The sequence below is a fragment of the Vibrio sp. Vb1980 genome (assembly GCF_033338615.1).
Classification (GTDB): domain Bacteria; phylum Pseudomonadota; class Gammaproteobacteria; order Enterobacterales; family Vibrionaceae; genus Vibrio; species Vibrio alginolyticus.
Genome location: NZ_JAWOSZ010000020.1, coordinates 1 through 57671, shown reverse-complemented (window position 1 = coordinate 57671; position 57671 = coordinate 1). Strand labels below are relative to the sequence as shown.

53 protein-coding genes and 1 pseudogene (1 of these 54 running past the window's edge) are annotated in these 57671 nt (G+C 46.6%); 20 read left to right on the top strand and 34 right to left on the bottom strand.

Annotation, left to right across the window (positions count from 1 at the left end):
- On the bottom strand, nt 1–564 hold the start of the coding sequence (locus tag R7F64_RS21355; RefSeq protein WP_005383862.1) for a YifB family Mg chelatase-like AAA ATPase. It extends 960 nt beyond the left edge of the window; only the first 564 of its 1524 coding nucleotides appear in the window; it begins with the start codon at nt 562–564; its stop codon lies beyond the left edge, outside the window.
- A gap of 465 nt (nt 565–1029) precedes the next feature.
- Between R7F64_RS21355 and ilvG the strand changes: the two genes are divergently transcribed.
- Genes ilvG through ilvA form a run of 5 tightly spaced genes read left to right on the top strand, consistent with a single transcriptional unit; the run spans nt 1030 to nt 7328 of the window.
- On the top strand, nt 1030–2676 hold the full coding sequence (gene ilvG, locus R7F64_RS21350; RefSeq protein WP_005378960.1) for an acetolactate synthase 2 catalytic subunit: 1647 nt from the start codon (nt 1030–1032) through the stop codon (nt 2674–2676).
- A gap of 11 nt (nt 2677–2687) precedes the next feature.
- A complete protein-coding gene (gene ilvM / locus R7F64_RS21345) occupies nt 2688–2972 on the top strand; it encodes an acetolactate synthase 2 small subunit (RefSeq protein WP_005378958.1) in 285 nt (94 codons plus the stop codon).
- 12 nt (nt 2973–2984) lie between these two features.
- Nucleotides 2985–3923 (top strand): branched-chain-amino-acid transaminase, encoded by a 939-nt coding sequence (ilvE, locus tag R7F64_RS21340; RefSeq protein ID WP_017821566.1) that lies wholly within the window; start codon nt 2985–2987, stop codon nt 3921–3923.
- Between the two features lie 13 nt (nt 3924–3936).
- On the top strand, nt 3937–5778 hold the full coding sequence (gene ilvD / locus R7F64_RS21335) for a dihydroxy-acid dehydratase (RefSeq protein ID WP_005383859.1): 1842 nt from the start codon (nt 3937–3939) through the stop codon (nt 5776–5778).
- Between the two features lie 2 nt (nt 5779–5780).
- On the top strand, nt 5781–7328 hold the full coding sequence (gene ilvA / locus R7F64_RS21330; protein WP_318072068.1) for a threonine ammonia-lyase, biosynthetic: 1548 nt from the start codon (nt 5781–5783) through the stop codon (nt 7326–7328).
- Between the two features lie 54 nt (nt 7329–7382).
- Here ilvA and punR read toward each other — a convergent pair whose 3' ends face one another.
- On the bottom strand, nt 7383–8285 hold the full coding sequence (punR, locus tag R7F64_RS21325) for a DNA-binding transcriptional activator PunR (protein WP_064368871.1): 903 nt from the start codon (nt 8283–8285) through the stop codon (nt 7383–7385).
- 152 nt (nt 8286–8437) lie between these two features.
- Between punR and punC the strand changes: the two genes are divergently transcribed.
- Nucleotides 8438–9643, top strand: a complete 1206-nt coding sequence (gene punC / locus R7F64_RS21320; RefSeq protein ID WP_005378946.1) for a purine nucleoside transporter PunC — start codon at nt 8438–8440, stop codon at nt 9641–9643.
- Between the two features lie 44 nt (nt 9644–9687).
- Here the strand turns inward: punC and R7F64_RS21315 are convergent.
- Nucleotides 9688–10464, bottom strand: a pseudogene (locus tag R7F64_RS21315) (transporter substrate-binding domain-containing protein).
- Between the two features lie 115 nt (nt 10465–10579).
- Between R7F64_RS21315 and R7F64_RS21310 the strand changes: the two are divergent.
- Nucleotides 10580–11320 carry an amino acid ABC transporter permease gene (locus R7F64_RS21310; protein ID WP_318072067.1) on the top strand — a complete coding sequence of 247 codons (741 nt, stop codon included), beginning with the start codon at nt 10580–10582 and terminating at the stop codon, nt 11318–11320.
- 84 nt (nt 11321–11404) lie between these two features.
- On the opposite strand, the gene glmU is transcribed toward R7F64_RS21310, so the two are convergent.
- From glmU to R7F64_RS21195, 23 genes are all read right to left on the bottom strand, one after another.
- Nucleotides 11405–12766: a bifunctional UDP-N-acetylglucosamine diphosphorylase/glucosamine-1-phosphate N-acetyltransferase GlmU gene (gene glmU, locus R7F64_RS21305; RefSeq protein ID WP_318072066.1), complete on the bottom strand. Its 1362-nt coding sequence runs from the start codon at nt 12764–12766 to the stop codon at nt 11405–11407.
- A 149-nt stretch (nt 12767–12915) separates the two neighbouring features.
- Nucleotides 12916–13338, bottom strand: coding sequence for a F0F1 ATP synthase subunit epsilon (locus R7F64_RS21300; protein WP_005378937.1), 423 nt, complete (start codon nt 13336–13338; stop codon nt 12916–12918).
- An 18-nt stretch (nt 13339–13356) separates the two neighbouring features.
- Complete coding sequence (gene atpD / locus R7F64_RS21295) at nt 13357–14760, bottom strand: F0F1 ATP synthase subunit beta (RefSeq protein WP_005383849.1); 1404 nt, start codon at nt 14758–14760, stop codon at nt 13357–13359.
- Between the two features lie 35 nt (nt 14761–14795).
- The gene (atpG, locus tag R7F64_RS21290; RefSeq protein ID WP_005378932.1) at nt 14796–15662 is read right to left on the bottom strand and encodes a F0F1 ATP synthase subunit gamma; all 867 of its coding nucleotides are present in this window, start codon (nt 15660–15662) and stop codon (nt 14796–14798) included.
- A gap of 44 nt (nt 15663–15706) precedes the next feature.
- Nucleotides 15707–17248 (bottom strand): F0F1 ATP synthase subunit alpha, encoded by a 1542-nt coding sequence (gene atpA, locus R7F64_RS21285; RefSeq protein WP_005378931.1) that lies wholly within the window; start codon nt 17246–17248, stop codon nt 15707–15709.
- A gap of 13 nt (nt 17249–17261) precedes the next feature.
- Nucleotides 17262–17795: a F0F1 ATP synthase subunit delta gene (gene atpH / locus R7F64_RS21280; protein WP_017635596.1), complete on the bottom strand. Its 534-nt coding sequence runs from the start codon at nt 17793–17795 to the stop codon at nt 17262–17264.
- Between the two features lie 14 nt (nt 17796–17809).
- Nucleotides 17810–18280, bottom strand: coding sequence for a F0F1 ATP synthase subunit B (gene atpF / locus R7F64_RS21275; RefSeq protein ID WP_005378929.1), 471 nt, complete (start codon nt 18278–18280; stop codon nt 17810–17812).
- Nucleotides 18281–18354: 74 nt separating this feature from the next.
- Complete coding sequence (atpE, locus tag R7F64_RS21270) at nt 18355–18609, bottom strand: F0F1 ATP synthase subunit C (RefSeq protein WP_002540812.1); 255 nt, start codon at nt 18607–18609, stop codon at nt 18355–18357.
- 57 nt (nt 18610–18666) lie between these two features.
- Nucleotides 18667–19479, bottom strand: a complete 813-nt coding sequence (gene atpB, locus R7F64_RS21265; protein ID WP_005378922.1) for a F0F1 ATP synthase subunit A — start codon at nt 19477–19479, stop codon at nt 18667–18669.
- 8 nt (nt 19480–19487) lie between these two features.
- Nucleotides 19488–19877 (bottom strand): F0F1 ATP synthase subunit I, encoded by a 390-nt coding sequence (locus R7F64_RS21260; RefSeq protein WP_005378921.1) that lies wholly within the window; start codon nt 19875–19877, stop codon nt 19488–19490.
- A gap of 189 nt (nt 19878–20066) precedes the next feature.
- On the bottom strand, nt 20067–20948 hold the full coding sequence (locus R7F64_RS21255) for a ParB/RepB/Spo0J family partition protein (protein ID WP_005383840.1): 882 nt from the start codon (nt 20946–20948) through the stop codon (nt 20067–20069).
- 24 nt (nt 20949–20972) lie between these two features.
- Nucleotides 20973–21746 carry a ParA family protein gene (locus R7F64_RS21250; RefSeq protein WP_005383838.1) on the bottom strand — a complete coding sequence of 258 codons (774 nt, stop codon included), beginning with the start codon at nt 21744–21746 and terminating at the stop codon, nt 20973–20975.
- Nucleotides 21747–21756: 10 nt separating this feature from the next.
- Entirely contained in the window at nt 21757–22392 is a 636-nt protein-coding gene (gene rsmG / locus R7F64_RS21245; protein ID WP_206225441.1) for a 16S rRNA (guanine(527)-N(7))-methyltransferase RsmG, read from the bottom strand.
- On the bottom strand, nt 22392–24287 hold the full coding sequence (gene mnmG / locus R7F64_RS21240; RefSeq protein WP_005378901.1) for a tRNA uridine-5-carboxymethylaminomethyl(34) synthesis enzyme MnmG: 1896 nt from the start codon (nt 24285–24287) through the stop codon (nt 22392–22394). Before mnmG ends, rsmG begins: the two co-directional genes overlap by 1 nt.
- 477 nt (nt 24288–24764) lie before the next feature.
- Nucleotides 24765–25199, bottom strand: a complete 435-nt coding sequence (gene mioC, locus R7F64_RS21235) for an FMN-binding protein MioC (RefSeq protein WP_318072065.1) — start codon at nt 25197–25199, stop codon at nt 24765–24767.
- A 100-nt stretch (nt 25200–25299) separates the two neighbouring features.
- On the bottom strand, nt 25300–26661 hold the full coding sequence (mnmE, locus tag R7F64_RS21230) for a tRNA uridine-5-carboxymethylaminomethyl(34) synthesis GTPase MnmE (protein ID WP_005383836.1): 1362 nt from the start codon (nt 26659–26661) through the stop codon (nt 25300–25302).
- Between the two features lie 130 nt (nt 26662–26791).
- Nucleotides 26792–28414, bottom strand: a complete 1623-nt coding sequence (gene yidC, locus R7F64_RS21225; RefSeq protein WP_005383834.1) for a membrane protein insertase YidC — start codon at nt 28412–28414, stop codon at nt 26792–26794.
- A 2-nt stretch (nt 28415–28416) separates the two neighbouring features.
- Nucleotides 28417–28674 (bottom strand): membrane protein insertion efficiency factor YidD, encoded by a 258-nt coding sequence (gene yidD / locus R7F64_RS21220; protein WP_005378822.1) that lies wholly within the window; start codon nt 28672–28674, stop codon nt 28417–28419.
- Entirely contained in the window at nt 28641–28964 is a 324-nt protein-coding gene (gene rnpA, locus R7F64_RS21215) for a ribonuclease P protein component (protein ID WP_005394102.1), read from the bottom strand. The genes yidD and rnpA overlap by 34 nt, the downstream gene beginning before the upstream one ends.
- A 46-nt stretch (nt 28965–29010) precedes the next feature.
- Complete coding sequence (gene rpmH, locus R7F64_RS21210) at nt 29011–29145, bottom strand: 50S ribosomal protein L34 (RefSeq protein WP_005378825.1); 135 nt, start codon at nt 29143–29145, stop codon at nt 29011–29013.
- Between the two features lie 242 nt (nt 29146–29387).
- The gene (locus R7F64_RS21205; RefSeq protein ID WP_054730019.1) at nt 29388–30125 is read right to left on the bottom strand and encodes an amino acid ABC transporter ATP-binding protein; all 738 of its coding nucleotides are present in this window, start codon (nt 30123–30125) and stop codon (nt 29388–29390) included.
- On the bottom strand, nt 30122–30793 hold the full coding sequence (locus tag R7F64_RS21200) for an amino acid ABC transporter permease (protein WP_005378829.1): 672 nt from the start codon (nt 30791–30793) through the stop codon (nt 30122–30124). The genes R7F64_RS21205 and R7F64_RS21200 overlap by 4 nt, the downstream gene beginning before the upstream one ends.
- Nucleotides 30794–30907: 114 nt before the next feature.
- Complete coding sequence (locus tag R7F64_RS21195) at nt 30908–31654, bottom strand: amino acid ABC transporter substrate-binding protein (RefSeq protein WP_005378831.1); 747 nt, start codon at nt 31652–31654, stop codon at nt 30908–30910.
- A gap of 412 nt (nt 31655–32066) precedes the next feature.
- Here R7F64_RS21195 and dnaA point away from each other — a divergent pair, with 412 nt between their 5' ends.
- The 6 genes from dnaA (at nt 32067) to R7F64_RS21165 (ending at nt 39888) form a co-directional block, all read left to right on the top strand.
- A complete protein-coding gene (gene dnaA / locus R7F64_RS21190; RefSeq protein ID WP_005378835.1) occupies nt 32067–33473 on the top strand; it encodes a chromosomal replication initiator protein DnaA in 1407 nt (468 codons plus the stop codon).
- A 63-nt stretch (nt 33474–33536) separates the two neighbouring features.
- A complete protein-coding gene (gene dnaN / locus R7F64_RS21185; RefSeq protein ID WP_005394106.1) occupies nt 33537–34637 on the top strand; it encodes a DNA polymerase III subunit beta in 1101 nt (366 codons plus the stop codon).
- Between the two features lie 9 nt (nt 34638–34646).
- Complete coding sequence (recF, locus tag R7F64_RS21180; RefSeq protein ID WP_005378839.1) at nt 34647–35726, top strand: DNA replication/repair protein RecF; 1080 nt, start codon at nt 34647–34649, stop codon at nt 35724–35726.
- Nucleotides 35727–35739: 13 nt separating this feature from the next.
- Complete coding sequence (gene gyrB / locus R7F64_RS21175; RefSeq protein WP_017821558.1) at nt 35740–38157, top strand: DNA topoisomerase (ATP-hydrolyzing) subunit B; 2418 nt, start codon at nt 35740–35742, stop codon at nt 38155–38157.
- A 343-nt stretch (nt 38158–38500) separates the two neighbouring features.
- The gene (locus R7F64_RS21170) at nt 38501–38917 is read left to right on the top strand and encodes a GreA/GreB family elongation factor (protein ID WP_017635594.1); all 417 of its coding nucleotides are present in this window, start codon (nt 38501–38503) and stop codon (nt 38915–38917) included.
- 533 nt (nt 38918–39450) lie between these two features.
- Nucleotides 39451–39888 (top strand): Hsp20 family protein, encoded by a 438-nt coding sequence (locus R7F64_RS21165; protein WP_005378857.1) that lies wholly within the window; start codon nt 39451–39453, stop codon nt 39886–39888.
- 126 nt (nt 39889–40014) lie between these two features.
- Here the strand turns inward: R7F64_RS21165 and R7F64_RS21160 are convergent, their stop codons facing one another.
- From R7F64_RS21160 to glyQ, 4 genes are all read right to left on the bottom strand, one after another.
- Nucleotides 40015–41268 carry a valine--pyruvate transaminase gene (locus tag R7F64_RS21160; RefSeq protein ID WP_318072064.1) on the bottom strand — a complete coding sequence of 418 codons (1254 nt, stop codon included), beginning with the start codon at nt 41266–41268 and terminating at the stop codon, nt 40015–40017.
- Nucleotides 41269–41497: 229 nt separating this feature from the next.
- Complete coding sequence (locus R7F64_RS21155) at nt 41498–43582, bottom strand: alpha-amylase (RefSeq protein ID WP_318072063.1); 2085 nt, start codon at nt 43580–43582, stop codon at nt 41498–41500.
- Between the two features lie 217 nt (nt 43583–43799).
- On the bottom strand, nt 43800–45866 hold the full coding sequence (glyS, locus tag R7F64_RS21150) for a glycine--tRNA ligase subunit beta (protein ID WP_161441312.1): 2067 nt from the start codon (nt 45864–45866) through the stop codon (nt 43800–43802).
- Between the two features lie 13 nt (nt 45867–45879).
- Nucleotides 45880–46797 carry a glycine--tRNA ligase subunit alpha gene (gene glyQ / locus R7F64_RS21145; protein WP_005383818.1) on the bottom strand — a complete coding sequence of 306 codons (918 nt, stop codon included), beginning with the start codon at nt 46795–46797 and terminating at the stop codon, nt 45880–45882.
- A 484-nt stretch (nt 46798–47281) separates the two neighbouring features.
- Between glyQ and R7F64_RS21140 the strand changes: the two genes are divergently transcribed.
- Nucleotides 47282–47836, top strand: a complete 555-nt coding sequence (locus tag R7F64_RS21140) for a TMEM165/GDT1 family protein (protein WP_005378877.1) — start codon at nt 47282–47284, stop codon at nt 47834–47836.
- Between the two features lie 160 nt (nt 47837–47996).
- Complete coding sequence (locus R7F64_RS21135; protein ID WP_005378878.1) at nt 47997–48257, top strand: hypothetical protein; 261 nt, start codon at nt 47997–47999, stop codon at nt 48255–48257.
- A 44-nt stretch (nt 48258–48301) separates the two neighbouring features.
- On the opposite strand, the gene tusA is transcribed toward R7F64_RS21135, so the two are convergent.
- Entirely contained in the window at nt 48302–48550 is a 249-nt protein-coding gene (tusA, locus tag R7F64_RS21130; RefSeq protein WP_033906598.1) for a sulfurtransferase TusA, read from the bottom strand.
- 133 nt (nt 48551–48683) lie between these two features.
- Here tusA and R7F64_RS21125 point away from each other — a divergent pair, with 133 nt between their 5' ends.
- Together R7F64_RS21125 and R7F64_RS21120 are read left to right on the top strand one after the other, a co-directional pair.
- The gene (locus tag R7F64_RS21125; RefSeq protein WP_005378880.1) at nt 48684–48866 is read left to right on the top strand and encodes a hypothetical protein; all 183 of its coding nucleotides are present in this window, start codon (nt 48684–48686) and stop codon (nt 48864–48866) included.
- Nucleotides 48867–49034: 168 nt separating this feature from the next.
- Nucleotides 49035–49979 carry a LysR family transcriptional regulator gene (locus R7F64_RS21120; RefSeq protein WP_017821924.1) on the top strand — a complete coding sequence of 315 codons (945 nt, stop codon included), beginning with the start codon at nt 49035–49037 and terminating at the stop codon, nt 49977–49979.
- Between the two features lie 52 nt (nt 49980–50031).
- On the opposite strand, the gene R7F64_RS21115 is transcribed toward R7F64_RS21120, so the two are convergent.
- The 3 genes from R7F64_RS21115 to fadB all read right to left on the bottom strand — a co-directional run bounded on the left by R7F64_RS21115 (nt 50032) and on the right by fadB (nt 54626).
- Nucleotides 50032–51012: an MDR family oxidoreductase gene (locus R7F64_RS21115; RefSeq protein WP_005378882.1), complete on the bottom strand. Its 981-nt coding sequence runs from the start codon at nt 51010–51012 to the stop codon at nt 50032–50034.
- 252 nt (nt 51013–51264) lie between these two features.
- Nucleotides 51265–52440: an acetyl-CoA C-acyltransferase FadA gene (gene fadA, locus R7F64_RS21110; RefSeq protein ID WP_006743176.1), complete on the bottom strand. Its 1176-nt coding sequence runs from the start codon at nt 52438–52440 to the stop codon at nt 51265–51267.
- A 14-nt stretch (nt 52441–52454) separates the two neighbouring features.
- Entirely contained in the window at nt 52455–54626 is a 2172-nt protein-coding gene (gene fadB / locus R7F64_RS21105) for a fatty acid oxidation complex subunit alpha FadB (RefSeq protein WP_053304063.1), read from the bottom strand.
- Nucleotides 54627–54887: 261 nt separating this feature from the next.
- Between fadB and R7F64_RS21100 the strand changes: the two genes are divergently transcribed.
- Genes R7F64_RS21100 through hemG form a run of 3 tightly spaced genes read left to right on the top strand, consistent with a single transcriptional unit; the run spans nt 54888 to nt 57552 of the window.
- Nucleotides 54888–55511, top strand: a complete 624-nt coding sequence (locus R7F64_RS21100; protein WP_005378891.1) for a YigZ family protein — start codon at nt 54888–54890, stop codon at nt 55509–55511.
- A gap of 46 nt (nt 55512–55557) precedes the next feature.
- Nucleotides 55558–57015, top strand: a complete 1458-nt coding sequence (locus tag R7F64_RS21095; protein ID WP_005378893.1) for a TrkH family potassium uptake protein — start codon at nt 55558–55560, stop codon at nt 57013–57015.
- 9 nt (nt 57016–57024) lie between these two features.
- On the top strand, nt 57025–57552 hold the full coding sequence (gene hemG / locus R7F64_RS21090; RefSeq protein ID WP_005378894.1) for a menaquinone-dependent protoporphyrinogen IX dehydrogenase: 528 nt from the start codon (nt 57025–57027) through the stop codon (nt 57550–57552).
- The last annotated feature ends 119 nt before the right edge of the window (nt 57553–57671 follow it).

Here is a 57671-nt window from a genome sequence, read left to right as displayed (position 1 = left end):
ACCATGTTTTTCGATCGTTTTTCGCTTAGGCGTTTGAAAAAGATTCAGTCGATGTTGACCACAAAGCTCGGCACATACTTCCAGTAATGATTGGGCCGATTTATGTTGTTCCTTCCCCACCAGCGCCGCCTGATCGCCATTCACATGTGGGACGACCAAATGACGTTGAATCTTACTGGCTTCCAGCGCAGCAGGCAGCACACCTTTTACAGGTCTCAGACCACCAGATAGTGCTAACTCACCCACAAATTCGTAGTTTTTGAGCTTATCTGTCGCGATTTGCTCCGAAGCGGCCAAAATCCCCAATGCAATAGGAAGATCAAAACGCCCTCCCTCCTTGGGTAGATCTGCCGGAGCCAAGTTCACGGTGATCCGCTTAGCAGGAAATTGAAAGTTAGAATTAATGATCGCACTGCGTACGCGATCTTTGGACTCTTTTACCGTTGTCTCTGGCAAGCCTACTAAGGTAAACCCTGGCATGCCGTTGCTGATATGAACTTCTACACTAACCGATGGCGCTTGCACCCCGACGCTTGCTCGACTATGAATGATTGCCAGCCCCATACGTTCCTCAATTTTTTTGAACACTCTGTAAACAAATGTTTTATCTAGTTGGTTATGTTATATACCGCGTCCCAATTGAGAGTTAATGTGAAAAAAGAATGACTTTTTGCTTGTCATGCAGCGGAATTGTGTGATACCACTAATGACGCAAACAATTTCGTAGAACATTACACAACATTTTTTAACGAAAAAAGAACGACAGACAGATGAACCTTTTCGCTCATATCAACGCACTGCTAGCCCTGATTATCGTGGTCATTATTGGCACCGCGCGGGGTATTGTGGGCGAAAGGTAACCACAAATTACAAAAAACCCCCGCACTGAAAAGTCCGGGGGTTTTTTTACAACTACAAGTTGTCATCTGTCTAACCCTCGGACAGTTTAACGGGAAGAATGGGAGTGCACATGAAGTGCAATAAATATGGCAATCGCTACGAGCCACAACGTAGCAAAGGAGGTTTACGATGACTGGTGCACAACTTGTCGTAGCCGCTTTAAGACAGCAAGGCATCGAAACCGTTTTTGGCTACCCCGGCGGGGCCATCATGCCAATCTATGATGCTTTGTATGACGGTGGGGTGGAACACATCCTATGCCGTCACGAGCAAGGGGCCGCTATGGCAGCTATCGGGATGGCTCGTTCCACTCAAGACGTTGCTGTGTGCATGGCAACTTCTGGCCCAGGAGCCACTAACCTTGTTACCGGCCTTGCCGACGCTTTCCTTGACTCCGTACCTCTAGTTGCCATCACAGGCCAGGTTGCTAGCTCTCATATCGGTACCGATGCATTCCAAGAAATGGATGTGATCGGAATGTCCCTAGCCTGTACTAAGCACAGCTATCTCGTGACCGAAATTGAAGATCTAGCTCCGACACTTGCCGAAGCCTTTGAGGTCGCAAAAACCGGTCGTCCGGGTCCAGTCATTGTCGATATCGCCAAAGACGTTCAACTCGCTCAAGCACCCACAGACCTTCTTCCTCCATACATAGCACCAGCAATCGAAGATGTCAGCGCTGAAGATATCAAACGTGCGCAAGATGTGCTGGCAGCATCTACTCGCCCAGTGTTGTATGTTGGTGGTGGCGTGCAACTTGCGAAAGCAACCGATGCAGTACGCGAATTTCTTCGCTTAAACCCAATGCCTGCAGTTAGCACATTAAAAGGCCTCGGTACCATTGAACGCCATGATCCCCACTATCTTGGTATGTTGGGTATGCATGGCACCAAAGCCGCTAACCTAGTGGTTCAAGAAGCCGATCTATTGATTGTGGTTGGCGCGCGTTTTGATGACCGTGTGACGGGTAAGCTCGATACGTTTGCACCAAATGCGAAAGTGATTCACATCGACATTGATGCTGCGGAGATTCATAAACTGCGCCACGCCAACGCACCATTACGTGGCGACATCAACACCATTCTTCCTCAGCTAGAGCTGACTCAAGATATATCACCGTGGGTTCATCACAGTGAAAGTCTGCGCAGCGGCTTTAAGTGGCGTTACGACCACCCAGGCGAGTTAATCTACGCACCGCTATTGCTTAAACAACTGTCTGACATGATGCCAGATAGCTCAATTGTCTCGACCGACGTCGGTCAGCATCAGATGTGGGCAGCGCAACATATCCAGCCACGCGAACCACAAAATTTTATCACTTCTGCTGGCCTTGGCACCATGGGCTTTGGCTTGCCAGCAGCGATGGGTGCTGCAGTCGCACGTCCTGATGATCAGTCTATCCTTATTACAGGTGACGGTTCATTTATGATGAACGTTCAGGAATTGGGCACGCTGAAGCGTCGTCAGATTCCAGTGAAGATTGTCCTTCTTAATAACCAACGTCTTGGCATGGTTCGCCAATGGCAGTCATTATTCTTTGACGGTCGCCACAGTGAAACCATTCTTGATGACAACCCAGATTTCGTGATGTTAGCAAAAGCGTTCGATATCCCGGGCAAAACCATCACCAAGAAAGAAGAAGTCGAACCTGCTCTCAAAGAGATGCTAGCGAGTGAAACTTCTTACATGCTTCACGTTTTGATTGATGAAGAAGAAAACGTGTGGCCATTGGTGCCACCTGGCGCATCAAACAGTGATATGTTGGAAAATACATAGGAGACAATCGCATGGACAGATATTTACTCGACATCAAAGCCGATGACAAACCGGTACTGTTGGAGCGCGTTCTACGTGTGATTCGTCACCGAGGCTTCGTGATCAAACAAGTCGCTGCTACGCAAAACCACGAAAGCAAAGTAGCCAGCGTCGAGATCATCGTCGACAGCGATCGACCAATCTCGTTTTTGATCAATCAAATAGAGAAGTTGTGGGACGTTCGTAAGGTTGAGGTGCTAAAAATCCGCAACGATGAACTGCCAAATCACAACTTACAACAACACGTAAGTGCATAAGGAAGGCAACAAATGGCAACGAAAACTGCAGATTTCATTTGGTTTAATGGTGAGATGGTTCCATGGGCAGAGGCGAACGTTCACGTTCTGACTCACGCAATGCACTATGGCACATCCGTGTTTGAAGGCGTGCGCTGTTACAACACACCAAAAGGCCCAATAGTCTTCCGTCACCGTGAGCATGCACAACGTTTAAAAGATTCCGCCAAGATTTACCGCTTTCCGATCCCTTTCTCTGTAGAGGAAATCATGGAAGCGACCCGCGAAACACTGCGCCAAAACAAACTCGACAGCGCTTACATTCGTCCATTGGGTTTTGTCGGTAATGTTGGCTTAGGCGTATGTCCACCAGTTGGCACTGAGATGGATCTAATCATTGCAGCATTCCCTTGGGGCTCTTACTTAGGCGAAGAAGCGCTAGAAAAAGGTGTCGATGCGATGATTTCAAGCTGGAACCGCGCTGCGCCAAACACCATCCCAACTGCGGCTAAAGCAGGCGGTAACTACCTATCTTCACTACTGGTTGGTGGTGAAGCGCGTCGTCACGGTTACGACGAAGGTATTGCGCTAAGCGTAGATGGTTACCTATCGGAAGGGGCTGGTGAAAACATCTTTGTTATCAAAGATGGCGTAATCACCACACCACCAGCAACTAGCGCGATTCTACCGGGCATCACTCGTGACTCGATCATGACCATTGCTCGCGATAAAGGCTACGAAGTACGTGAAGCGAACATTGCTCGTGAAGCTCTTTACCTTGCGGATGAAGTATTCATGACCGGTACCGCAGCAGAAGTTGTGCCTGTGGCAACCATCGACAAGATTGAAGTGGGCACTGGTAAGCGCGGCCCTATCACTAAAGAACTACAAGCAGCCTACTTTGGCCTATTTGACGGCACCACGGAAGATAAGTGGGGCTGGTTAGACTATGTGTACCCAGAACAGAAGTAAGAAGGATTAGGAAATGCCAAAATATAGATCAGCTACCACCACACATGGTCGTAACATGGCGGGTGCACGAGCACTGTGGCGTGCAACGGGTGTGAAAGAAGAAGACTTCGGTAAACCAATCATCGCCGTTGTAAACTCGTTTACTCAATTTGTTCCGGGTCACGTACACCTGAAAGACATGGGCCAGCTTGTAGCGCGTGAAATCGAAAAAGCCGGCGGCATCGCAAAAGAATTCAACACCATCGCGGTTGATGATGGTATCGCAATGGGTCACGGCGGCATGCTGTACTCACTGCCTTCACGCGAACTGATCGCAGACTCTGTGGAGTACATGGTCAACGCGCACTGTGCCGATGCCATGGTATGTATCTCTAACTGTGACAAAATCACTCCGGGAATGTTGATGGCATCTATGCGCCTCAACATCCCGGTTATCTTTGTTTCTGGTGGTCCAATGGAAGCGGGTAAAACCAAGCTTTCTGATCAGATCATCAAACTAGACCTTGTAGATGCGATGATCCAAGGCGCGGACCCAAAAGTGTCTGATGAGCAAAGCGAGCAGATCGAACGCAGCGCATGTCCAACGTGTGGATCGTGTTCAGGCATGTTCACTGCAAACTCGATGAACTGTCTAACAGAAGCACTGGGTCTTTCTCAGCCGGGCAACGGTTCTATGCTGGCAACGCACGCTGACCGTGAACAACTGTTCCTTAATGCAGGCCGTCGTATCGTTGAACTGACTCGTCGTTACTACGAGCAAGATGACGAATCAGCACTGCCACGCAACATCGCTACGTTTGATGCGTTCGAAAATGCGATGGCACTGGATATTGCAATGGGTGGCTCAACCAACACCATTTTGCACCTGTTGGCTGCAGCGCAAGAAGGTGAAGTGGATTTCGATATGGAAGATATCGATCGCCTATCACGCCAAGTACCACACCTATGTAAAGTGGCACCATCTACCCAGAAATATCACATGGAAGACGTACACCGCGCTGGTGGCGTAATGGCGATTCTTGGTGAGCTAGACCGAGCAGGTCTACTGCACAACGATGCGCGCACCGTACTTGGCCTTTCGATGAAAGAGCAGCTAGCAAAATACGACATCATCCAAACTGAAGACGAAGAAGTACTTAAGTTTTACCGCGCAGGCCCTGCGGGTATTCGTACCACTCAAGCGTTCTCACAAGACTGCCGCTGGGATCGCCTTGATGACGACCGTGCGGAAGGTTGTATTCGTACTATCGATCATGCCTTTAGCCAAGAAGGTGGCCTAGCCGTTCTATCAGGCAACATCGCATTAGATGGTTGTATCGTTAAGACTGCTGGTGTTGATGAGAGCATCCATAAGTTCACTGGTCCAGCCGTGGTATTTGAAAGCCAAGAAGACGCCGTAGAAGGCATCTTGGGTGGCAAAGTAAAAGCAGGCGACGTGGTTGTTATCCGTTACGAAGGCCCTAAAGGTGGTCCGGGCATGCAAGAAATGCTTTACCCAACCACTTATCTAAAATCGATGGGCCTTGGCAAAGAGTGTGCACTTCTGACTGACGGCCGTTTCTCTGGCGGCACATCAGGTCTGTCTATCGGCCACGCCTCTCCTGAAGCAGCAAACGGTGGTGCAATTGGCCTGGTAAAAGAAGGCGATATGATCGCAATTGATATTCCAAACCGTTCAATTTCACTCCAAGTGTCTGAACAAGAACTTGCTGAGCGCCGTGCAAAACAAGACGAACTAGGCTGGAAACCAGTTGACCGCCAACGTGAAGTTTCCTTTGCACTCAAAGCGTACGCGAGTATGGCAACCAGTGCTGACAAGGGTGCAGTACGAGACAAGTCGAAGCTAGAGGGCTAGCAATGATGGAAGCTCAACCCGAAAAACAAGTGAACCAAACTGGCGCAGATTATCTGCGCCAAATCCTTCGCGCACCTGTTTATGAAGTAGCAACAGTGACGCCACTGCAAGAAATGCCTCGTTTATCTGCACGTATCGGGAATAACGTGCAGATCAAGCGTGAAGATCGCCAACCCGTACACTCGTTCAAATTGCGCGGTGCATACAACATGGTGGCGAGTTTATCCGAAGCACAAAAAGCCGCTGGTGTCATTGCAGCATCGGCAGGTAACCACGCTCAAGGCATGGCGCTCTCTGGTACTAAGCTAGGCATCAAGACCACCATCGTAATGCCCAAAACCACACCAGACATCAAAGTCGATGCGGTACGCAGCTTTGGTGGCAATGTAGTGTTGCACGGCAGTAACTTTGATGAGGCAAAAGCCGAGGCAGAGCGTCTATCCGAGTTAAACGGGTACACCTTTGTCCCTCCCTTCGATCATCCACTGGTGATTGCAGGTCAAGGCACCATCGGCATGGAAATGCTGCAGCAAAATGGTCACCTTGATTACATCTTCGTCCCTGTCGGTGGCGGCGGTTTGGCTGCGGGTGTTGCGGTACTTGTGAAGCAGCTCATGCCAGAAATCAAAGTGATTGCAGTTGAGCCAGAAGATTCGTCATGCCTCAAAGCTGCTTTGGATGCTGGTGAGCCAGTAGTACTAGACCAAGTCAGCATGTTTGCCGATGGCGTCGCTGTAAAACGCATTGGCGAAGAGACTTTCCGTCTATGCCAAAAGTACATTGATGGCCATATTGCCGTCTCTAGCGATGAAATCTGCGCAGCAGTAAAAGACATCTTTGAAGACACCCGTGCGATTGCAGAGCCTTCTGGCGCGCTTGCTCTGGCGGGTTTGAAGAAGTTTGCTGAGCAAAACAAACTGCAAGGTAAGAATTTAGGTACTGTGCTGTCTGGTGCCAACACTAACTTCCATGGCTTACGTTATGTTTCTGAGCGTTGCGAGCTTGGTGAGAAACGTGAAGGTTTGCTTGCCGTCACCATTCCTGAGCGTCAAGGTGCCTTCTTTGAGTTCTGTAACCTCATTGGCGGCCGCGCCGTAACGGAGTTTAACTACCGCTACAACGATGACGCATTGGCAAATATCTTTGTCGGTGTGCGTTTGCAAGGCGGTCAGGAAGAGCTAGAACATATCATTCACGACTTACGTGATGGTGGCTACCCAGTGGTTGATTTGTCTGATGATGAAATGGCGAAGCTGCACGTGCGCTACATGATTGGTGGTAAGCCGTCTAAGCCGCTTAAAGAGCGCCTCTACAGCTTTGAATTCCCAGAGTATCCTGGTGCCTTGCTGAAATTCTTAAGCACTCTTGGTACCCATTGGAATATTAGCTTGTTCAACTACCGTAACCACGGCGCAGACTACGGACGCGTTTTATGTGGTTTCGAGTTAGATGAAGGAGATTTAGCTCAGTTTTCTGCACATTTACGTGAACTTGGCTATCAATGCAAAGATGAGACAGACAACCCGTCTTACAAGTTCTTCCTGTCATAAAACGCCACATTTTAAACATATCAATGAAAACACCTCGCTAATGCGAGGTGTTTTTTATGACTGTAACCAATCTTTATGTAGCTGATTAGGCGACCCAAGATAGTCCACCATCCACTGGATCAATTTATGATTATCATCTTTGCGCCATACTAAGCAGCAGTGACTGAGCGGTTTATCATCCGGCATGACCTTCTCCACCAGTGCACCATCATTGATTAAGGGTGTTGCAATATGACGTGGCATGTAACCCACGCCCACCCCATTTTTTAAACATTCAATCGCACTATACCAATTGGGCAATAATAATCGGCGCTGTTGCGGATAATGGCCAGTATGGCGTTTTGGCAGCACGTTCGAAGTATCATCAAGACAGATCGCCGGAAATTGACTCACAAACGCTTCAGTAAGCACTTGTTGTCGAACGCAAGGATGAGCGGGTGACATTACAAATGCCCAATCTAATACGCCCATATCTTTGACTTCAAAATCTCCCCCAACGGGAACCGCAGATGTCGCGCCAACGACAATGTCGGCTCGACCTTGTGCTATGGCTTCCCAAGAACCATTGAAGACCTCCATATTGATCTGCAATTCAGCAAATTCAAACTCGCGATAGAAATCTTCCACCAAAGGTTTGAGTTTTTCTAACTTCACCACGTTATCTAAGGTCAGCTTTAACGTGCTTTTCCATCCTTGAGCCGCTCGCCGCGTTTGTGCTTTCACCTCTTCCATTTGACGCAGCAAAGAGCGCGCCTCGGCCATAAAAAGTTCACCCGCTGGAGTTAGCTCGACTTTCCTTGGTAAACGTCGAAACAGCACCACATCTAAATCTTGCTCGACCTGCCTTACTCCATAGCTGATGGCTGAGGGGACTTTATGCAATACCTCAGCCGCAGCGGTGAAACTGCCTAAACGGGCAACCGTATCCAGCATTTCCAAAGACGCTTTAGAGAACATGATTTAACCTTTCAAAAAATTTGATTGATAACCAACAATTTTAGCGTTTTATTTTCTCAAAATCGAAAAATAGAATAATAAGGTAAATAAATCAGGGTTGGCGCCAACTGATGTTGATAAAAAAATGATTAAATAATTTGACTGGTTGAATCATGAAAATCTCAAAACTACAGCTCATTTACCTGGCAGCATTATCGATGCTTGGCTTCGTTGCTACGGATATGTATCTGCCAGCATTCAAAGCGATGGAAATCGACTTTGCAACAGGCCCTGAGCAAATTGCTCTCTCTTTAACGGTATTCCTCGTTGGTATGGCGATTGGCCAACTAATGTGGGGATTGGCATCCGATAAATTTGGCCATCGTAATACACTCGCAGCCGGGTTGGTGCTATTTACTATCGCGTCATTCGGTTTGGCTTTCTGTGATCAAGTATGGCAACTACTCACACTGCGCTTTATCCAAGCTATCGGTGTGTGTGCACCAGCCGTGATCTGGCAGGCTATGGTCATTAAACGCTACTCAAGCAGTAGCCAACAAATTTTTGCGACAATCATGCCACTCGTCGCGCTATCACCAGCACTAGCACCTCAATTAGGGGTTGTGTTGGCAGATAACTTCGGCTGGCACAGTATCTTTATTACGCTAACACTGGTTGGTGTCTTTTTGGTCTTTGCGACCATGGCACAAAAAGACGAGAAAGCAGAAATCAAACAAACCAGTATGTCTGCCGACATCAAAGCGCTGCTGAGTTCTAAAAAATACCTTGGCAACGTGTTTATGTTTGCGACGGCTTCAGCTGCATTCTTTGCTTACCTAACAGGGATGCCAGAAATCATGGCGCAACTGGGCTACGAAGCAAAAGATATTGGTTTGAGCTTTATCCCACAAACTATCGCGTTTATGGCTGGTGGCTACTTAGGTAAAGTAGGCGTTCGAAAATTTGGTGATGAAAAGGTTCTGCGCCAACTGATTGGCCTATTTAGTGTCGCGGCATTAATGATTTTCATTGCTTCACAGTGGGAGCTGTCATCGATTTGGCCTATTCTTGCGCCATTCTGTTTGATTGCCGTTGCTAACGGCGCACTGTACCCAATCGTGGTAAACCGTGCACTGGCCAGTGCACAACAGAGCCCTGCAACAGCAGCAGGTCTGCAAAACAGCCTGCAAATCTGTGTAAGTAGCTTCTCAAGTGCATTGGTAGCCGCAATGGCAAGCCAAGCTCAGATGGTTACTGGCATCGCAATCATCATCTGTATGGGTGGGCTGTGGATGGGATACATTCTGTCGAATCGCGAATTATCCAAGCACTTTACGACTCCTGACAACGCCCGAGTCGTGAGTGAAGACGAACTTTAATCGTTCAAATAATAAAAAGAGCCGCGCAATGCGGCTCTTTCTGTTTATAAGCTTTTCAACCCCCACTTCTTGGCAGTCTGCTTAAAAAAGCCTTGAGTCTTTTTCAACTCAACCCAGTGATTGATGTAATTAATCCATACTTGATCGTCTTGCGGCAACAACATAGCAATTGGGGTTGGTTTACGCGGTGCGGTCACTGGCACTATCGCCAACTGTTTAAACTTGTCCACCAACGTCGCAGCTTCCACATTGGACGTCACCTATACATCGGCCCTGCGAGCTAGTAGTTCTTGGAAGTCGCGCGCTGGCGCTTCAATAACAATATGCTGAGCAGACGGGAAGAACTCTTTCACCATTTTTTCTTGTACCGTACCTAACGTCGCCGCGACTTTTACTTCTGGTTTATTAAAATCCGCCCAATCAGAGAATTTGGCGAGATCTTTCTTTTGCACCACAGGTACAAAGGCAAGGTAGAAATATGGCTGGCTGTATCCAGCTACTTTCGCGCGCGACATGTTCAGAGATGCGCTGCCAGTAATATCGTATTTGTTGGCGGTAATGCCATTAACTAGCGTCTTCCAATCCGTGGGAACATACTCCACTTTTACACCGAGATCTTTAGCAAGTTCTGTTGTTACATCGATATCGAAGCCACGATAACTGTTTGTCGCGGGGTCTTTCATCGTCATCGGATTCCAATCTCCCGTCGTTCCAACTCGGAGTACGCCATTGTCTAAAATAGATTGAAGACGGCTTTCAGCGTGAGCGACTTGAGTCGCAGTAAGCAAACACATTCCTAGCACTAGTAAAATCTTTCTCATTTTGATTCCCTTAAAAATAATGACCTTATACGGTTTAATAATTAACCTTTATTAGAGCTCTACTGATAACATAGCAGCAACAAAGGAAGTTTTTTAGTTAATTCAGGGAGTAAATGTGACGTTTCGAACTCTATGGCTATTTTCATTGCTATTACTCACTGGTTGTTCAGATTATCAATGGGGCTGGTATGTACTTGACCCTTCGACGGATCAAGGGCTCACCAATCTAAAGTTTTTAATCGCTGGGTTTAATGACACCATTCAGGTATCACTCCTCAGTATGTTATTTGCGATGAGCTTGGGCCTGATCGTTGCGTTACCCGCTCTGTCGGACTCTACCTCTCTGAAGTGGATAAACCGTATTTATGTCGAGGTGATCCGTTCAGTGCCAGTTTTAGTCTTACTACTTTGGGTGTATTACGGCATGCCTACGCTATTGGATGTCTCACTCAATCACTTTTGGGCGGGTGTTATTGCACTGACTATCGCTGAGAGTGCGTTTATGGCGGAAGTGTTTCGCGGTGGGATACAAGCTATCAGCCGTGGCCAGCATGAAGCAGCTGAGTCTTTGGGCTTAAGCTATTGGCAAAAGATGCGCTTGGTAATTCTTCCCCAAGCGTTTCGACAAATCCTCCCTCCACTGGGCAATCAATTTGTCTACATTCTCAAGATGAGTTCTTTAGTCAGCGTGATTGGTTTAAGCGATCTCACTCGCCGTGCTAATGAGCTGGTGGTGAATGAGTACTTACCCCTAGAAATTTATACCTTCCTCGTTTTGGAGTACTTGTTGCTCATCCTATTTGTATCTCAAGCCGTTCGTTGGCTCGAAAAACGTATTGCTATTCCTAGCTACTAACGATGAAGCCTGAGCTAGAAACAACAAAGCCGCTCTTGTTGAGCGGCTTTGACAGTATAGCGATAGAGTGAGTGCAGGTAATGTTTATTTCTGTTTTACAGGACGCTGCCAGCCAGTAATTTTGCGCTCTTTGACGCGAGTAATTACTAACTCACCTTCTTCAACATCTTTTGTTAGTGTCGTGCCTGCACCGATGGTTGCGCCATCAGCGATAGTGACAGGCGCCACCAGCTGGCTATCAGAACCAACAAAAACATCATTACCGATGATGGTTTTAAACTTGTTCGCACCATCGTAGTTACAAGTGATAGTACCTGCACCGATGTTAGTACGTTGGCCGATCTCTGCATCACCTAAGTAAGTTAGGTGGTTCGCTTTTGAACCTTCTCCGATGCGCGCATTTTTCACTTCAACGAAGTTACCCACATGGGAATCGTTACGCATTTCAGCACCAGGACGAAGGCGAGTAAATGGACCAACCGTACATTCTTCACCAACCGTTGCACCTTCAATCACACTGTAAGGGCGAACGATGGTGTTGTCGTCGATTTCACAATCTTTCAGTACACAACCCGCACCGATAACCACGTTATCACCCAGTGAAACTTTACCTTCGATGATAACATTCACGTCGATTTCACAGTCCATACCGCACTGTAACTCACCACGCAAATCAAAGCGTGCTGGATCGCGTAGCATGATACCTTGCTCTAGTAGCTTCTGAGCTTGCATTGACTGGAAAGCACGCTCTAGACGAGCAAGCTGTGCGCGGTCATTGACCCCTTCCACCTCAATGGCATTGACTGGGTGTACTGCCTCAACGGCACGACCTTCATCGTGTGCAGCTGCAATAACGTCAGTTAGGTAGTATTCGCCTTGTGCGTTGTTGTTGTTTAAGCCAGACAACCAACGCTTAAGATCCCCACCAGTCGCAACCATCACGCCAGTATTGATCTCTTTAATTTGTTTTTGTTCTTCTGTTGCATCTTTTTGCTCAACGATCGCCACAACAGGACCATTCTTACGGATAATACGACCGTAGCCTGTCGGGTTATCTAGAATCACTGTTAGTAGTGCAATACCGCCTGTTGGCTGTGCATCTAATAGGTTTTCAATCGTTTCAGCTGAAATCAGTGGAACATCACCGTAAAGCACCAGTACTTTTTCATCGTCTTCAAACTTCGGAGACGCTTGATCAACCGCATGACCTGTCCCTAACTGCTCCGCTTGAAGCACCCAATTTACAGGCTCTTCTGCAAGAGTGGTTTGCATTTGATCACCACCGTGACCAAAGACCAAGTGGATGTTTTGTGCGCCAAGACCTGTACATGTATCGATAACATGTTTTGCCATTGGCTTGCCTGCCAAAGTGTGTAGCACTTTAGGCATGTTCGAATGCATACGGGTACCTTTACCCGCTGCAAGAATCACAGCACTGAATTTCATTGATAACCTATTGACGTTTTATGTTAATTGGCCGTTATTTTAAACAGCTCTTTTAAAATAGTTAATGGAGTAAGGTAAATTTCCAACTAAAATTAATCAAAAAGGCGACCAATTGGCCGCCTTTTTTCATGCAACGTTGCTAATTGAGCTTAGCGACGCTTTTTTGTCAGCTCGATAACTCGTAGCTGAGCAATGGCTTTAGCCAGTTCACTGGCCGCTTGTGCGAAGTCCATGTCACCATGCTGATTCTGGATTTGCTCCTCAGCGCGGCGTTTGGCTTCTTCTGCCTTCGCTGCGTCTAGCTCTTCACCACGGATAGCTGTATCAGCTAGTACAGTCGCTGTACCAGGCTGAATCTCTACCATACCACCAGAAACATAAATAATTTCTTCGTGGCCGTGCTGTTTCACAATACGCACCATACCAGGCTTGATAGCGGTCAGCAGCGGTGTGTGACCATGGAAAATACCAAGTTCACCTTCGCTACCGGTCACCTGAAACGTTTCAACACGACCAGAGAAGATTTTCTTCTCAGCGCTTACTACGTCTAGGTGAAAGGTTATTGCTGCCATATCGCCTCCTAGTTAGCCTTATAGCTTCTTCGCATTCTCAATAGCATCGTCGATGCTACCGCAGTACATAAATGCCTGCTCAGGAATGTCGTCGTATTCACCAGCTAGTAGACCTTTAAAGCCACGTAGAGTCTCTTTTAGAGGTACGTAAATACCAGGGTCACCTGTAAATACTTCTGCTACGTGGTAAGGCTGAGTTAGGAAACGCTCAATCTTACGTGCACGAGATACAACTTGCTTATCTTCTTCAGATAGCTCGTCCATACCTAGGATAGCAATGATATCTTTCAGCTCTTTGTAGCGCTGAAGAGTCTGCTGAACACCACGAGCAACTTCGTAGTGATCTTGACCAACGACTAGTGGATCAAGCATACGAGATGTTGAATCTAGCGGGTCGATCGCAGGGTATAGACCCATTGCAGCGATGTTACGGTTAAGTACAACCGTTGCATCCAAGTGCGCGAACGTTGTTGCTGGAGACGGGTCAGTCAAGTCATCCGCTGGTACGTATACCGCCTGTACAGACGTGATAGAACCTGATTTCGTTGACGTGATACGCTCCTGAAGTACACCCATCTCTTCTGCAAGAGTTGGCTGGTAACCTACCGCAGAAGGCATACGACCTAGTAGTGCTGATACCTCTGTACCTGCAAGTGTGTAACGGTAGATGTTATCAATGAACAGTAGTACGTCACGACCTTCGTCACGGAAACGCTCTGCCATTGTTAGACCAGTCAGTGCAACACGTAGACGGTTACCTGGTGGCTCGTTCATCTGACCGTAAACCATCGCTACTTTTGATTCTTCAGGCTTCTCAACGTTTACAACGCCCGCTTCCTGCATCTCGTAGTAGAAATCGTTACCTTCACGAGTACGCTCACCAACACCAGCAAATACTGATAGACCTGAGTGCTGTAGTGCGATGTTGTTGATAAGTTCCATCATGTTAACGGTCTTACCTACACCAGCACCACCGAATAGACCGATTTTACCACCCTTAGCGAATGGACAAATTAGGTCGATTACTTTAACGCCCGTTTCTAGAAGTGCAATTTCGTTTGATTGCTCTTCGTAGCTTGGTGCACTACGGTGGATAGAGTAAACCTCTTCCGCACCCACTTCACCACGCTCGTCAATCGCGTCACCTAGGACGTTCATGATACGACCTAGAGTTTTAGTACCTACTGGTACTGAAATTGGAGCGCCAGTGTTAACCACTTCTACTCCACGACGTAAACCATCAGAGCTACCCATTACGATACAACGAACTACGCCACCGCCTAGCTGTTGTTGAACTTCAAGAACTAGACGCTCTTTTGAGTCCGTTACGTTTAGAGCGTCATATACACTAGGTACATTGCTCTGTGGGAACTCTACGTCGACTACCGCACCGATGATCTGTACGATCTTACCTGTAGCCATCGTTAATCCTCTAAACTATTTCGTTTTACCTAAGCTTAAACCGCAGCTGCACCACCAACGATTTCTGATAGTTCTTGTGTAATCGCAGCCTGACGGGCTTTGTTGTACACAAGTTCCAAATCGTCAATCAAACTGGTTGCGTTATCCGTTGCAGCCTTCATCGCAATCATTCGAGCCGCTTGCTCACAAGCAAGGTTCTCAACCACACCTTGGTATACCTGAGACTCTACGTAACGCACTAATAGCGTATCCAGTAGAGGTTTTGGTTCAGGCTCATAGATGTAGTCCCATGAATGCTCACGCTGCATCTCTTCGCTGTCCGATTTAGGCAAAGGTAGCAATTGATCGATCGTTGGTTGCTGAACCATAGTATTAACAAACTTGTTGAATACTACATATAGACGGTCCAGTTCACCTTCATCGTATTTCTTCAGCATTACGCCAACAGAGCCGATTAGGTCTTGTAGGCTTGGATTATCTCCAAGACCAGAAACCTGTGCCGCAACTTTTGCGCCACCATGTTTAAAGAAAGCTGTTGCTTTTGAGCCAACAACGGCTAGCTCAATCTCAGCACCTTTCTCTCTCCATGCTTGCATGTCTGTAACGGCTTTTTTGAACACGTTAATGTTCAAACCACCACACAGACCACGGTCTGTCGAAACGATGATGTAACCAACACGTTTAGCTTCACGCTCTTCTAGGTACGGATGACGGTACTCTAGGTTTGCGTTAGCCACATGACCGATCACTTTACGCATTGTTTCAGCGTATGGACGAGAAGCTTCCATTGCATCTTGAGAACGACGCATTTTTGAAGCTGCTACCATTTCCATCGCTTTCGTAATTTTCTGAGTGCTTTTAACACTACCGATTTTATTACGTATCTCTTTTGCGCCGGCCATCGTTACTCTCCGTTAGTTGGTGGCAGAAACTGCCACCGACCTAATTACCAAGTTTGGGTTGCTTTGAAGTCGTCAGTCAGTTTCTTCAACTGAGCTTCGATTTCATCGTTGTAAGCGCCAGACTTGTCGATCTCAGCTGCTAGTTCAGCGTATTGACCGCGAGCGTACGATAGTAGAGCCGCCTCGAAATCTAGAACTTTGTTAAGTTCTACATCATCAAGGTAACCGCGCTCTGCCGCGAAGATAGTTAGAGCTTGGTCAAATACAGACATTGGAGCGTACTGCTTCTGCTTCATTAGTTCTGTAACTTTTTGACCATGGTCTAGCTGTTTCTTCGTTGCGTCATCAAGGTCAGAAGAGAACTGAGCAAATGCCGCTAGTTCACGGTATGCAGCTAGTGCTGTACGGATACCACCTGATAGTTTCTTGATGATTTTCGTCTGAGCTGAACCACCTACACGAGATACTGAGATACCAGGGTCAACAGCAGGACGAACACCAGCGTTGAATAGCTCAGTTTGTAGGAAGATCTGACCATCGGTAATCGAGATTACGTTAGTCGGTACGAATGCTGAAACGTCACCTGCTTGAGTTTCGATGATAGGAAGAGCAGTCAAAGAACCAGTCTTACCTTTCACTTCACCGTTAGTGAAACGCTCTACGTACTCTTCGTTTACACGAGCTGCACGCTCTAGTAGACGCGAGTGTAAGTAGAATACGTCACCTGGGAATGCCTCACGGCCTGGTGGACGTTTAAGTAGTAGAGAGATCTGACGGTAAGCTACCGCTTGCTTAGATAGATCATCGTAAACAATCAGTGCGTCTTCACCGCGATCGCGGAAGTATTCACCCATCGCACAACCTGCGTAAGGCGCTAGGTATTGAAGCGCTGCAGATTCAGAAGCTGATGCAACTACAACGATAGTATTTTGTAGTGCGCCGTGCTCTTCTAGTTTGCGAACAACGTTAGCGATAGTCGATGCTTTCTGACCGATTGCTACGTAGATAGAGAAAATACCAGAGTCTTTCTGGTTGATGATCGCGTCGATCGCCAGTGCTGTTTTACCAATCTGACGGTCACCGATGATAAGCTCACGCTGACCACGACCGATTGGGATCATTGAGTCAACTGACTTATAACCAGTTTGCACAGGTTGGTCTACCGATTTACGGTCGATTACACCTGGTGCGATCACTTCTACAGGCGAAGTCATTTTCGCTTCGATTGGACCTTTACCATCGATAGGCTCACCCAGCGTGTTTACTACGCGGCCTAGTAGTTCTGGACCAACTGGCACTTCAAGAATGCGGCCAGTACCTGTAACTTTCATGCCTTCCTTAAGGTCAGCATATGGGCCCATTACAACCGCACCAACCGAGTCACGCTCAAGGTTAAGTGCCAGTGCATAACGGCCACCCGGTAATTCAATCATTTCACCTTGCATCACGTCCGCTAGGCCGTGGATGCGGATGATACCATCGCTTACCGATACGATAGTACCCTCGTTGCGAGCTTCACTAACAACTTCGAAAGATTCGATACGTTGTTTGATCAGATCGCTAATTTCCGTGGAATTAAGTTGCATGCTCCAATCCCCATTAAGACTGCAATGCATCGCTCAGGCGGTTCAAACGACCACGCGCTGAGTCATCGATGACTAGGTCTCCGGCTCGAATAATCACCCCACCAAGTAGGGTCTCATCTACACTGCAATTCAGCTTCACTTTGCGTTCAAGACGCTTTTCAAGTTTGCTGCCAATGTTTGCAAGTTGTTCATCAGAAAGCTCTGTTGCTGAAATTACTTCAACATCAATTTCTTTCTCATGTTCTTTTTTCAGAGTAAAAAACTCCGTGCAAACATCAGGAAGGGCCGCTAAACGACCATTCTCAGCCATTACCTTCAAAAGGTTTTGACCGTGCGCATCAACTTGTTCGCCGCAAACTGCAACAAAAATTTCTGCCATTTTGTCAGCAGAAACCGAACCCGTTAGTAGTTCGTTCATTTGTTCGTTTTTGGCCACTTCAGCAGCAAAAGATAACATTTGGCCCCATTGGTCCAACTGGTCTTTCTCTAAAGCAAAGTCGAAGGCTGCTTTAGCATAGGGGCGTGCGATAGTAGTCAAATCAGACATATGCGCCCCCAGACTTAAAGTTTTGCAGTAATGTTGTCGAGAATATCTTTTTGCGCATCTTTATCGATAGAACGCTCAAGGATTTTCTCAGCACCAGCTACAGCCAGAGTAGCAACTTGTTTGCGCAGCTCATCGCGTGCACGATTGCGTTCAGCTTCAAGTTCTGCTTCTGCTTGCGCTAGGATTTTCTGGCGTTCTGCCTGAGCTTCCTCGCGAGCTTCATCAAGAATTTGAGACTTACGTTTGTTCGCTTGTTCGATGATCTCAGTTGCTGTGCGCTTCGCTTCTTTCAATTGATCAGAAGCGTTGGCTTGTGCTAGATCCAAGTCTTTCGCAGCACGTTCTGCTGCTTGAAGACCATCAGCAATTTTCTTCTGACGCTCTTCGATCGCTTGCATCAATGGTGGCCATACATACTTCATGCAGAACCACACAAATAGTGCGAACGAGATTGCTTGACCTAGCAGAGTTGCGTTTATGTTCACAACAGCTACCCCTCTATTTGGACTTAGTGTTAATCAGTGACAAGCGATAATCGCCCGTCCCGAGTTAAAGGTGATTAACCTAGTTGACCAACGAATGGGTTTGCGAAAGTGAATAGTAGCGCGATTACGATACCGATCATTGGAACCGCATCAAGTAGACCCGCGATGATGAACATCTTAACTTGTAGCATAGGAGCCATTTCTGGTTGACGTGCAGCACCTTCTAGGAATTTACCACCTAGCAGTGCGAAACCAATCGCTGTACCAAGAGAAGCAAGACCGACGATAATACCTACGGCGATTGCAGAAAAGCTCAGTAAAGTTTCCATTACTATCTCCAATTTATAGTTGTTGGCTTAGTGCCCAAATAAAAAGCTTTAAAAAAATTAATGATCAGGATCTTCGTGTGCCATTGACAGGTAAACAATTGTCAACATCATGAATACGAAGGCTTGAATCGTAATAACCAAGATATGGAAGATTGCCCACGGTAGTGAACCCATCCATTGTAAGTACCATGGTAGCATTGCCGCACAAAGAATGAATACAACCTCACCCGCGAACATGTTACCGAATAGACGCATACCAAGTGATAGAGGTTTCGCTAATAGCGATACCACTTCAATTAGTAGGTTAAACGGAATCATCAGTGGGTGATTGAATGGATGTAGTGCAAGTTCTTTTGCGAATCCACCTAGACCTTTTACTTTGATGCTGTAGTAAATCATCAATGCAAAAACGCCTAGAGCCATAGCCATGGTGATATTCACATCAGCAGACGGTACAACCTTAAGGTAAGGAATACCTAGCCAATGCTCTGCTGGGTATGGTAAGAAGTCGATAGGAACTAAGTCCATCACGTTCATCAAAAATACCCAACAAAAGATAGTCAGTGCTAAAGGCGCGATCAGTGGGTTGCGTCCATGGAACGTGTCTTTGACGTTATCGGCGACAAATTCAACGATCATTTCTACAGCACACTGAAGCTTACCCGGTACACCCGCTGTTGTTCTCTTTGCTACTTTGTAAAAAATTCCGAGGAAGATTAAACCAGTAAACCAAGAAAAAAACAGGCTATCGATATGTACGTTCCAGAAACTTGTCTCCGACCCTACTAAACCCAACTTGTATAGCGATAGGTTAGAAAGGTGGTGGGCAATGTAACCGGACGATGTTAGCGCTTCACCTGGCGCAGCCATAACTCATCCTATTTTTTGTTGTTAATGAATAGCACTGGTGCACAGATATTAATACCTAGTACCAGCAAATAGGTTAGTTTGAGGGGAACAAGTTCCACCTGCATATACATGTAGGCAACATAGAACAGTGCAACCGTGATGAGAATTTTCAGTACTTCACCCGTATAGAAGGAAGCAGCGATGCGCTTGGCAGCGCGAGCTCCACTAAACATGAAAGCACACAGCGCGAATACTGCATTGGCAACAACAAAAATGCCTCCGCCAATCAGCGCTGAAAATCCCCAGTCAGGATTTATGGCTACCGCCATTCCTGCTGCCACAAAAATAACCGCGCCAGACTGGATCATTAACAATTGCCTTGCGAGCTCTCGTCCTGGTCTAGCTAACGCAGCTACCATGTATTCGTACCTCTAGTAATATCCACTTCGCACTTAACTCTCTGTGCTGGGAAATTGGCGAAAATTATACGTTCAGTTCAACGTAAAGCAATTCGATTGCATCAAAAACTTACAGTTTTGTTTACAAAACGACAACTTTCGCACAAAATTCGATTAATTAGATTAATTGACCTAAATCAATTATCTCATCTAGGCCTCAAGCTTGGCAATTAGTTGGTCCAATTTGTGAGGCTCATCAAGACTTATCGTCAATTTCGCTTTTCCGTTTGCAGAACGGGTAAGAGAAACTTTTGCATCAAGCAGCTGACTCAATTTATGCGACATTTGCTCGGCTTCGGTATCCTCTTGTTGCCCTTTTTGCTCATTTTGTGGGGCTAAGCACTTTTTTACTAACTGTTCGGTTTGGCGAACAGTCATTTGCTTCTTAGCCACTTGTTGAGCTACTTCGACTTGCTGTTCGCCTTCTAACGCTAACAGAGCTCGAGCATGACCCATTTCCAATTTTTTATCTGCAACCAGACCTTTTACATCAACTTCCAACTGATTCAGACGTAATAGGTTACTCACCGTCGTTCTTGATTTACCAATAACATCGGCCACTTGCTGATGTGTCAGCGTGAATTCATCTTGTAGACGCTCAAGCGCTTGGGCTTCCTCAATCACATTCAAGTCTTCACGTTGAATGTTTTCAATCAACGCCATGGCGATGGCGGCACGATCTTCAACTTTTTTCACCAAACACGGCACGCGTTTTAAACCCGCCTGCCTTGCAGCACGCCAGCGGCGCTCACCTGCGATGATCTCAAACTGACCATTTTCGACCTGGCGAACCACGATTGGTTGAATAATGCCTTGTGATTGAATCGAAGCCGCTAGTTCTTCTAGCGCTTCAGGCGCCATATCTTTACGCGGTTGGTATACGCCCGGCTGCAATTGACCAATCGCTAAATCGGTTAACTCACCGTCTGCCGATAATTCTTGGCTATGCGATGCAATATGCTGTTTTTCACGAGCAAACGAACTGGTCGACAATAACGCATCCAGTCCTTTTCCGAGACCACGCTTAGACATGGGATTGAATTCCTTAGGTTAGAGTTAAACTGGGATTTCTTCGCGGCGGAGCATTTCGCCCGCTAGAGCAAGATACGCTTTGGCACCTGCGGAGTACTTATCGTAGTACATTGCAGGCTTACCGTGACTTGGCGCTTCAGCCAAACGAACATTACGCGGAATGACAGTACGGTAAACTTTATTGCCAAAGTGTTTTTTAAGTTGATCGGATACTTCATTCGATAAGCGGTTGCGTGGGTCGTACATGGTACGCAATAAACCTTCGATTTTGAGGTTTTCATTCACAACAGCCGCTAACTTGCTGATTGTATCCATAAGAGCAGTTAAACCTTCTAACGCAAAGTATTCACATTGCATCGGCACCAGCACAGAGTCAGCTGCCGCCATCGCATTGATTGTAAGAAGGTTTAGAGAAGGAGGACAATCAATAAAGATGAAATCATAGTTATCGCGAACTGAGGACAATGCATTTTTTAGACGCACTTCACGAGCGAAAACTTCCATCAATTTGATTTCTGCCGCGGTGACGTCGCCGTTCGCCGCGATCAAATCATACTTCCCTGTTGTTTGGGTACAAACGACTTGATCGAACGGTGTATCTTCGACCAAAAGATCGTATGCGGTGGCGTCGACCATATACTTATCCACGCCACTGGCCATCGTAGCATTGCCTTGCGGGTCGAGATCGATCACCAAAACCTTGCGCTTTGTTGCCGCCATCGAAGCCGCTAAGTTAATGCACGTTGTTGTTTTGCCGACCCCACCTTTCTGGTTGGCGATTGCTACAATTTTACCCACGATTACCTCGCTAATTTCCCTTGCGCGATAAGATTACTAGATGACGATCACCTTCCAACTCAGGAACAGCCAAAGATATGATCTCTGTCACACTGCACCATTCAGGAAGCTGATCCATTTCATCTTTAGGGTGCTGTCCTTTCAGCGCTAGAAACACCCCGTGCTCTTGTTTCGGCAAATGGTGGCACCATTCCACCATGTCTATCATTGAAGCAAAAGCTCGACTCAAAACGCCATCAAATTTTTCTTCAGGTTGGAATTCTTCGACACGACTTTGAATTGGTGTCACGTTTTTCAGCCCTAATGTGTGTACAACTTGCTTGATAAAACGGATGCGTTTGCCAAGACTGTCGAGCAAAAAGAAGGTTTTCTCAGGGTTCATGATTGCCAAAGGGATGCCCGGTAACCCCGGACCAGTACCAACATCAATGAAGCGCTCACCGGGCAGGTGTGCGCTTACAACGATACTATCAAGAATATGTTTCACTAACATATCAAGCGGATCACGTACCGATGTTAAATTGTACGCTTTGTTCCATTTGTCGAGCAGTTCGACATAACCAACTAACTGCTCTCGTTGCTGTTCTGACACTTCCAAATCGGTTTTCGCGATCAGTGAATCCAGCTTTGTTCGCAATGCGCTCATTATTCTTCCTCACCTTTCTTCAGCAAACCATGCTTTTTCAAGTGAACAAGTAGAATAGAAATTGCAGCAGGCGTAATACCAGAAATGCGTGATGCAATACCGATGCTCTCTGGTTTGGCCTCGCTCAGTTTAGCAACGACTTCGTTTGATAAACCTTTTACATCGCGGTAATCCAAATCAGCAGGTAACTTGGTATTTTCGTGACGCAGTGATTTTTCGATCTCTTCCTGCTGACGCTTGATGTAACCATCGTATTTCACTTGAATTTCAACTTGCTCAGCCGCTTGCTGATCTTCAAGTGCAGGAGCAAACGCTTCAAGTTGCGTCAGTTGCGAATAAGTGATCTCTGGACGACGCAGAAGATCCTCACCACTCGCTTCACGGGCCATTGGGGTTTTCAGCAGCTTGTTCAGCTCATCAACACCCTCTGACTTCGGATTCATCCACGTTGCTTTCAAACGCTGACGCTCCGTTTCCATATTGTTGATTTTCTCGTTAAAGCGAGCCCAACGAACATCATCAATCAAGCCTAGCTCGCGCGCTTTTTCCGTTAAACGCAAATCGGCATTATCTTCACGAAGTAGCAGGCGGTATTCCGCACGAGAAGTGAACATGCGGTACGGCTCTTTGGTACCCATGGTCGATAAGTCATCAATCAACACGCCCATGTAAGCTTGGTCACGACGTGGGCTCCAGCCTTCTTTGTCTTGGCTAAACAAGCTTGCGTTTAGACCGGCCATCAAGCCTTGCGCTGCGGCTTCTTCGTAGCCAGTCGTACCATTAATCTGGCCAGCAAAGAACAAACCATGGATGAACTTCGTCTCGTACGTTTGCTTCAAATCACGTGGATCGAAGAAATCGTATTCAATCGCATAACCTGGGCGAACGATGTGTGCATTTTCAAACCCTTTCATTGAGCGCACGATTTGTACTTGCACATCAAATGGCAAGCTGGTCGAGATACCATTAGGGTATAACTCGTGCGTGGTTAGGCCTTCTGGCTCAATAAAGATTTGGTGGCTGTTTTTGTCAGCGAAACGCATCACTTTGTCTTCAATAGACGGACAGTAACGCGGACCAATACCTTCAATCACACCTGCGTACATTGGACTGCGATCCAAGTTACTACGGATCACATCGTGAGTTTGTTCATTGGTGTGGGTGATGAAACATGGAATCTGACGCGGATGCTGTTCACGTTTGCCCATGAACGAGAATACAGGCGTTGGGTTATCACCGTGCTGAGCTTCTAGCACTGAAAAATCAACAGTACGAGCATCAATGCGCGGTGGAGTACCTGTTTTTAAACGATCCACACGGAACGGCAGTTCACGCAGTCGATCCGCTAATGCGATCGATGGTGGATCCCCGGCACGACCACCAGACGAGCTTTCCATACCTATGTGGATCTTACCACCAAGGAAGGTACCCACGGTTAGCACAACGGCTTTCGCATGGAAGCGAAGTCCCATTTGAGTTACCACACCAACTGCGCGATCTTGTTCAACAATCAGATCATCAACTGATTGCTGGAACAACGTTAAGTTAGGCGCATTTTCTAATGCATTACGAACGTACGCTTTGTACAGAGCGCGATCGGCTTGAGCTCGAGTTGCTCGTACTGCAGGACCTTTGGAGGCATTTAGTGTACGAAACTGAATACCTGCATGGTCGATGGCTTCTGCCATCAAACCGCCCATAGCATCTACTTCTTTTACTAAGTGACCTTTACCAATACCACCGATCGCCGGATTACAAGACATCTGGCCTAATGTATCGATGTTATGGGTAAGGAGAAGCGTTTTTTGTCCTGTGCGTGCAGATGCGAGCGCGGCTTCCGTTCCTGCGTGTCCGCCACCGACAACAATGACGTCAAAGTTTTCGTGATAAAGCATGAACTGACCTCAGGTATTCAAAGGGATTTAATGGACAGATAAAGGAGCCGTATTTTACCTGCTTTATGCCAGAGAGAAAAACGTTTTCTCGTTTTATCCGTTTTAAGCTTCAAGATAAATATATATAAGATCTATATATATGATCTTTTATTAGATCTACTATTAGGATCGACCGTTTCTGTGGATAACCTAAAAATGATCAACAAGATCATGGATCTTCTTTGGATCATATCTTGTGATCATGATTGGATCAGATCGAGGATTACCTGGGATCAAAAGTGGTGGTTATGCACAGGGGGTAAAATTGATCAAAGTTGTTATTGGGATAACTAAAGGAAAATCACTGGATCTTATTGTAGTTATCCACAGTCTGTTTGGTTGGTTTTTGAGCGGTTAAACAAAATAATTTGGTGGGAGTTATTCACATGGGAGAAAACAGAGCCGAATTTCGACTCTGTTGAAGGGAAAGTCGTGAGTTTAAAAACGTTCGATATTCTCTTTTAACCACATCTCTGCGGCGTCTTCTGGCACATCATGGCTCAGTACATCGATTTTAAAGCAATCTGCGAGAGGGGTTGCACCAATATCCTCTAATAAATCATAAGCGTGTTGACCAGCGGCACAGAACGTATCGTAGCTAGAGTCACCAATCGCAATCACCGCAAATTTTACATCAGTCATTTTTGGCGGTGTATTTTGTAATGCTGCGATAAAAGGTTGGATATTATCAGGATACTCACCAGCTCCATGTGTAGAGGTGATCACCAACCACGTACCTTGATTTTCGATATCACTGAGGGAAGGCTGGTTGTGGGTCGTTGTTTCAAATCCATTCTCGTTGAGTAGATCACTCAGGTGATCCCCTACGTATTCTGCGCCACCTAACGTGCTGCCTGTAATAATGTGGATCATACTTCTTCCTTATTGAATGCGACGGCTAAAGCTCATGGATGGCTTGCCGTACAAAAAGAAACGCGGTGTGAGTTAAGCTCAGCACCGCGCGTTCGATTATTTACTTCCCGATACAGAATGAAGAGAAGATTCGTCCCAGTAAGTCGTCAGAACTGAACTCACCGGTAATCTCATTGAGATGTTGTTGGGTGATGCGTAGCTCTTCAGCCAATATTTCACCAGCCATATAGCCTTCAAGCTGCTCCTGGCCTATTTGAAGGTGCTGTGCGGCACGTTCTAATGCATCGAGATGACGACGACGAGCCATAAACCCACCTTCACTGTTGCCAGAGAAGCCCATACACTCCTTGAGATGATCGCGCAGAGCTTCAACCCCTGCACCAGTCTTCGCTGACAAACGGATAAGGGTAGGGTTATTGACGTGGCAGATCCCCATATCTTCACCCGTTTGATCCGCTTTATTACGGATCACAGTTATACCAATGTTGTCTGGTAGGCGATCCACAAAATCTGGCCAGATATCTTTCGGATCGGTGGCATCGGTTGTCGTGCCATCCACCATGAACAACACGCGGTCTGCTTGGGCTATTTCATCCCACGCGCGTTCGATACCGATTTTCTCTACTTCATCGGAAGCATCACGCAAACCTGCTGTATCAATGATGTGTAGTGGCATGCCATCAATATGGATATGCTCACGCAGTACATCACGCGTGGTTCCTGCGATGTCGGTTACGATTGCAGACTCTTTACCCGATAGTGCGTTCAGCAGGCTTGATTTGCCCGCATTTGGACGACCCGCAATCACGACTTTCATCCCTTCACGCATAATAGCGCCTTGGTTAGCTTCTTTGCGCACCGCATCTAGGTTGTCGATGATGGCTTGTAGGTCACCAGCCACTTTACCGTCGGCCAAAAAGTCGATCTCTTCTTCAGGGAAGTCGATGGCTGCTTCAACATAGATACGCAAATGAATCAGCGACTCAACTAAGGTATTAATACGGCCTGAAAATGCGCCCTGTAAGGATTGCAGCGCCGATTTTGCTGCTTCTTCAGAACTGGCATCAATGAGGTCTGCAATCGCTTCGGCTTGAGCGAGGTCGAGTTTATCGTTCAGAAATGCGCGTTCAGAGAACTCACCAGGGCGAGCAGCTCGAATACCATCTATACCTAGAATGCGTTTTATCAGCATATCCATCACGACAGGGCCGCCATGGCCTTGCAGCTCAAGTACGTCTTCACCGGTAAATGAGTGCGGGTTAGGGAAGTACAGTGCGATGCCCTGATCAAGCACAGTGCCATCTTCTGACTTAAACGGCAGGTACTCTGCGTAGCGGGGCTTTAGTGTTTTGCCAGTGACTTCTAACGCCACTTGGTTGGCTTTAGGGCCAGAAACACGAATAATACCGACACCGCCACGACCAGGCGCGGTCGCTTGAGCGACAATCGTATCTGTAGTCATAATTTTGCCTTTTGAGCTGGGCTATAGGGAAGATACCTAGGGAGCCATCACAATTAATTAGCTGAATTGTAATCAGCCAAAAACAAAAAGGCGACCTTTTGGCCGCCTTTCTCAATCATTTCCTAAAAGGTTACTTGCTGTGTAAGCCTTTTTTCTCTAATCCTTTGTAGATCAGAGTTTGCTGGATAAGCGTTACGATGTTTGACACCAACCAGTACAGAACGAGACCTGATGGGAAGAACAAGAAGAAGAAGGTAAACATAACCGGCATAAAGGTCATGATCTTCTGCTGCATTGGATCCGTTACTGTTGTCGGGCTCATCTTCTGGATTAGGAACATTGACGCACCCATCAGTAGAGGCAGGATGTAGTAAGGGTCCTGCGCTGAAAGGTCATGAATCCAACCGAAGAATGGAGAGTGACGTAGCTCAACCGATTCCATTAGTGCCCAGTAAAGCGCGATGAAGATAGGCATCTGTAGGATAAGAGGTAAACAGCCACCTAGTGGGTTCACTTTCTCTTTCTTGTACAGTTCCATCATTTCTTGGCTCATGCGCTGACGGTCATCACCGATACGCTCACGCATTGCTTGCAGCTTAGGCTGTAGCATGCGCATTTTCGCCATAGACGTGTATTGCGCTTTTGTTAGTGGGTACATTGCACCACGAACGATGAAGGTCAGACAGATGATTGCCACACCCCAGTTGCCAACAAAGCTCTGGATGAATGAAAGCAACATATGAAGAGGCTTCGCAATGAACCATAACCAGCCGTAGTCCACTACTAGGTCTAGGTTAGGTGCCACTTCTGCCATTTCATCTTGCAGTTTTGGACCAACCCAAAGTGTTGCTTCAAACTTAGCCTGATCGCCTGTTGCGATAGTTTTGTTCGGCATACGAACGCCGATGTCGCCGAGGTTGCCAATTACACGAGTGTATAGGTTAGTACCTGGTTCGTTACGTGGGATCCAAGCTGCGGCAAAGTAGTGCTGAATCATTGCTGCCCAACCTTGGCCATCGGCTAGGTTAAGAGACAGGTTGCGATCCTGCATATCATCAAAGCTGTACTTCTTGTAACGCGTATCTTCTGTTGAGTATGCGCCACCACGGTAAGTAGGCATTGTGATGCTACCACCATCGTCCATTAGGTTTTGACGTAGGTGAGCGTACATACCAAATGTTGCGTTGTTGCCTGAGTTGTTCACTACATCGTATTCAACATTAAGCGCGTAGCTGCCGCGTTTAAAGATGTAAGTTTTGGTGTATTCGATGCCGTTTGCAGTGAATGTCATCGGAACGCGAAGTTCATCTTGACCGTCAGCCATTGTGAAGCTGTCTGCACTTACGTTGTAGTGAGGGCGATTTGTGCTGCTCAAGTCGATACCTTGAGGACCCACTAGACCGCTTTGAGCGATAAATTGGTGACCTTGAGCGTCTTTAAGCAGAACAAAGGAATCTGATGAATCTAACTCAGCAGAGTATTCGTTAAGGTTGGCATGTACCACATCGCCACCAACGGTGTCGATCGACAGAGTTAAAACATCAGTCGTTACTGTGATAGTTTTTGCAGAAGCTTGCTGTTGACCGGGAACTGGGTCAAGTTCATCAGCAAAAGATGGTGCAGGTAGAGTGCTGCTTGATTGAGCCTGTTCAACTGCTTGAGGTTCTGGATTCTTTGCAACTTGCCATTGTTGAAACAGCAAAAAAGAAACCAGGGCCAAACCGATGAGCAGGATATTACGTTGAGAATCCATCGTTAGTTATCTCTGTCTTGTTTTTGGACTGGTGGAACGGGGTCATACCCCCCTTCATTCAAAGGGTGGCATTTTAATAGACGTTTGCCTGATAACCAACATCCTTTTACAAAACCGTGAGCTCTCAAAGCTTCTAGCGCGTAAGTGGAACAGGTTGGTGTGAACCGGCAACGAGGACCAATCAAAGGGCTGATAAACCAGCGATACAGATAAACGAGCCCAATGGCTATCCACGTGAAGGGCGAGACAGGCGTTGCCATAGCTTATCAAACAACTTAAAAATTTCCTCATTGCTTAAATCTTGCGCGCTTTTCTTCGCAATCACAACAAAATCTTTGTTTGGAAGCTGATGTTGATTGTTACGAAAGCTTTCACGAGCCAAACGCTTAAATCGGTTACGACCGACAGCCGTTTTGATTTGCTTTTTGGGAACCGCTAAACCTAATCGTGGGTGAGAAAGTTTGTTATTGCGAGCAATGATGGTGAAATGAGGCGAGCCAGCTCGATGAGCTTGCTGGAAGACGTTTTGATAATGCTCGGGAGTTAACAAACGTAACTCCCGATTAAACGCGTACGTGTTCAAAATAAACTAGCGATTATTTTGATAGGCGCGCACGGCCTTTTGCACGACGTGCGTTGATAACTTTACGACCGTTCTTAGTTGCCATGCGAGCACGGAAGCCGTGAGTACGCTTGCGCTTTAGAACTGTAGGTTGAAAAGTGCGTTTCATGATAATTACCTTTACTGATCAGTAGTTTTAGGTTCTTGTTAAACCCGGCGTGGGTATTTGCTTTCTTATATAAAGAAGCTCTTTATATAGAGAAGGACAACCGACGCCTCTCAACAAAGAGGCGGAATTGTAATCACACTCACATAATGTGTCAATGACTCAATGAGTACGAAATTCCGGCCGGGCGATTATACGTAGTGTGAGTAAAATCTCAAGGATCAATCGATCCTGATGCTTGATCGTTACTCTATTCCTACTTGGTTAAGGAATTTTTTCAAACGAGGATCTTGTGGATTATCGAAGATATCCTGTGGAGAACCTTGCTCAACGATATTGCCTTCCGCCATGAAGATCACTCTATCAGCGACTTCTTTCGCGAATTGCATCTCGTGCGTCACCACCAGCATGGTTTGATGCTGATTAGCTAACTTCTTCATTAATGAGAGAACTTCACCGACCCATTCAGGATCCAGCGCAGAAGTTGGTTCGTCAAACAACAGCAGTTCTGGTTGCAGCGCCATCGCTCGGCCGATACCCACACGTTGTTGTTGGCCGCCAGATAATGACGCTGGATAACTATCGCCTTTATCCCCAAGGCCGATGTCATCCAGAATTTGTTGCGCTCGTTTGAGAGCATCGGCTTTTTTCCAACCTCGAACGGTCACTAGACCTTCGGCAATGTTCTGGCGCGCATTCATGTGGGCAAACAGGGCATAGTTTTGGAACACAAAGCCAGTTCGACGACGCAGCGCTAATACTTCGGCTTTAGTGTGTTTTTGAGTATCAACGGAGATGTCATCTATCGTGATACGACCTTCATCTGCTTGTTCTAGGAAGTTCACCGTACGCAGCAAGGTTGATTTACCCGTACCACTTGAGCCGATAATCACGATGATCTCACCTTGCTTAATATCGAGGTCGATGCCTTTCAGCACTTCAGTCTCACCAAAACGTTTGTGAATATTTTCTAACTTAATCATCGTACGTACGCCTTATTCAGTTTTGCTTCTGCCCAGATTTGTACGCGAGTCAGAATCACCACCACGCCCCAGTAAATAAGAGCAACCGCAAGGAAAGCTTCAAAGAAACGGAAACTTGATGAGGCTTCCATCTGTGCTTTCGCCATGATTTCGGCCACACCAAGCGTGAAAGCAAGAGACGTTGACTTGATCATATCGATGAAATAGTTCATCAATGAAGGCAGTGCGACACGCGTTGCTTGAGGTAAAATCACTCGGCGCATTGCTTGGGATGTCGTCATACCGACCGATAAGCTCGCTTCCATTTGGCTGCGATCAATGCCAATAATGGCGGCACGAATACTTTCCGCCATATAAGCGGCAAAGTGCAGCGTTAAACCGATAACCGCTGCTGAAAAGGCGTCGATACCGACCATCAATGGAAAAATTTGCGGTAAGCCGTAATAGAGCAGGAAAAGCTGAACCAACAGTGGGGTGCCACGGAAGAAGCTGATGTACAGTTGGCTTAATTGATCCAGAACTGGCAGTTTAAATACGCGAATATTGGCTAAAATGACGGATAAAATCAGCGAAAACACCAATCCCCATGTCGCCATTTCCATGGTTGTGCCAAGATATTTCAGCAATATCGGCAGCAGTTCCAACATGTAATTAAAGTCAAATCCCATACGGCTTACCTAAAGGCTAGAGAAAAGAAAAGGTGGAAAACAAGTTCCACCTTTACGTAAGTTTATTTTAGTCCGAGAGTGATACCACTTTGCGGCCTAAAGTACAAAGAGTTCTTATTTCGTGATGTCAGCGCCAAACCACTTCACGGAAATTTTCTCTACTGTACCATCTGCGCGCATCTCAGCCAGTGCTTTGTTTACTTCTTCTTGCAGCTTACGACCTTTCTCGTTGTCAACGAAAGGCCATGCGTTTTGAATGGTCTCAAACGGTTCGCCTGCCAATTCCAGAGGAAGGCCAGTTTTCTTAATCAGCTCTAACGCAGAAAGACGATCCATTACAAACGCGTCTGCACGACCGAGCGCCACGTCATGTTCGATACCTGTGTCGTACGTTTTAATGTTGATCTTGCCGTCTTTGTCGTATTGACGCAGCAGTTGCTCAAAGTTAGAGCCTAGGTTCACCGCAACGGTCTTGCCCGCAAGATCGTCAACACCTTTGATGCTGTCGTTGCCTTTACGCACGGTAATTTGTGCGCCATCTACAACGTAAGGGTCAGCAAATAGGTATTTAGCTTTACGCTCGTCAGTCATGGTGATTTGGTTGGAGATCGTATCGATACGACCAGTTTCTAAAAGACCAAATAAACCAGAGAAGTTGGCTGTTACGTATTCGATTTTGTAATCGTTACGTTTACCGATTTCATCCCACATGTCGACTTCAAAGCCTTGTAGCTTGTCTTGCTTTACAAAAGTAAACGGGAAGTAGCGACCTGACATACCAACTTTGACTTCAGTAGCGGCTTGTACGGTTGCTGCCGACAGTGCAATGGCTGCAACGGCAACCTTAATCCAGTTTTTCATAATACATCTCCATAATTTTATGGTTGGAAATACTACTGTTAGTTAGCTCAATTAAATAAATAACCAAGAGCAATAACCTAGACCTGTGAGTTATTAGATAATAGAAGAAGAATGTTAAATGTGACGAAAATGCGAACTGAACCTAGCGAAATGATCGACAAAATCAGCATTGGGAATAAAATAATACACAGACTTATCACCAATCGCTCGATCTTGTTAATTTTGCCCAATTGTGGATCGTTGTGTGGGCAAATTTGGGGCAAGGTGTGTTGATCTCATCAAGTTTGCAGAAATAATTGTGAATAACTTGGATCTTATTCACTGGATCGTCGATCAATCGCTGGCGATCTTGGTTATCAACAGGTAAAATTGCCAGTCTTTTCCGATAATTCAATTACTCAGTGGGGGCACCGTGTCATCTTCGCTTTGGCTGCAATGTTTGCAGCAGCTTCAAGAAGAGCTACCAGCTACAGAATTCAGCATGTGGGTTCGTCCGCTACAAGCGGAGCTCAATGACAATACTCTCACTCTATTCGCGCCAAACCGCTTTGTGTTGGACTGGGTGCGTGATAAGTATCTGAACAATATTACTCGCTTACTGCAGGAATACTGCGGTGGCGATATTCCTAACTTACGTTTTGAAGTGGGGAGCCGACCTGTCTCTGCACCAAAACCAGCGCCGACACGTACGCCTGCAGATGTGGCTGCCGAGTCATCTGCACCTGCGCAATTACAGGCGCGTAAGCCAGTACACAAAACCTGGGATGACGACGCTCAAGCGATTGCGGCTATCAATCACCGCTCAAACATGAACCCAAAACACAAGTTCGATAACTTTGTTGAAGGTAAGTCGAACCAACTGGGTTTGGCTGCGGCGCGTCAGGTATCGGATAATCCTGGTGCAGCATACAACCCGCTGTTCCTATACGGCGGCACGGGCTTGGGTAAAACGCACTTGTTGCATGCGGTGGGCAACGCGATTGTGGATAACAACCCGAACGCAAAAGTGGTCTACATGCACTCAGAACGTTTTGTGCAAGACATGGTAAAAGCGCTGCAAAACAATGCGATTGAAGAATTCAAACGCTACTACCGCAGCGTGGATGCGCTCCTTATCGATGACATCCAATTCTTTGCTAATAAAGAACGTTCACAAGAAGAATTCTTCCATACCTTCAACGCACTATTGGAAGGTAATCAGCAGATCATTCTAACGTCTGACCGTTATCCTAAAGAAATTAATGGCGTTGAAGATCGTCTTAAATCTCGCTTTGGTTGGGGTCTTACTGTTGCGATCGAGCCACCTGAGCTTGAAACGCGTGTGGCGATCTTGATGAAAAAAGCTGAAGATCACCAAATCCACCTTGCTGATGAAGTGGCATTCTTCATTGCCAAGCGTCTGCGTTCGAACGTTCGTGAGCTCGAAGGTGCACTGAACCGTGTTATCGCGAACGCGAACTTTACTGGTCGTCCAATTACGATTGATTTTGTTCGTGAAGCGCTGCGCGATCTGCTTGCTCTACAAGAGAAGCTGGTGACGATCGATAACATTCAAAAGACCGTGGCGGAATACTACAAGATTAAAGTAGCGGACTTGCTGTCTAAGCGTCGTTCTCGTTCTGTAGCGCGTCCTCGTCAGCTGGCTATGGCGTTAGCAAAAGAACTAACCAACCATAGCTTGCCTGAAATTGGCGATGCGTTTGGGGGCCGCGATCATACGACCGTACTTCATGCTTGTCGCAAGATTGAGCAGCTGCGTGAAGAGAGCCACGACATTAAAGAAGATTACTCTAACTTGATTCGCACCCTGTCTTCGTAATCGGTTAGAATAACGGTATTCTAAGCAAATCATTTATTGAGCTGACAGCGTAAAGAGCCAAGCATGAAATTTACCATTGAACGTAGTCATTTAATCAAACCGCTACAGCAGGTTTCGGGCGCTTTAGGTGGCCGACCAACTCTGCCAATCCTGGGTAACCTACTTCTTAAAGTAGAAGAGAACGTATTGTCGATGACGGCAACCGATCTTGAAGTAGAGTTAGTAAGCAAAGTGACGCTAGAAGGTGATTTTGAAGCGGGCAGCATTACCGTTCCTTCGCGTAAGTTTCTCGATATCTGCCGTGGTTTACCGGACGATGCGATCATCACATTTGTATTAGAAGGTGATCGCGTACAAGTTCGCTCTGGTCGCAGCCGTTTCTCGTTGGCAACGCTTCCTGCGAACGATTTCCCTAATATTGAAGACTGGCAAAGCGAAGTGGAAGTATCACTGAGCCAAGCTGATTTACGTACGCTGATCGACAAAACTCAGTTCTCGATGGCGAATCAAGACGTTCGTTACTACCTCAACGGCATGTTGTTTGAAATTGACGGCACCACGCTACGCAGCGTGGCGACAGACGGCCACCGTATGGCGGTATCGCAAACTCAGCTAGGTGCGGACTTTGCGCAGAAGCAAATCATCGTGCCACGCAAAGGTGTGCAAGAATTAGTAAAGTTGATGGATGCGCCAGAGCAGCCCGTAGTACTTCAGATCGGTAGCTCCAATGTTCGTGCTGAGGTGAATAACTTTACTTTTACCTCTAAGTTGGTTGATGGTCGTTTCCCTGACTACCGCCGTGTATTGCCTCAGAGCACCAATAAGACACTAATAGCAAGTTGTGACGAGTTGCGCCAAGCCTTCTCTCGTGCTGCGATTCTTTCCAACGAAAAATTCCGTGGCGTGCGAGTGAATCTGGCTGATACTGAAATGCGCATAACCGCGAATAACCCAGAACAAGAAGAAGCGGAAGAGATGCTTGATGTAACCTTTGAAGGTGACGCCATCGAAATCGGCTTTAACGTAAGCTATGTGCTTGATGTTCTGAACACGTTGCGTTGTGAAAATGTACGTGTGTCGATGTCGGATGCTAACGCTAGCGCGTTGATTGAAAATGCCGACGATGACAGTGCCATGTACGTGGTGATGCCAATTCGTCTATAAGCCAACTGAATGCCTCTTTCTCGTCTCATCATTCAGCAGTTTCGAAACATTAAAGCCTGTGATATTGAGTTATCAGCAGGCTTTAACTTTCTTATCGGGCCGAACGGCAGCGGTAAAACCAGTGTCTTAGAAGCGGTTTATCTGCTCGGGCATGGCCGCTCATTCAAGAGCTCTCTCACCGGACGAGTGATACAAAATGAGTGTGACGAACTGTTTGTTCATGGTCGTTTTTTGAACTCGGATCAATTTGAGCTACCTATCGGCATTAATAAGCAGCGTGATGGCTCAACAGAGGTTAAAATAGGCGGTCAATCTGGACAAAAATTAGCGCAGTTGGCACAAGTTCTGCCTCTGCAGTTGATACACCCAGAAGGGTTTGATTTACTGACAGATGGCCCTAAACATCGTCGTGCGTTTATTGATTGGGGCGTGTTTCATACCGAGCCCGCTTTTTATCAAGCATGGGGAAGGTTCAAGCGCCTGAACAAGCAGCGCAACGCGTTGTTGAAAACCGCCAATAGTTATCGTGAGCTCAGTTATTGGGATCAGGAAATGGCAGGATTGGCTGAAAACATCAGCCAATGGCGAGCAAGTTACATCGAGCAGATGAAAACTGTCGCAGAAACTATCTGTCAGACATTTTTGCCAGAATTTGAGATCCAATTGAAGTATTATCGTGGCTGGGATAAAGACACTCCATACCACGAGATACTAGAAAAGAATTTTGAGCGTGATCAGGCATTGGGATACACCTTTAGTGGCCCAAACAAAGCTGATTTGCGCATTAAAGTGAACGGAACGCCCGTTGAAGATGTTCTGTCACGCGGTCAATTAAAACTCATGGTGTGTGCATTGCGTGTAGCGCAAGGGCAACACCTGACAGAGATGGCCGGTAAACAATGCATTTACCTAATTGATGACTTCGCGTCGGAATTAGATAGCCAACGTCGCAAGCGTCTTGCTGACTGCTTAAAAGAGACGGGCGCACAAGTATTTGTAAGCTCTATCACTGAAAGCCAAATCGCCGATATGTTGGACGATAACGGTAAATTGTTTCATGTGGAACATGGCAGGATAGAGTCAAACTAGAAGAGAGAAACTCATGTCTGAAAATTACGATTCATCGAGTATTAAGGTACTGAAGGGTCTGGATGCGGTACGTAAGCGTCCAGGAATGTACATCGGCGATACGGACGACGGCACCGGCCTTCACCACATGGTTTTCGAGGTGGTGGATAACTCAATTGATGAAGCGTTGGCAGGTCACTGTAAAGACATCGTTGTGACAATTCATGAGGATAACTCGGTTTCCGTTAGCGATGATGGTCGTGGCATTCCAACAGAAATCCACTCAGAGGAAAATGTCTCTGCAGCAGAAGTAATTATGACGGTTCTTCACGCGGGTGGTAAGTTCGACGATAACTCATACAAAGTATCGGGTGGTCTTCACGGGGTAGGTGTTTCAGTAGTAAACGCACTATCAGAGAAAGTTGAGCTAACGATTCATCGTGGTGGCCATATCCATACGCAAACCTACCGCCATGGTGAGCCTCAAGCGCCACTAGCCGTTGTGGGTGATACGGATAAAACCGGTACACAAATTCGTTTCTGGCCAAGTGCCGAGACGTTCTCTAACACTGAGTTCCACTATGACATTCTGGCGAAACGCCTGCGTGAACTGTCATTCCTGAACTCTGGTGTGTCGATCAAATTGGTTGATGAACGTGAAGCGGACAAACATGATCACTTCATGTATGAAGGTGGTATTCAAGCGTTCGTTGATCACCTAAACACCAACAAAACGCCAATCATCGAAAAAATCTTCCACTTTAACTCTGAGCGTGAAGACGGCATTTCAGTTGAAGTGGCGATGCAATGGAACGATGGTTTCCAAGAGAACATCTTCTGCTTTACCAACAATATCCCACAGCGTGATGGTGGTACTCACCTTGCTGGTTTCCGTGCTGCGCTAACACGTACATTGAACAGCTTTATGGATAAAGAAGGTTTCTCGAAGAAAGCGAAAACAGCGACTTCAGGCGACGATGCGCGTGAAGGTCTAACTGCGGTTGTTTCGGTGAAAGTGCCTGATCCTAAGTTCTCAAGCCAAACAAAAGACAAACTGGTTTCTTCTGAAGTGAAATCAGCTGTTGAGTCTGCAATGGGTGAAAAACTGTCTGAGTTCTTGATTGAGAACCCGACAGAAGCGAAGATGGTTTGTTCGAAAATCATCGATGCAGCACGTGCTCGTGAAGCAGCGCGTAAAGCTCGTGAAATGACGCGCCGTAAAGGTGCACTAGACCTAGCTGGCCTTCCAGGTAAACTTGCAGATTGTCAGGAAAAAGATCCGGCACTCTCTGAACTATACATAGTGGAGGGTGATTCGGCAGGCGGCTCCGCAAAACAAGGCCGTAACCGTAAGAACCAAGCGATCCTACCGCTAAAAGGTAAGATTCTTAACGTAGAAAAAGCACGTTTCGACAAGATGCTATCTTCTCAAGAAGTAGCAACACTGATCACCGCACTAGGTTGTGGTATCGGTCGTGACGAGTACAACCCGGACAAGCTTCGTTACCACAACATCATCATCATGACCGATGCCGATGTCGATGGTTCGCACATCCGTACGCTACTGTTGACCTTCTTCTACCGTCAAATGCCAGAGCTTATTGAGCGTGGCTATGTGTACATCGCTCAGCCACCACTATACAAAGTGAAAAAAGGCAAACAAGAGCAGTACATCAAAGATGAAGAAGCGATGAACCAATACCAAGTATCATTGGCTCTGGACAATGCATCGCTACACGTAAACGCAGAAGCACCAGCATTGGCTGGTGAAGCACTAGAGAAGCTTGTTCAACAGTACAATGCGGGTATTAAACTGGCGGAACGTATGAGCCGTCGTTACCCAAGTGCTTTGGTAAACGAGTTGATTTACACTCCTCGCCTAACGCCAGAGCAATGCCATGACGCATCAGTTGTGGAAGCGTGGACGAAGCAGCTTGTTGAACAGCTGAATGCGAAAGAAGTGGGTGCAAGCCAGTACAGCTACGAAGTTGAGCAGCACGAAGAGCTAGGCTTAAACTTGCCTAAGATTGTGGTTCGTACTCACGGCGTGACGCACGAACATGCAATTAGCATCGACTTCCTAAACTCGAAAGAGTACGGCAAGTTGGCTGATCTATCAGAAGCACTTGATGGACTTCTGGAAGAAGGCGCGTACATCAAACGTGGTGAGCGTACTATGCCAGTGGCAAACTTTGCAGAAGCGCTTGACTGGTTAGTGAAAGAGTCAATGCGTGGCTTAAGCCGTCAGCGCTACAAAGGTCTAGGTGAGATGAACCCAGACCAACTTTGGGAAACCACCATGGACCCAGAAACTCGTCGTATGATGCAGGTAACGATTGAAGATGCGGTAGGCGCAGATCAACTGTTCACTACGCTAATGGGTGACCAAGTAGAACCTCGTCGTAACTTCATCGAAGAGAACGCACTGAAAGTAGCGAACCTAGACGTATAACGACACTGTTCGTGATAGTAAAAAGCAGCGAGAAATCGCTGCTTTTTTTGTTTTACCACCAGCTAAAATCGCCACTTTCTGCTAAAGCGGATGTTTTTCTGGTACTAACTGCCAACAACCCGATCAAGCCTGCCATTTTATTTCTGTTTTCTTTTTTTCTCGCCATTTTGTTCGCTTGAGCGTTTTTGCTTTCTTTTTTCTGCTCGCTATAGTGCTGAAGAGCTGATGAATAAGGAGACTAAGAAAATGGTGATGACTTTCCTGAACTAAGCCGGAAGTGATGCACTTCCGGTTCAATGCACTGAATTTATTTGTAAGACAAGGCATTAAGAAGGAAATAATCATGTTTGAACGCTGGTTCTCAGCGTACTGCTTGGCGCTGCGAACTTGGTGGTTAACCAGTCGCTTTTTAACCTATCAATCACCACTAAGGTTGTTATCGCTATTTGAAATCTGCGAGCAACAAGCCCATTGCCGTAACCGAGCTCGTATTGCGGTTGGGGACACGGTTCGCTTAGTGGATGTTGAACGCGCCTATCAATATCGCATGACATTGGTCAGCTCGCGTAAGGGGCAACCCATGACAGGTATGCTCGCGGTCGATTCTTATTTGGGGTCTCGACTGTTAGGTCGAGCTAAAAATGATGCGCTCGAAGTGGAAATTTTTAATCAGCGACGCTGCTTTGTGATTACTGAAATTGTTCATCAATCGCAGCCACCAGCTCAGAAAATGCTGTGTGGTTGTCTGTTGTGCCAATAAATAGAGGTGAAGTCATGAGTAAGAAAGAAAAGAAACAACCGCAGTTGAGTCTAAAAGAAAAGCGCAAACTAAAGCAGGAAAAGGCGGCAGAAAAGGACGTTGTAAAAGCGCGTAAATCCTCCCGCAAGTAAAGTGTAGATTGAGCCCCCCAGAACGGCGGGCTTTTTATCACAGATCGCGAAGTGATGAGGAACTAAGCTGTTCAAGGGGATAGTGGATGCTTTAAAAATTTTTTATTTTTTCCCTTGAAAGTCATTTTTGACGACCTTATATCTAGTTACGAAGAGGGTGACTGGCTTGCTAGAGACTAGAAGACCAGCCCTCTGAAATCGCTAAAACGAGATCGCTCAGAAGAGGATATGGCGTTTTAGCACACAACTTAAACCTTTAGATTCAATATCATGTCTCCGAGCCAAACCAAGGCCAGTGGAATGATAAGAATCTCTTAGTTCGGCGTTGTTTTTTGCATAAACACGCCAGTAGGATGAAACTCATCTGAACTAAGACTATTGCTTAATTAAGAGGATAGATTTATGCGTAATGTAGATTTCTCACCACTATACCGTAATGCAATTGGCTTTGATCGTCTGCTAAACCTGATGGAAGCGAATACAGCGAAAAATACTTCTGGCGGTTACCCTCCATACAACATTGAGCAAAAAGACGAGCACAACTACCGTATTACTATGGCCGTTGCTGGCTTTGCTGAAGAACAGCTCGATCTGACTCAAAACGAAAACATGTTGATTGTAAAGGGCGAACGTAAAGCCGAAGAAGGCAAAAACTATGTTTACCAAGGTATTGCAGAACGTGATTTTGAACGTAAATTCCAGCTAGCGGATTACGTAAAAGTTGTCGGTGCATCAATGGAAAACGGTCTACTTCATATCGATTTAGTTCGTGAAATCCCTGAAGCCATGCAACCACGTAAGATTGCTATCGGTGGTAACAACCTGATTGAGAACAACTAATCAGTTAACCACCCAGTTATAGAATGAGAAAGAGCGCCATATGGGCGCTCTTTTTAGTTTGGGGTTTTCAAATCCGCTATTTTAAAGCCGTAATTTCAAAGAGAAGAACGGCTGAGTTCAATCCATCTATTTACCTTCGCGGTAAGCCTTTTCCACTTCTTCAGCGATAATCGCAATGCCTTTTTGCATCATCTCATCATCTTGAACGTAGTTCATACGCAGGCATTGGTGCGCGTGATCCCACTCGTCTTGCTGACCAATAAAGAAATATTCACCAGGGACAATCAATACGCCACGCGCTTTCAAGCGTTGGTACAGTTCCATTGTTGTGATTGGCAGTTCATCAAACCATAACCACAAGAAGATAGCGCCTTCCGGCCTGTGGATGCGGAATCGCTCATCGGTAATTGCTTGTTGGAGCAGTTCAACCGCACGTTGTGATTTTTGCTTGTAGAACGGCTTAATCACCTCTGAACTCAGTTTAAGCAGATCGCCTTTGCCAATTATATGGTTTGCCAGCGCTGGACCAACACTGCCCGGCGCTAGGCTGATGATGCCGTTCATATTGGTTAACGCTTGAGTGATTTCTTCACTCGCAATCACAATGCCACAACGCACACCTGGCAAGCCAAGTTTAGATAGGCTCATGCATAGGATGGTGTTTTCATTCCAGAACGGTTCGACATCTTCAAAGATGATGTTCGGGAAAGGTAGACCGTAGGCGTTATCGATGATCAGCGGGATGTTGTTCTCACGTGCTAGCTTGTCCAGTTTACGTACTTCTTCGTCTGTCAGTACATTACCCGTTGGGTTGGTTGGACGAGACGCGCAGATTGCCGCAACAGAGTCGTCGACGGTTAGTTGCTCAAAATCGACGTGGTATTTAAACAGACCGTTATCTAACAGCTCGATTTCTGGGTGGTAAGAGATAAAGATATCTTCATCAATGCCTGCATCACCATAACCGATGTATTCAGGCGCGATAGGCAGTAGCACTTTCTTATGCGAACCATCTGGCTGTTTACCTGCCAACAAGTTGAACAAGTAGAAGAAGCCACTTTGGCTGCCGTTAGTTAGGCTGATGTTCTTTTCGGAAATATCCCAGCCGTAAGTTTCACGGAATAACTGAGCTAGCGCTTTGACGAACGCGTCTTTACCCTGCGGGCCATCGTAGTTGGCGAGGGCGGCGACGAGCTCCCCACTGGCGAGCATTTCCTCACTGGCTTGGTGAAAGTAATCGAGCATGGCAGGAATGGCGGCAGGATTACCTCCACCGAGCATGATGGCACCTGGTGTGCGCAGACCATCATTCAAATCGTCCATTAACTGCGTAATACCTGAATACTGATTAAATTTTTCACCAAACTTTGAGAACTGCATGCTGACTTATACCTAATTCATTGTGATTGCTTTGTGTATGTTTATGCCGATGTTTTATCGGCTTATCGAGTAATCCTTGACCTTACCTCAATGTGTAATTAACGCAAAGTGTGAATTAAGCGGAAAAAGAAAAAAGTGCGTCATCAGACCAGAGGGACGAGACTAAATGGCAAAAAGAACAATAAAAAAGGGAAGCTTATGCTTCCCTTGCTGGTGGAGAGAGTGTGATTTACTCACCGGTGTAAACAATCAGTACCTTGTCGTCTTGGTATTGGCGTTCGAACGCGTAGTAACCTTCTTGATTGCGAGTGATGTGCTTACCTTGAGCAACCGCTGGGTGGCGTTTACGGAATTCACCCAATTTTTGCCAATGTTGCAGCAGATCTTCACGCTCGCCATGAATCTTATCCCATGGCATATCTGAGCGTGTGCCTTGGTGGGCGTCTGAACCAGTAATGCCAAAATCACGAGCTATCTCATCACCGTAATAGATCTGTACTGCACCCGGAGCCAGCATCAGAGCATTTGCCGCACGTGCTTGGTCATCAAAGCTGCGGCTGCGAGCTGACCAAAACAGTTGTGTATCGTGTGAAGACAGGTAGCTCAACACATTGAACTCAGGATCGGTATTGATGCGCTCTGCATAGCGGCGGTAATCATTATCAAGTTGAGCGAAACACTTCAGCGCTTTTGGTGCCACATCAGATTGGAACTCGAAGTTGATGATGGAATCGAAGCCGTTATCGAAATACGGGCTCTTCACTACGCTGTGAGCCCACACTTCACCTGTCATCCAAAATGGCAGGTCATCTAGTGCTTTGTCTGGATTGTTTTGCTTCCACTGGGCAAGCGCTTGAGTGGTGCTGGCTTTCAACTCTGCCCACGCTTCCATTTCAACGTGTTTGGCCGTGTCGACACGGAAGCCGTCAATGCCGTAGTCACGTACCCAATCGGATAACCAGGTAATCAGGTGTTCACGTGGGGTTTGCAGCTCATCTTGCGCATTGGTGTCTTTATTGCGGAAGAAGTTTGGTAATCCGGTTTTCTTAGTCGATTCGGTTTTGAGATCCGGTAGGTAGTTCAAAGACATGGTGATATCGTTGTAGCCCGGAGCATCGTAGTCACCAATGTCGGTGCGGATCCAATCTTTGCCCCACCATTTATCCCACGCTTCGCTATCACCGTATTTGATGTAATCGTTGAAGCTGTGCCAGCTTTGTCCTGATTTTGGCTGCCAGTCGGTCCATTTTTCACCAAGGACTTGTTTGGCTTCTTGGTCATCTAGGTAAAGCTGACCAAAGCCAAATTCCTGCATGTCTGCTAATGTCGCATAACCTGTGTGGTTCATGACCACATCCCAAATCACGCGGATGCCTTTCTTGTGGGCGGTATCGACGAAGGTTCTGAGTTCATCTTCGGTACCCATGTTGGCATCAAGCTTGGTCCAATCTTGGTGGTAGTAGCCGTGGTAGCCGTAGTGCTTAAAGTCGCCTTTATCGCCGCCGCCAACCCAGCCGTGGATTTGTTCCAGTGGCGAGGTTATCCAGATAGCATTCACACCAAGTGATTCGATGTAATCGAGTTTTTTCGTCAGACCCGCCAAGTCACCACCGTGGAAGGTGCCAATCTCATATTTTCCGTCTTTGCTGCGACCGTAGCTGTTGTCGTTGTCTGGGTTGCCATTGTAGAAGCGGTCGGTCATGACGAAGTACACCGTCGCATTGTCCCAACTGAACGGTTTGTCGGCTTGCTGTTCAACTTCTTCTAGCAGCAATAGACCTTGGCTCATAGGACTCGGCTGCATGGTGACGCTGCCATTGGCGACTGTGGTTTCTTGTCCGGTTAAGGCATCGCGAACGACAGTGCCATCATTAAAGGTTTGAGCAACATTGATGGTTTTTGGCGCGTCAGTTGCGACAGGGCAAGAGTAGGTGATGTCCTGACTCTGTTTTGGTTTGATTTTTACAGTTAGCTCATTGGTGGTTGGATTGAGCGTAAATTGATAGGTATTGGCTTTGAAGATGCGCAGTGGCATTTGTACATCAGTGGCGCAGTTATCCATTTTTAATGGACGATTGAACTTGATGCGACCTTCTTCTGCTAGGGCAAAGCTACTGCCACAGCTTTGCTTGCTGTCAGCAATGGTAAAGGTGTAACTGCCTTTTTCGAGTTTTTGCTCGGCGACAAGTAAGCCTTGTGAGTTTTCTTCAAAAACAGCGGTGTCATCACCAACGCTTAATACGATGGCATTTTCTGGAATCTGGCTGCAGGCGCTCAGTAGACCGATAGAGAGTGCGAGAATTGTTTTTTTCATTGTGTCCTTCCCCCGAATAAACAGTCCAGTTATAGCAAAACTGTGCCTCTACAATCCGAGCTCTACACCAACAAGTTAAACGCGTCTCACCCTACAAATTTTAGTCTTGTTCACAAAATGAATAATAAGCGTCACCTTCATCGGTTTGAAGGCAACAAAAAAGGGAAGCATCTGCTTCCCTTTTACTTATTTCTTAATCACTTCGAAGAGTAATGAATTACTTTTGAAGCAAAGAAATGTCTGCGATCTGTAGGAACAGGTTACGCAGGTTGTTCAGTAGTGTCAGACGGTTCTTCTTAAGTGCTTCGTCGTCTGCCATTACCATTACGTTATCGAAGAACGCATCAACTGGTTCACGTAGGTCAGCTAGCTTGCTTAGGGCTTCTTGGTAGTTACCAGTAGCAAATGCTGGCTCTAGCGCTTCTGTCATTACTTCAACGCTTTCTGCTAGTGCTTTCTCTGCGTCTTCTTGTAGAAGTGCTAGGTCGATGTCTGCTGCTAGTTCGCCGTCGAATTTCGCTAGGATATTACCTACACGTTTGTTCGCTGCTGCTAGAGACTCTGCTGCTTCTAGTTCACGGAAGTGAGAAACCGCTTTAACTCGTTGGTCGAAGTCTGCTGGTTTCGTCGGGCGACGCGCTAGAACTGCTTGAATGATGTCTACGCTGAAGCCTTCGTCTTGGTACCAAGCACGGAAACGACCAAGCATGAACTCGATAACGTCTTGCTCAACGTTGTCGTTGGTTAGGCGATCGCCAAACAGTGACTTCGCTTTCGCTACTAGGTCAACAAGATCTAGGTTGTAGCCGTATTCAACGATGATACGTAGTACACCTAGAGATGCGCGGCGTAGTGCGAATGGGTCGCTGCCTTTAGGCGCTTGACCAATACCGAAGATACCTACGATAGTGTCTAGCTTGTCTGCCATTGCAACTGCAGTTGAAACACCGTTAGATGGCAGTTCATCACCTGCGAAACGAGGCATGTATTGCTCGTTCAGTGCGACTGCAACTTCTTCTGCTTCACCGTCGTGGCGAGCATAGTGCATACCCATAACACCTTGAGTATCCGTGAATTCGAATACCATTGAGGTCATTAGGTCACATTTTGCTAGTAGACCAGCACGCTTTGATTTCTCAACGTCAGCACCGATTTGCTCAGCAATGTAGCCAGCAAGCTCTGTGATGCGGTCTGTTTTGTCTTTGATCGTACCCAGTTGCTTTTGGAAGATCGCTTGCTCTAGTTCAGGCAGACGGTCGATAAGCGGACGCTTACGGTCTGTGTTGAAGAAGAATTCTGCGTCAGCAAGACGAGGACGAACCACTTTCTCGTTACCTTCGATTACGTAACGAGGCTCTTTTGATTCGATGTTCGATACGAAGATGAAGTTAGGTAGTAGCTTCTTGTTTTCATCGTAAACAGGGAAGTACTTCTGGTCACCCTTCATGGTGTAAACCAACGCTTCAGAAGGCACTTTTAGGAACTCTTCTTCAAACTTCGCTGTTAGTACTACTGGCCATTCAATCAGAGACGTTACTTCTTCTACTAAGTCATCTTCTAGGTCAGCGATACCGCCAACCGCTGCTGCCGCTTTTTGTGCGTCAGCTAGGATGATTGCTTTACGCGCTTCGTAATCTGCCATTACTTTACCGCGCTCTTCTAGGATCGCAGGGTATTGCTCAGCAGAATCGATAGTAAACTCTTGCTCACCCATGAAGCGGTGACCACGGATAGTGCGGTCAGAAGCAACACCAAGGATCTCGCCTTCGATTAGGTCGCTGCCCATTAGCATGGTTAGCGTCTTAACTGGACGGATGAACTGAGTTGTTTTGTTACCCCAGCGCATTGGTTTTGCGATAGGTAGGTTTGCTAGTGCTTTCGCTGCAAGTTCAACGACGATCTCAGACGTTGGCTGACCTTTCACTTCTTGTTTGAACAGTAGCCATTCGCCTTTGTCTGTAACCATGCGTTCTGCTTGGTCAACCGTGATGCCACAACCGCGTGCCCAGCCTTGAGCTGCTTTTGTTGGGTTGCCTTCCGCGTCAAACGCTGCAGAAACTGCAGGACCACGCTTTTCAACAACTTTGTCAGACTGGCTGTCTGCTAGTGCTGCTACTTTAAGTGCAAGACGACGAGGTGCCGCGAACCATTTCACGCCTTCGTGAGCAAGCTCAGCGCCTTTTAGTTCTGCTTCGAAGTTTGCTGCGAATGCTTCAGCTAGAGTGCGAAGTTGCGTTGGTGGTAGCTCTTCTGTACCTAGCTCGATTAGAAATTCTTTTGCCATGTTACTCTACCCCTTACGCTTGTTCTTTCTTACACATTGGGAAGCCAAGAGCTTCACGCGATGCGTAGTATGCTTCTGCAACTGCTTTCGTCAGGTTGCGGATGCGTAGGATGTAACGTTGGCGTTCAGTTACTGAGATCGCTTTACGCGCATCTAGTAGGTTGAATGCGTGGCCAGCTTTTAGAATGCGTTCGTAAGCAGGCAGTGGCAGTGGCTTTTCAAGCTCAAGTAGTTCTTTACACTCTTTTTCACACTGTTCGAAGAAACCAAATAGGAATTCAACGTCTGCGTGCTCGAAGTTGTAAGTTGATTGCTCTACTTCGTTTTGGTGGAAGATATCACCGTAAGTCACTTTGCTGCCGTCTGGTGCGATGTTCCAAACTAGGTCGTAAACAGAGTCTACTTCTTGGATGTACATTGCTAGACGTTCGATACCGTAAGTGATTTCACCAGTTACTGGTTTACACTCAAGACCACCAACTTGCTGGAAGTAAGTAAACTGGGTCACTTCCATGCCGTTTAGCCAAACTTCCCAGCCCAGACCCCATGCGCCTAGTGTTGGGTTTTCCCAGTTGTCTTCTACGAAACGGATGTCGTGTACAAGAGGGTCAATACCAAGAACTTCAAGGGAGCCAAGGTACAACTCTTGAATATTGTCAGGCGATGGTTTTAGCGCTACTTGGAATTGGTAGTAGTGCTGAAGACGGTTAGGGTTTTCACCGTAACGGCCATCAGTAGGACGACGTGAAGGTTGTACGTAAGCTGTCGACATTGGCTCTGGGCCAAGCGCTCGTAGACAGGTCATTGGGTGAGAGGTACCCGCACCCACTTCCATATCTAGCGGTTGAACAATGGTACAACCATTTTGAGCCCAATAATCCTGCAGCGCGAGGATCATTCCCTGGAAGGTTTTGATATCGTATTTTTGCATAAGTCAGGTTCGCGCGATTCTCTTGTTACTCGTTAATTCGTCATCTATGCCGAGTTTTTCAACTCTAACAACGGCGATAAAGAGTAATTACGGTTGAATAAATTAACAATCTAGTATAACCAGATATTGAGCATGGGAGTAGAGCTAATCTTGATTAATTCGTGGGCGATTTTCTCCTTTAATGAATTTTTACCGCGTTATCTGCTGTATTTTTCCTAAAAGGGAGTTTTTGCCTGCTTTGGCTCTTGAGAAGCGCAACAAAGGTGGCTAGAATTGCGCCTGTCTTTGGGGAGTAGCTTACCTGATGAAGTTTCTGTTTCATCTGGTTCGTCCGTCAACATAATTGGTGCAAAATCACCATGGCGTTCGAGACTTGAAGCCTTTCAAGTTTAGCAAGACCTTAGACAAATCATCACGAACCGGGGTAGGGGCGTGAGGTTTGTCTTCGGTTAAAAATAATAATCCCTGCCCCAATGAGCATGTCGTGAGCGTTTTAGCTATTTCAATTACTACTGTAGCGTTAGCAGAAATTGGCGATAAGACCCAATTGCTATCTCTATTACTTGCAAGTCGTTACCGAAAACCAATCCCAATTATTGCAGCAATCTTTTTGGCAACTATTGCCAACCACGCTTTGGCTGCATGGTTAGGTGTGGTTGTCGCAGACTATCTATCACCTGAGATTTTAAAGTGGGTGCTGGTGGTCAGTTTTGTCGCGATGGCGGCTTGGGTTCTGATCCCGGACAAACTGGATGATGACGAGCAGATTTCTAATCGAGGCCCATTTATTGCCAGCTTTATCGCGTTCTTCGTTGCGGAGATAGGCGATAAAACTCAGATCGCCACTTCCATCTTAGGGGCGCAATACGCGGATGCGTTAAGTTTGGTGATTATCGGTACCACAATCGGTATGCTGCTGGCGAATGTACCTGTGGTCCTGATTGGTAAATTGTCGGCCGACAAGATGCCTTTAGGGCTGATCCGTAAAATCACCGCATTTTTGTTTATTGCTCTGGCAATAGGGGCTGCACTGTTCTGATTTTTTGCACGTGAAATGATGTGAGTTATCAATCATTAGTGGCGTGCTGCGCGAGTTCAAACTCTGACTCTAAATCGTTCCGTTGCGTGACGGATGACATATAAGTGTCATACTTGTCATGGTAGTTTAATGGTGTGAATGATAGCGAGAGGGCAAGTTTATGCTTACACGTTACATGGGGATGTCCCCGAAGAGTCAGAGTTATTTATTCACTTTTGGTTTAGCGCTGTGTTTACTAGCGATGGTGCTAACTGATATGTGGTTACCGATTGTAGCAGGATCGTTCGTCCTTACTGGATTGACAGTAGAAGCGTGGATTCGTGTCGCTCACATCATTCCTATGCATGAAGAGATGCGGGCAATGAAGAAACAACTTAACAAGCTCCAATCAGAAGTTCGCACACTCGAATACGACGAATAAACAAACGGCAGCCAATATTGGCTGCCGTTTTTAGTTCGACCAGATTATTCCAATCCTTTCTTGATCAGGTACTGATACGGAACTTGCTCCGTTTGTGCCGCAACTAATTGGTGGTCCATAAAGCGGCAGAAACTCGGAATGTCTCGAGTCGTGGATGGATCGTCTGCTTTGACCAGCAAAATCTCACCATCTTGCATGTTGCGAATTGTCTTCCTGACCATCATCACTGGCTCTGGGCAGCGCAGTCCTTGCGCCTCTAATGTCTTGTTTGCCAGTTCAGGATTAAAGCTCATAGTGTGATTCTCGTAACTAACTGAGCGTTGAATTTTACTTTCGTTGAAAAAATATTCAATAACCACTTGGCAAACCGAATTTTTTGTTTTACCTTAAATTAACAATTTGGTAACAACTGGCAAGGGGGAGGCAATGTTAACAGCGTTAGACAGACTTACGATTTACTCAGTGCTGTGTTTTATCTCGTTCTGTGCATTGGTACTTAGGACGCCAGCTGACACCTCTTTGACGCCTCTCGTAGGCATGGTTGCCACTATTATTGGGATTTGGATCGAGATGCGCAGATGGTCTGGCGCATCTGAGCAAGAAAATTAGCGCTTCTTGCTTGGATCAGAATGCTTTTAATAACGCTCACCTATTTTTTACCGACACTTCATTCCGACACTATCCCCATTTTTCTTGGGCTTCCCCGCTGAAAGGCGGGATTTTTTTTGCCTAAAGAGTACAATTTACCCAAACACATACAAAATAAGTGGCTAATTCGTGGAACTGGAAGACATCTATCGCCGAGATTTAAATTTACTGGTTGCGTTGCGAGTACTGATAGAAGAAAACAGTGTCAGTAAGGCGGCAACACGTCTGAACTTGAGTCAATCGGCAATGAGTCGTGTGCTTGGTCGTCTACGCGACTTATTGGGAGACCCGCTGTTTACTCGTCAGGGACAGCATTTGATCCCAACTCAGAAAGCGTTAGAGATCGATCGCTCATTGGGCGAACCATTAGAGTCTTTACGTCAGTTGTTATCTCCGGTTGAGTTTGACCCATTGCAATGCGTACAGACTTTCAACATCGTGACCACCGACTATGCCATGCAAACGATCTTACCGTTCGCTTTGCCGAGAATTTACCAAGAAGCGCCAAACGTGTCTTTCAACTTCTTACCACTGCAACACGACCGTTTATCAGATCAGCTCACTTATGAAGGTGCAGACTTAGCGATTTGTCGCCCGACAGGCCCGGTGGAGCCTCTACGCAGTGAAGTGTTGGGGCGAGTGGGGGTGCTGTGTATGCTTTCAAAACAGCATCCATTAGCGAATAAAGAAATGAGCTTGGATGATTATCTGAGTCATCCACATGCCATGATCGCCATCAGTGATGGTGTTAAGGCACTGATCGAACAAGCTTTGATGGAGAAACCTAAGCGTAAAATGGTCCTGCGGGCGTACCATTTAGAAGCCGCATTGGCGATCATGGATACCTTGCCAATTATCATCACAGTGCCAGCGGATTTGGCGTATCTGGTTGCCGAGCGTTATGACTTGGTGGTGAAACCGTTACCATTCCAATTCACGCCGTTTGAATACTCGATGATTTGGCATGCGCGTTGCGAGCATTCTCCCGCTCAAGAATGGTTAAGAACGATTGTGCGTGAAGAGTGTAGTCGTCTGATAGCTAAACGTATCGAAGATATGGGACTGAACTGCTAACAAAAAAGAGCCAGCAATGCCGGCTCTTCGTCTGTTTACACTGAGTCAGTGTTTATAGCTTGATAACCACACGACCCGTTACTTGACCGTTGGTGATGTCTTCTGCATATTTCGGTGCTTCAGCAAGAGCAACTTCAGTACACGCTTGCTCGAAGTAGCTGTCTGGTAGTAGCTCGACCAGCTTTTCCCATGCAGCGATACGTTTCTCTGTTGGGCACATTACTGAGTCCACACCTTGTAGGCGAACATTACGTAGGATGAACGGCATCACTGTGGTTGGTAGATCAAAACCACCTGCAAGACCACAAGCTGCAACTGCACTGTTGTAATCCATTTGCGCCAATACTTTAGCCAGTACTTTGCTGCCTACAGTATCAACCGCACCTGCCCATACTTGCTTTTCAAGTGGACGTGCTGGTTCTTCAAATTCAGTACGGTCGATGATGCGGCTAGCACCTAGTTTTTCAAGTAGCGGGCCATTTTTTTCTACACGACCTGTCACTGCAGCAACTTTGTAGCCAAGCTGTGCTAGAAGCGTTACTGCGACTGAGCCTACACCGCCACTTGCGCCAGTTACAAGGATTTCACCATTTTCAGGTTTGATGCCTGCATCAAGCAGTGCTTGAACACATAGCATGCCAGTGAAGCCAGCAGTACCAACCATCATTGCTTTCTTGCTGTCTAGACCTTTTGGTAGTGGTACTAGCCAATCTGCTTTTAGACGAGCACGCTGAGACATACCACCCCAGTGGTTTTCACCCACGCCCCAGCCAGTAAGGACAACTTTGTCACCAGCTTGGTAGCGGTCGTCTTCTGAGCTTACTACCGTACCTGCTAAGTCAATACCTGGCACCATCGGGAAGTTACGGATGATTTTACCTTTACCTGTGATCGCAAGGCCGTCTTTGTAGTTTAACGATGAGTAATCAACGTCAATCAGAACGTCGCCTTCAGGCAGTTGTGTTTCATCGATTTGCTCGATGTTAGCGATAGTACGTTTGTCTTCTTGATTTAGAACTAGAGCATTAAACATAAGGTTCTCCGATTGTGCGGTAGCATGACTCTGGGTCACATGCAGCAAGATATCAACTGGTCTAAGTGTATGTCTTCTTTGTCTATGAATAAAATGAAACTTGAGCATTTAATGTATGCTCTTCATGCATGTTTGATGTAAAACAAAAAGGGCGACATCAATTGTCGCCCTTAAGTGTAATACTAAAAATTTTAGTACTAGTTCATTTGCTTATGATTGTTGGCTCGATCACTACAACAACGTCTTGAACTGTTATGGTCGTTCAAATACTGTCGCAATGCCCTGACCCAAACCGATACACATGGTGGCCAGACCGTATTTCGCGTCTTTCGCTTCCATTAGGTTGATCAACGTTGTTGAGATACGTGAACCAGAACAGCCTAGTGGATGACCCAATGCTATCGCACCACCGTTAAGGTTGACCTTCTCATCCATAACATCAAGCAGGCCTAAGTCTTTAGCACACGGCAGAGACTGCGCGGCAAATGCTTCGTTTAGCTCAACCACATCCATGTCTTCAATTGAAAGACCGGCACGCTTGAGCGCTTTTTTCGTCGCAGGTACAGGACCGTAACCCATAATAGAAGGATCGCAGCCCGCAATGGCCATGCCTTTAATACGTGCACGAATCTTCAAGCCAAGTTCATTAGCTTTCTCTTCACTCATGATCAACATCGCTGATGCACCATCGGACAGAGCCGATGATGTACCGGCTGTTACTGTACCGTTTGCAGGGTCGAACACTGGGCGAAGTTGAGATAGACCTTCAACGGATGTTTCAGGGCGAATCACTTCATCGTAATCTAGAGTGAACAGGGTGCCGTCAGCGGCGTGGCCTTCAATTGGTAGAATTTCGTTTTTAAAACGACCCTCTACGGTTGCTGCGTGCGCACGAGCGTGAGAGCGAGCGGCAAACTCGTCTTGTTGCTCACGGCTAATGCCATGTAATTTACCAAGCATTTCAGCCGTTAAGCCCATCATGCCCGCAGCTTTTGCTACGTTCTTTGACATACCTGGGTGAAAGTCTACACCGTGGTTCATTGGCACATGCCCCATGTGCTCAACGCCACCAATTAGGCAGATTTCAGCATCGCCAGTCATGATGGCACGTGTACCGTCGTGAAGCGCTTGCATTGATGAACCACACAAGCGGTTCACCGTCACGGCGCCAATTTCAATCGGCAGGCCCGCGAGTAGCGCGGCATTACGTGCAACGTTAAAGCCTTGCTCTAGTGTTTGCTGTACACAGCCCCAGTAGATGTCTTCAATCTCGCTTGGGTTCACTTGTGGGTTACGCGCAAGAATGCCTTTCATTAGGCGCGCAGATAGATCTTCTGCTCGTGTATGACGGAAAGCACCACCTTTAGAGCGACCCATTGGAGTACGTAGACAATCGACTACGACAACATTTCTTGTTTGATTAGTCATTTTAGAATCCCTCCTTAGATAGAACCTTGCTGTTGTGCACCGTAAAAGCTTTCACCTTTCGCCGCCATATCAATCAGCATTTGCGGTACTTGGTACATCGCACCTAGCTCGGCGTGTTGTTTTGCCATTTCAACGTATTCAGCAATACCCACGCTGTCTAGATAGCGGAATACGCCACCGCGGAATGGAGGGAAACCAAGACCATAAACCAATGCCATATCTGCTTCCTGCGGAGTCGCGATGATGCCTTCTTGTAGGCACAGCACCACTTCGTTGATCATTGGAATCATCATACGTTGAATGATGGTCTGATCGTCAAAGTCCTGCTTATCGGCACAAACGTCAGCAAGTACCGGTAAGATCGCTTCGGAGAAGGTTTTCTTCGGCTTACCTTTTTTATCTATGGTGTAGCTGTAGAAGCCATTACCATTTTTCTGACCATATTTGTCTGCTTCGAACAGTGCATCAATCGCATCACGACCTTGTTTACCCATACGCTCAGGGAAACCGTCAGCCATCACAGCTTGTGCGTGGTGCGCGGTATCAATGCCGACTACGTCAAGCAAGTACGCCGGTCCCATCGGCCAGCCAAACTTACGCTCCATGACTTTGTCGATTTTCGTAAAGTCAGCACCATCACGAAGTAGCATGCTGAAGCCGCCAAAGTATGGGAACAATACGCGGTTAACGAAGAACCCTGGGCAGTCATTAACGACAATTGGTGATTTGCCCATTTTTGCAGCATACGCCACAACACGATTGATGGTTTCATCAGAGGTGTGCTCACCACGGATGATCTCAACAAGAGGCATACGATGCACTGGGTTGAAGAAGTGCATACCACAGAAGTTTTCTGGGCGTTTTAGTGATTTTGCCAATAGGTTGATAGGAATCGTCGAGGTGTTTGAGGTGATAACGGTGTCGTCACCGACATGGGATTCAACTTCACTTAAAACTGCTGCTTTTACTTTCGGGTTTTCAACGACAGCTTCAACAACCACATCAGAGTTTTCAATACCTGCGTAATGTAAGCTCGGTGTGATTGACGCTAAAATACCCGCCATCTTAAAGCCATCAATGCGACCGCGAGATAAGCGTTTATTCAGCAGCTTAGATGCTTCAGTCATGCCTAGGTCGAGCGACGCTTGTGCGATGTCTTTCATCAAGACTGGCACACCTTTTAGCGCTGATTGGTAAGCAATGCCGCCACCCATGATACCTGCACCTAATACGGCTGCACGTTGCGTGTCTTTACTTGCTGACTTCGCTGCTTTTTTCGCAATGCCTTTGATGTATTGATCATTAAGGAATAGGCCAACGAGTGATTTTGCTTCTTCCGATTTAGCCAATTTCACGAAGTGCTTACGTTCAATGTCTAACGCTTCATTACGTGCAAAGCGAGCACCTTCTTCAATCGTGATAACGGCTGTCATTGGGGCAGGGTAGTGAGGACCTGCTTTTTGTGCCACCAGACCCTTCGCCATGGTGAAGCTCATCATTGATTCAAGCTTACTCAGCGTTAGCGGAGATGTTTTCTGTGCTCGGCGTGCTTGCCAGTCAAGTTTCTCGTTAATTGCAGAGTTAAGAGTTTGTAGTGCTGATTCGTATAAAGCATCAGTCTCTACAACAGCATCGAGTAAGCCAATTTTCAATGCTTCATCAGCTCGGCATGCTTTACCTTGGGTGATGATTTCCATTGCGCTGTCTGCGCCAATAACGCGAGGCAAGCGTACACAACCACCAAAGCCAGGCATGATTCCCAGTTTCGTTTCTGGTAGGCCGATGCTGGTGGTTTTGTCACCAATACGCATGTCTGTTGCTAGCACACATTCACAACCGCCACCAAGAGCGTGGCCTTTGATCACTGAGATGGTCGGAACGGGTAAGTCTTCTAATTTGTTAAAGATGCTATTAGCAAATTGCAGCCATTGGTCGAGCTCGGCATCCGTTTTAGCAAACAGACCTAAAAACTCGGTAATGTCTGCGCCTACAATGAATGCGTCTTTATCTGAAGTGAGCAACAACCCCTTGAGGCCTTGATGGGCAATGAGCGCATCAAGAGCTTTATCTAGCGATTCTAATGTCGCTAGGTCGAGTTTGTTGACGGATTTTGGAGAGCAGAAGCTTAGCTCTGCAATACCATCTTGTATTTCCTTTACCTGTAGGGTTTCGGCTTGGTAAATCATTGTCTATCTCCATGACATACAATCGTGGATTGTCTGTATACCTATTTCAACGACGCCGTGTACCTCGGCAAATAGGTATCGAGGAAGTCGTTTTATTTTTGTTCTGGTTTGACCAGTAAGGTTAGTTTGGATCGTGGATTGTTTAATTTCAATACATTTTTTAAACAAGTGTTTAACATTGTGCGCTGTGGCAGATCTTATGCGACGGGTAAATCACACTCGTGATAGACTTCAGGCAAATAGACATGAATCCATAATCCTATGAATGACAAGCCTTATCTGATTCCAGCAGAGCCCGCTCAATTTGAAGAAGAAATTAAAAAGAGCGTCTTCATTACTTATTTGGCACACACGCCAAGTATCGAAGCTGCAAAAGCATTTGTTGATCAAATCAAAGCTAAACACGCTGATGCTAGACATAACTGTTGGGGCTTTGTTGCTGGTCGACCAGAAGATTCGATGAAGTGGGGCTTTAGTGATGATGGAGAACCTTCAGGGACGGCAGGCAAACCAATCCTGGCGCAGCTGTCTGGATCTGGGGTGGGGGAGATCACGGCTGTGGTCACGCGATACTCTGGTGGAATCAAGTTAGGTACAGGCGGCTTGGTTAAAGCGTATGGGGGTGGGGTTCAACAAGCGCTCAAGCTGCTTCAAACTATTGAGAAAAAAATAACCACAAAGCTCAGACTAACGTTAGACTATGGGTTTATGCCTATCGCACAATCAATCATGCCGCAATTTGGTGCGATAGAAGTCGAGGCTGAATACAGCGATCAGGTCGTATTAGTGGTGGAAATTGAGCTTCGAGAAGTGAGCGCGTTTACCCAAGCAATCATCAATAAAAGCGGGGCAAAGGCAATTGTCACTCCGCTAGACGGACAATAATGAAAAACAGGAAGCAACAGGGACAGCTTCGCTAGTCAATTTATCCATGCAATTTCGTTCAATTATTCGAATCGTCGGGCTACTGCTCGCACTCTTTAGTGTCACTATGCTTGCGCCAGCACTCGTTGCGCTGATCTATCGAGATGGTGCTGGTGTGCCTTTTGTCACGACATTTTTTGTTCTGCTGTTTTGTGGGGCCGTTTGTTGGTACCCAAACCGCAGGTATAAGCACGAGCTTAAAGCTCGAGATGGCTTTCTTATTGTCGTCTTATTCTGGACAGTACTTGGCAGTGCAGGCTCGATCCCCTTTCTCATTGCTGACAATCCGAACGTCTCAGTGACAGATGCGTTTTTTGAATCGTTTTCTGCTCTCACGACGACCGGGGCGACCGTTATTGTTGGTTTGGATGAGTTACCTAAAGCGATTCTATTCTATCGACAGTTACTGCAGTGGTTCGGCGGTATGGGAATCATCGTATTAGCGGTGGCGATTTTGCCAGTACTTGGCATCGGTGGTATGCAGCTTTACCGCGCCGAGATCCCAGGTCCAGTCAAGGATACTAAAGTGACGCCGCGCATAGCAGAAACTGCTAAGGCGCTTTGGTACATCTATTTGAGCCTGACTATCGCCTGTGCTTCGGCTTTTTGGTTAGCTGGTATGACGCCATTTGACGCCATCAGTCACAGCTTTTCCACCATTGCCATTGGTGGCTTCTCTACCCACGATGCCAGCATCGGATACTTTGATAGTTACGCGATTAACCTGATTACGGTGGTTTTTCTGCTTATATCTGCATGTAATTACACACTGCACTTTGCTGCATTTGCATCAGGTGGCGTACATCCCAAGTATTACTGGAAAGATCCTGAGTTTCGCGCCTTCTTGTTTATTCAAGTGCTGCTATTTATCATTTGCTTTCTATTATTACTGAAACATCACTCTTACACATCGACATACGATGCTTTCGATCAGGCTCTGTTCCAAACCGTATCAATATCCACAACAGCGGGCTTTACGACAACAGGTTTTGCGGATTGGCCGCTCTTCTTACCTGTGCTGTTATTGTTCTCTTCCTTTATAGGTGGTTGTGCTGGTTCAACAGGCGGCGGCATGAAAGTGATCCGTATCCTGCTTCTTACCTTACAAGGTGCGCGTGAACTAAAACGTTTAGTCCATCCACGCGCGGTTTACACCATCAAAGTAGGTGGCAGTGCCCTACCGCAACGTGTTGTCGATGCGGTTTGGGGTTTCTTCTCCGCATACGCATTGGTATTTGTGGTTTGTATGTTGGGGTTGATTGCAACAGGAATGGATGAGCTCAGTGCGTTCTCGGCGGTGGCTGCGACTCTGAACAACCTCGGTCCTGGCTTGGGAGAAGTGGCGCTTCACTTTGGTGATGTTAACGACAAAGCAAAATGGGTATTAATAGTTTCTATGCTGTTTGGTCGTTTGGAAATCTTTACCTTACTTATTCTACTTACGCCGACGTTTTGGCGTAGCTAAGGGGAAATCGTGGCAAAAGCATTATTTCTATACTCTTCCCGCGAAGGGCAGACTAAAAAAATTCTCCACTATATAGATGAACAACTTCCAGATTTCGATTGTGAGCTGGTGGATTTACATAATGTCGAGACGATTGACTTCAGCCAATACGACAGAGTATTGATAGGCGCCTCTATTCGCTATGGCCATCTTAATAAAAAGCTATACCAGTTTATTGAGCGAAACCTCAATCAATTGGAGCAAAATAAAGTGGCATTTTTCTGCGTAAACCTAACCGCTCGTAAAGAGGACCAAGGAAAGGATACACCTGAAGGTAGTGCCTACATTCGCAAGTTCCTAATTAAGTCGCCTTGGAAACCAACGCTAATCGGTGTTTTTGCTGGTGCACTTTATTACCCACGTTATAGCTGGTTCGACAGAACTATGATTAGGTTCATTATGTCGATGACGGGTGGCGAAACCGATACGACCAAAGAGGTGGAGTACACCAATTGGGAAAAAGTGGCTCTTTTCGCAGATAAATTTAGAGAACTGTAGAAATAACGTGCTCTTTTGACCGCTTTTGATGCAAATTTATCCGAACGATAAAAAAATCAAAAAAAACGAGAAAAAGGGCTTGCCAATGTGATCGCAATCTCTATAATGCCACCTCGCTA

Excerpts from the sequence above, each read along its gene's own strand:
- R7F64_RS21100 (WP_005378891.1), top strand. The coding sequence starts at position 54,888 with ATGAATGACAAGCCTTATCTGATTCCAGCAGAGCCCGCTCAATTTGAA.
- rsmG (WP_206225441.1), bottom strand. The coding sequence starts at position 22,392 with ATGAGCGCATTGCGAACAAAGCTGGATTCACTGATCGCGAAAACCGAT.
- R7F64_RS21300 (WP_005378937.1), bottom strand. The coding sequence starts at position 13,338 with ATGGCAGCAATAACCTTTCACCTAGACGTAGTAAGCGCTGAGAAGAAA.
- glyS (WP_161441312.1), bottom strand. The coding sequence starts at position 45,866 with ATGGCAAAAGAATTTCTAATCGAGCTAGGTACAGAAGAGCTACCACCA.
- R7F64_RS21170 (WP_017635594.1), top strand. The coding sequence starts at position 38,501 with ATGTTTGAACGCTGGTTCTCAGCGTACTGCTTGGCGCTGCGAACTTGG.
- R7F64_RS21260 (WP_005378921.1), bottom strand. The coding sequence starts at position 19,877 with ATGGTAGCTGCGTTAGCTAGACCAGGACGAGAGCTCGCAAGGCAATTG.
- mioC (WP_318072065.1), bottom strand. The coding sequence starts at position 25,199 with ATGATCCACATTATTACAGGCAGCACGTTAGGTGGCGCAGAATACGTA.
- gyrB (WP_017821558.1), top strand. The coding sequence starts at position 35,740 with ATGTCTGAAAATTACGATTCATCGAGTATTAAGGTACTGAAGGGTCTG.
- mnmG (WP_005378901.1), bottom strand. The coding sequence starts at position 24,287 with ATGCTTTATCACGAAAACTTTGACGTCATTGTTGTCGGTGGCGGACAC.
- yidD (WP_005378822.1), bottom strand. The coding sequence starts at position 28,674 with ATGGCAACGCCTGTCTCGCCCTTCACGTGGATAGCCATTGGGCTCGTT.
- R7F64_RS21200 (WP_005378829.1), bottom strand. The coding sequence starts at position 30,793 with ATGGGATTTGACTTTAATTACATGTTGGAACTGCTGCCGATATTGCTG.
- R7F64_RS21155 (WP_318072063.1), bottom strand. The coding sequence starts at position 43,582 with ATGAAAAAAACAATTCTCGCACTCTCTATCGGTCTACTGAGCGCCTGC.
- R7F64_RS21125 (WP_005378880.1), top strand. The coding sequence starts at position 48,684 with ATGTTAACAGCGTTAGACAGACTTACGATTTACTCAGTGCTGTGTTTT.
- dnaN (WP_005394106.1), top strand. The coding sequence starts at position 33,537 with ATGAAATTTACCATTGAACGTAGTCATTTAATCAAACCGCTACAGCAG.
- atpD (WP_005383849.1), bottom strand. The coding sequence starts at position 14,760 with ATGGCTACAGGTAAGATCGTACAGATCATCGGTGCGGTAGTCGACGTA.
- R7F64_RS21195 (WP_005378831.1), bottom strand. The coding sequence starts at position 31,654 with ATGAAAAACTGGATTAAGGTTGCCGTTGCAGCCATTGCACTGTCGGCA.
- R7F64_RS21095 (WP_005378893.1), top strand. The coding sequence starts at position 55,558 with ATGCAATTTCGTTCAATTATTCGAATCGTCGGGCTACTGCTCGCACTC.
- atpE (WP_002540812.1), bottom strand. The coding sequence starts at position 18,609 with ATGGAAACTTTACTGAGCTTTTCTGCAATCGCCGTAGGTATTATCGTC.
- R7F64_RS21205 (WP_054730019.1), bottom strand. The coding sequence starts at position 30,125 with ATGATTAAGTTAGAAAATATTCACAAACGTTTTGGTGAGACTGAAGTG.
- mnmE (WP_005383836.1), bottom strand. The coding sequence starts at position 26,661 with ATGACTACAGATACGATTGTCGCTCAAGCGACCGCGCCTGGTCGTGGC.
- yidC (WP_005383834.1), bottom strand. The coding sequence starts at position 28,414 with ATGGATTCTCAACGTAATATCCTGCTCATCGGTTTGGCCCTGGTTTCT.
- ilvD (WP_005383859.1), top strand. The coding sequence starts at position 3,937 with ATGCCAAAATATAGATCAGCTACCACCACACATGGTCGTAACATGGCG.
- punC (WP_005378946.1), top strand. The coding sequence starts at position 8,438 with ATGAAAATCTCAAAACTACAGCTCATTTACCTGGCAGCATTATCGATG.
- rpmH (WP_005378825.1), bottom strand. The coding sequence starts at position 29,145 with ATGAAACGCACTTTTCAACCTACAGTTCTAAAGCGCAAGCGTACTCAC.
- atpG (WP_005378932.1), bottom strand. The coding sequence starts at position 15,662 with ATGGCCGGCGCAAAAGAGATACGTAATAAAATCGGTAGTGTTAAAAGC.
- R7F64_RS21135 (WP_005378878.1), top strand. The coding sequence starts at position 47,997 with ATGCTTACACGTTACATGGGGATGTCCCCGAAGAGTCAGAGTTATTTA.
- R7F64_RS21115 (WP_005378882.1), bottom strand. The coding sequence starts at position 51,012 with ATGTTTAATGCTCTAGTTCTAAATCAAGAAGACAAACGTACTATCGCT.
- atpH (WP_017635596.1), bottom strand. The coding sequence starts at position 17,795 with ATGTCTGATTTGACTACTATCGCACGCCCCTATGCTAAAGCAGCCTTC.
- fadA (WP_006743176.1), bottom strand. The coding sequence starts at position 52,440 with ATGACTAATCAAACAAGAAATGTTGTCGTAGTCGATTGTCTACGTACT.
- ilvE (WP_017821566.1), top strand. The coding sequence starts at position 2,985 with ATGGCAACGAAAACTGCAGATTTCATTTGGTTTAATGGTGAGATGGTT.
- atpA (WP_005378931.1), bottom strand. The coding sequence starts at position 17,248 with ATGCAACTTAATTCCACGGAAATTAGCGATCTGATCAAACAACGTATC.
- punR (WP_064368871.1), bottom strand. The coding sequence starts at position 8,285 with ATGTTCTCTAAAGCGTCTTTGGAAATGCTGGATACGGTTGCCCGTTTA.
- ilvM (WP_005378958.1), top strand. The coding sequence starts at position 2,688 with ATGGACAGATATTTACTCGACATCAAAGCCGATGACAAACCGGTACTG.
- recF (WP_005378839.1), top strand. The coding sequence starts at position 34,647 with ATGCCTCTTTCTCGTCTCATCATTCAGCAGTTTCGAAACATTAAAGCC.
- fadB (WP_053304063.1), bottom strand. The coding sequence starts at position 54,626 with ATGATTTACCAAGCCGAAACCCTACAGGTAAAGGAAATACAAGATGGT.
- R7F64_RS21165 (WP_005378857.1), top strand. The coding sequence starts at position 39,451 with ATGCGTAATGTAGATTTCTCACCACTATACCGTAATGCAATTGGCTTT.
- R7F64_RS21160 (WP_318072064.1), bottom strand. The coding sequence starts at position 41,268 with ATGCAGTTCTCAAAGTTTGGTGAAAAATTTAATCAGTATTCAGGTATT.
- R7F64_RS21255 (WP_005383840.1), bottom strand. The coding sequence starts at position 20,948 with ATGTCTAAGCGTGGTCTCGGAAAAGGACTGGATGCGTTATTGTCGACC.
- tusA (WP_033906598.1), bottom strand. The coding sequence starts at position 48,550 with ATGAGCTTTAATCCTGAACTGGCAAACAAGACATTAGAGGCGCAAGGA.
- glmU (WP_318072066.1), bottom strand. The coding sequence starts at position 12,766 with ATGAAATTCAGTGCTGTGATTCTTGCAGCGGGTAAAGGTACCCGTATG.
- atpB (WP_005378922.1), bottom strand. The coding sequence starts at position 19,479 with ATGGCTGCGCCAGGTGAAGCGCTAACATCGTCCGGTTACATTGCCCAC.
- ilvG (WP_005378960.1), top strand. The coding sequence starts at position 1,030 with ATGACTGGTGCACAACTTGTCGTAGCCGCTTTAAGACAGCAAGGCATC.
- ilvA (WP_318072068.1), top strand. The coding sequence starts at position 5,781 with ATGATGGAAGCTCAACCCGAAAAACAAGTGAACCAAACTGGCGCAGAT.
- glyQ (WP_005383818.1), bottom strand. The coding sequence starts at position 46,797 with ATGCAAAAATACGATATCAAAACCTTCCAGGGAATGATCCTCGCGCTG.